We start from the raw sequence: 57,671 nt of genomic DNA, 5'->3' as shown, positions 1-57,671 counted from the left end.
CGCGACCAGTCGCCGAGGAACGCACCGAAGGAAATCGGGTTGCTCATCGCCACCAGCGCAGCGCCAATGAACGCGGCCCAGAAACCGGGTTGCCCCATGTTGACGGTGCCGGCGTAGTTCGCATCGAAGGGACCGGCGAAGGCGAAGATGCCCAGCAGGAACAGCAGGCTGGCACTCCACACCGCGATCTTGTTGACCCACAGCAAGAAGCGAAATCCATAGATACATACGGTCAATACCAGGATCGCGAACAGACCGTAGGCCAGGCCCAGGGTCAGGTCGGTTTCCGGCAGGCCGATCAGGCGTTTGGCGCCTCCGATCAGCGCATCCCCCGAACTCCACACCGAGAGCGAGAAGAAGGCGATGGCGGTCAACAGCGACAGGAACGAACCGACGATCCGCCCGTGCACGCCGAAGTGCGCCCCGGAAGATACGGCGTTGTTGGTGCCATTGATCGGGCCGAACAGGCCCATTGGCGCGAGGATCAGCGAACCCAGCAATACGCCCAGCACAATCGCCCAGACGCCCGCCTGGAAAGACAGGCCGAACAGTACCGGGAAGCTGCCGAGGACGGCGGTTGCAAAGGTGTTGGAACCCCCGAAGATCATCCGGAACAAGTCCGTCGGACCTGCGGTGCGTTCGCTGTCCGGGATCTGTTCGACCCCGTAGGTTTCAATTTGCGTAAGGCTTTGGTCGTTGTTGTTGTTGTTGTTATTCATGATCAGCTCCGATCATAAAGGCGCGCTCATCGTGCGTGAGCGTCACCTGTGTTGGCTAAGGGGTTGGCAGCCCTTCCGGCATCGCGGACAAATGTTCGTGGCAGGCCAGCCATAGGCCTTGTTGTTCTTGGCCAGACGCTTGTTTCTTGAAAACAATCGTCTCGCGCTCCTGGCTGAAGTGTTGCTCCCCTTGCATGCGCAACTCGGTGGCTACGTCATGGATGAAAATCGCCACGTCACCCTGCAGGCTGACGAAAGCGTTGCTTGAGGTGCACGAGAGCACCTCGAAGCCATCCTCAGAGCGCCAGCCGTCCCACATCGCCTGATAGGCGTCGCGCGACAGCAGGGGCTGTTCGAGGGTGTAGAAGACGAAGCTGGCATTGGCGCTGAACGCGCCGAAGTAGGCTTCGCGATCGTTACGGGCAAAAGCGGACACCAGATCGGCGGCGGCTTTGAGCACCTGATCACGTTCGTTCATGACCAATCCTCAGCGGTGGACTACGCCAGGCAGTACGCAGAGCATTTCGTACAGCAGGTTGGCGGCCAGCAGCGAGGTGTTGCCGGAGGTGTCGTAAGCGGGCGAGACTTCTACCAGATCGCAACCGACCAGGTCGAGGCCTTGGCAGCCACGAACGATCTCGATTGCCTGAATGGTCGTCAGACCGCCGATTTCCGGGGTACCGGTACCCGGTGCCCAGGCAGGGTCGATGCCGTCGATGTCGAAGCTGAGGTAAACAGGACCGCCGCCGACTTTTTCGCGGACTTCAGCCATCAAAGGCTCCAGCGATTTGTGCCAGCACTCTTCAGCCTGAACCACACGGAAGCCCTGGTTGCGGCTCCAGTTGAAGTCGTCAGCGGTGTAGCCTTGGGCACGCAGACCGATCTGCACGACACGGTCCGGATCCAGCAGGCCTTCTTCAACGGCGCGACGGAAGGTGGTGCCGTGGGCGATCTTCTCGCCGAACATGTGATCGTTCACATCGGCATGGGCGTCGATGTGTACCAGGCCGACCTTGCCGTGCTTTTTATGGATGGCACGCAGGATCGGCAGGGTGATGGTGTGGTCGCCGCCCAGAGTCAGGGGGATCACATCGTGTTCGAGGATGTTGTCGTAGGATTCTTCGATGATCCGTACGGCATCCAGCAGGTTGAACGTGTTGATCGCGATATCGCCGATGTCAGCAACCGACAGCGAGTCAAACGGGGCAGCACCGGTGGCCATGTTGTACGGGCGGATCATCACCGACTCGGCGCGGATTTCGCGAGGCCCGAAACGGGTGCCGGGGCGCAGCGATGTACCGATGTCCAGTGGCACGCCTACGAAGGCAGCGTCCAGGCCGGCAGCGGTATTCAAATGGGGGAGTCGCATCATGGTGGCGATGCCGCCGAAGCGCGGCATTTCGTTGCCGCCCAGTGGTTGGTGAAGAATCTTGTCCACGGGTAGGGCCTCATCGTCGTTGTTTTATTTATGTCGGTTGCGCCATTCACGGGAGTACGGGCGAACCTTGTGGCGCCGATTCTGCAAAATGTAGTGGCCGGGAAGAATCGCTACGGGCAAATACTTAGTTCAGATTTTTCTAAACTAATGGCTGGGACAGCGATAGACTCACGGACATCCGCAGAACCAATGTGGCGAGGGGGCTTGCCCCCGTTCGGCGGCGCAGCCGCCGTAAATCACGTTGACGCGGTTTGCCTGATGCATCCCGGATGACGGGTTTGGGGCCGCTGCGCAGCCCAACGGGGGCAAGCCCCCTCGCCACAGTGATGTGCATTCCACCTAGAGCAGCGTGTGACCTTTGTATTTGGAGTGTCTGATGGCCAACGCTTTACCCGACCTGAAACTATTGCGCATCTTCGTCAGCGTGGTGCGCCATCAGGGGTTCGCCAACGCCCAGCAGGAGCTCAATCTCTCGACGTCGGCCATCAGCACCTACATGAGCCAACTTGAAGCAGCCCTCGGCCTGGTCCTGTGCCATCGCGGCCGTGGTGGTTTCAGCCTGACCAGCAAGGGCGAGCTGTTCCATCAGGAAACCCTGCGTCTGCTGGGCGAACTCGAAGGCTTCGAGCAGTATGCCGCCGCCCTTAAGGGCGAGTTGCGCGGCACCTTGAACCTCGGAGTGATCGACTCCACCGTCAGCGACAAGGCCCTGCCGTTCGCCGAAGCCATCGGTGCCTACAGCCAGGAACACCCGGCCGTGCACTTGCACCTGTCGGTGATGAGCCCTTACGAATTGCAACTCGGCGTGCAGGACAACCGCCTCGACCTGGCCATCGGTGCGTTTTCCACGCGCATGAGCGGTCTTGTGTACATGCCGCTGTACCGTGAACAACACTGGTTGTATTGCAGCACGCGGCATCCGCTGTTCAACGAACGGCGCATCCCCGAGCAAGTCATTACCCAGCAGCGCATGGTCGGTCGTGGCTACTGGAGCCAGGCCGAACTGGCACGCCACGGTTTCAAGCACAGCGCCGCGACGGTAGAAAGTATGGAGGCCCAGTTGATTCTGGTGCTGTCCGGCGCCTACATCGGCTACCTGCCGGAGCACTACGCCCAGGCCTGGGCCGACAAGGGTGACCTGCGAGTGTTGCTGCCGGCGACCTTTGGTTATCAGGCGCCGTTCTCGATGATCGTGCGTCGGGGGCGTAGCCGCGAGCCGCTGATCCAGACATTCCGCGACTTGCTTAAAGCCCAACTGAATCAGGCCTGAGAAGATGTCCAGAATCCAGTGCCCGCGCTGCCTGCGCCCGCAAAGCCACTGCCTTTGCCCATTGATCCCCAGCCTCGACAGCCGCACCCGGGTGTTGCTGTTGCAGCATCCGAGCGAAGTGAATCATGCGTTGAACACCGCGCGTCTGGCGGCGCTAGGGTTGAAGAATGCCGAGTTGATCGTCGGCGAGGTGTTCGAGGATTTGCCGACGCTGTTGAACCAGCCGGGGTATCGGGCGCGGTTGCTGTTTCCCGGCGAAGATGCCCAGCCGATGCAGGCTTGTGCCGCGACGGACGAACCCTTGTTGCTGGTGGTCCCCGACGGCACCTGGCGCAAGGCGCGCAAGATGCTGCACCTCAATCCGCTGTTGGCGGCGTTGCCGAGGGTGACGCTGGCCGAAGGCGGCGTGTCCCGCTATCGCTTGCGCAAGGCGCCGGGGCCGGGAGCGTTGTCGACGTTGGAGGCGATTGTGCAGGCGCTGGAAACCCTCGAAGCGCCGGCAACGTTTGCGCCGTTGCTGAAGCCGTTCGAGGCGTTGATCGAGGGGCAGATTGCGGCGATGGGGGAGGAGGTTTACCGCAAAAATCACGAACAATGATGAATTGTGGCGAGGGGGCTTGCCCCCGTTCGGCGGCGAAGCCGCCGTAAAAGCGGTTGATGCGGTTTGCCTGATACACCGGCGAGAATGGTTTGGGGCCGCTGCGCGACCCAACGGGGGCAAGCCCCCTCGCCACAGAGATTGAGTCAGGCTTACCTTTCGCGCATCGCCTCGGTCCGCGCTTTCAACACCGGTTTAAGCAAGTAATCCAGCACCGTTTTCTCCCCGGTAATAATGTCCACCGTCGCCACCATCCCCGGGATGATCAGCAGCGGTTTCACATCCCCGCCCAAATGGTTTTTGTCGGTACGCACCTGAATCAGATAGAAGCTGTTGCCCTTGTCGTCGGTGATGGTGTCGGCGCCGATCAATTCCAGCTTGGCGCTCAGGCCGCCGTAAATGGTGTAGTCGTAGGCACTGAACTTGACCATGGCTTTCTGGCCCGGATGCAGGAATGCAACGTCCTGTGGCCGCACCTTGGCTTCGATTAGCAGGTTGTCTTCCAGCGGCACGATTTCCACCATGTCACTGCCGGGCTGGACCACGCCGCCGATGGTGTTGACCTTCAACACCTTGATGATGCCGTGTACCGGCGAGACGACGGTGGTGCGGGTGACACGGTCGTCGATAGCAATGCTTGAGGCTGTGATTTTCGACAGGTCGGTGCGTTTCTCGTTCAGCTCTTTGGCGGCTTCCGAGCGGAAGGTTTGCTCCGACTCGTCGATCTTGCTTTTGATCTCGTTGATCGCCGATTCCGCCCGGGGAATCGCCAGGGTGGTGGCGTTCAGCGAGCCGCGAATCTCCACCGCGCTGCGTTTGAGCCGCAGGATTTCCACCGGTGACACCGCACCCGTGCCCACCAACGGTGTGGACATGTTCATCTCTTGTTGCAGCAGCGCCAGGCTGGAACTGAACTGCCCCTGTTTTGAGCGGAACTCTGCAAGTTCCTGGGTTTTTTGCCGAAGTTGCTCGCTCAGGGTGCGCTGCTCGCTGGCCAGTCGACGTTGCCGCTGGTCGTACAGCGAGCGCTCGTCTTCGGCCACTTGCGGGGCCTTGGCGATCACTTCTTCTGACAGCTTGAACGGCCGGCCCTCGGCCTCGGCCGAAAGCCGTTCGACCTGCGCGGTCAAGGCATAGCGATCGGCTTCGCTTTCGCCCTTGTTCGACAGGTAGCGGGTGTCATCCAGGCGCAGCAAGGTGTCGCCCTTGTTCACCATTTGTCCTTCACGGACGAAAATTTCAGTGACGATGCCGCCCTCCAGGTTCTGGATCACCTGGACCTTGCTCGAGGGAATCGCCTTGCCTTCGCCCATGGTCACTTCCTGCAACACGGCGAATTTGGCCCAGACCAGCGCACTGACCACCAGCCCGGCGGCCAGCCACACGGTGATTCGCGACCAGCGCGGTGAGTCCTGCAAGGAGGCGCCGGCGGTTTCCGGCATGAACTCGGTCTCGGCACTTTTGTTGAAACTGTCGAAGTAGCCACGGGATCCTTGATCGGCAGACATGGGCTACTCCTAGACGGCCGCAGAGCCGACACGGCCCTTGCGCAGTGCATCGATGACTGCTTCTTTCGGACCGTCGGCGACGACCCGTCCGTTGTCCAGCACCACCAACCGGTCCACCAGGCTCAGCATCGAGGTGCGATGGGTCACCAGCAGGATGGTTTTGCCTTGGACCCAGCCGTGAAGTTTTTGCCGCAGGACGTCTTCGCTGCTGTTGTCCATGGCGCTGGTGGGCTCGTCGAGCAGCATGATGGGCGGGTCGAGCAACATCGCCCGGGCCATCAATACGGCTTGGCGCTGGCCGCCGGACAACAGTTGCCCGCGCTCGCCCACGGGCCGGTCGAAGCCTTGCGGGTGCTGTCGGGCCAGTTCGGTTACGCCGGTCATTTCCGCCACTTCAAGCATGCGTGAGTCACTGATGTAACGCGCGCCGAGGGTCAGGTTGTCGCGCAGGCTGCCGGCCAAAAGCGGCAGGTCGTGGGCGACGTAACCGATTTGATGGCGCAGGTCGGCGACGTCCAGTTGCCGCAGGTCCAGGCCATCGAGCAGCAATTGGCCTTCATCCGGTTCGTAGAAGCCCATCACCAGTCGCGCCAGGGTACTTTTGCCTGAGCCGCTGCGGCCGATGATGCCGACGCGCTCGCCGGGTTTCACACTGAAGCTGACATTGGCCAGGGCGGGAGAGCTCTGGCCGTTGTAGTGGAAGGTCACGCCGACAACATCCAGCGCGCCTTGCAGTTGGGTGCGCTCCAGCGGCCGTTGCCTGGCGTCGCGCTCCTGGGGCAGGCCCATCAGTGCGTCGGTGCTTTTCATGGTCAGTTGCGCTTGCTGGTAGCGGGTGATCAGGCCGGCGATCTGCCCCAGTGGTGCAAGCACCCGGCTGCCCAGCATGTAGCTGGCCACCAGGGCACCGACGCTGAGGTTGCCGGCGATGATGCTGTAGACCCCGGCGACGATGGTTGCCATGCCGGACAGTTGCTGGATGAACAGCGTGCCGTTGGTGGCGAGGGCCGAGAGGTTGCGCGCGTGGCTGTCGAGGCGGGTGAGGGCGCCGTGGGTGCTTTCCCATTTGTGCTGGCGTTCGCTTTCGGCGCTGCAGGCCTTGAGGGTTTCCAGGCCGCTGAGGGTTTCGATCAGCAGTGCCTGGCGTTCGGCGCCGAGGCTGAGGCTTTTCTGTACGGTATCGCGCAGGCGCACCTGGATCACCATGGCGAAGATGATGGTGATGGGAAACGCCAGAATCGGGATCACCACCAGCCAGCCACCGAGCAGGCCGATCACCAGCAGCATCAGCAAGCAGAAGGGCAAGTCGATCAGGCTGGTGAGGGTCACGGCGGTGAGAAATTCCCGCAGGCCCTGGAAGTCATGAATGCTTTGGGCGAAGCCGCCGATGGTCGCCGGTCGCGCTTTCATCGCCATGCCGGTGATGCGCTCGAACAGGGTGGCCGACAGGATCACATCGGTTTTCTTGCCGGCGGTATCGAGCAAGTGCGCGCGCACGACCCGCAGCACCAGTTCGAAAGCGGTGCCGATCAGCAGTCCGATCGCCAGCACCCACAAGGTCGAAGTGGCCTGGTTCGGCACCACGCGGTCGTAGGTCTGCATCACGAACAGCGGCACCATCAACCCCAGCAGGTTGATCAGGAAGCTCGCCAGGATCGCATCGCTGTACAGCCATTTCGACAGCTTCAGCGTATCGCGAAACCATGCCTGGACCCGAGGTACCAGCGGCGAGCGCAAGTCTTCGAGTTCGTGGCGTGGCCGGGCAAACAACGCCTGGCCACTGTAGTGTTCGGCCAGCTCCTCGGGGCTGAGCCATTGTTCGCCGCCGTCGGCTTCGCTGGGCAGGATCAGCACCTTGCCGTCCTCGCCATAACGGCGCAGCACGGCCGTGCGGCCGTTGTTGAGCAACAGCAGCACGGGCAGGTTGAGCGCGGAGATGTCTTTGAGGTCGCGGCGCAGCAAGCGCGCCTGCAAACCGGCCCGGGCCGCTGCACGAGGCAGCAGGTCCAGGCTCAGGCGTTGGTGTGCCATTGGCAGCCCGGCACTGAGGCTGGCGCGACTGACCGTCGCGCCGTGGAGTTTGCAGAGGATCAACAGACCGTCCAGAAGCGGGTCATCGAAGCTCAGGCGCGGATCGACACCAGTGTTGCCGGGTTCCATGCTGGTCAAATTGATTGCTCCCGTTGCTCTACGGCAATTGACAGATATCTGCGTATCACACTGTAGGAGCTGCCGCCGGCTGTGATCTTTTGATCTTGTATGCTCAAAAGCAAAGTCAAAAGATCGCAGCCGGCGGTAGCTCCTGCACGGGTACTTCGTTATTTCATTTCAGGCAGACGGGCTTCGTTTTTCACTTCGGTCTGGGCGATCGCGTCGGCGGGCAGTACGACCCGTTGCTTGCTCAGCAACTGGCCCATGTTCGCCAGGACACGGTACATCGAGAACTCTTCGGTGTAGCGCACTTCGGTGTAGCGACGGTTGGCGTTGTAGAGCTCGTTTTCACTGTCGAGCAGGTCCAGCAGTGTCCGTTGGCCGAGGCCGAACTGATCCTGATAGGCGATGCGTACGCGCTTGCTGGTGTCGGCGTATTCACGGGCGGTCGGGGTTTGTTTCTTGGCATTGACCATGGCGTTCCAGGCCAGGTGAATGTTCTCGTTGAGCTGGCGCAGGGCATTGTTACGGATGTCCATGGCCTGGTTGATCTTGTGCGCGTCGGAGGCCAGGCGCGCCTTGTCGCTGCCGCCGCGGAACAGGTTGTAGTTCATCACCACGCCGACTCGCCATTCGTTGTCGTGGCCTTCATCCCCCTGCACGTTGTTGTTGGCGCCCACTGCCGCCTCGCCGTCTAAACGCGGGTAGAACGGCGACTTGGCGACTTCGTACTGGCTTTCGGCTGATTGCACGTCGGCCTGGGCCGATTTCAGGTAAGGGTTGTTTTCCACCATGCTCTGCTGGGCTTCCGGCAGGGAGGCAGGGACTTCGCCGCGAATCGACGGCGGGGCTTCCAGTTCATCGGGCATGCGCCCCACGACGGCATAGAAATTCGACTCGGCATCGGCCAGATCGACTTCGGCAGTGTCGAGGTTGTTTTCCGCCAGTGCCCGGCGAGCGCTGGACTGGTCGGCATCGGCGTTGCTGCCCACGCCGCGCTGGGTGCGCAGTCCGATCTGGTCGTTGACCCGCAAGTGCGCTTGCAGGTTGTTCTTGGCCAGTGTCACCAGTTCGCGGCGCTTGAGGACATCCAGGTAAACCTCGGTGGTGCGCAGGGCCAGATCCTGAGCCGTACCCTGAGCGTAATAGGCGCGCGAGTTGACCACGCCTTTGGTGCGTTCGACTTCATTGGAAGTGTTGAACCCGTCGAAGAGCATTTGCCGCAGGCGCAATTCCGACTGGGTGTAGTTCAAGGTTTCGGTGTTGTGCCCGCCGGGGGTGAGCGCCCGGGTATTGGTGTTATCGCTGTACCCGCGCCCGTAGGCAGCATTCAAATCAACCGATGGATAAAAGCCCCCTTTGGCGACCTTCACGTCCTCATCCGCCGACAGTCGGCTGTCCACACGGGATGCCAGTTCCGGGTGAGTCGCAATGGTGCTCTGGATCGCTTCGGTCAGCGTCATGGCCTGAGCCTGGGATGAGCAGGCCATGGCCAAAAGAACCGCGCTGCAGAGGGGGGTTAATAGGCGCATGTACATCTCCCTGATTCCTGATGGTGCTTATCCGTCGCCAATTATTTGACGACATTTATAGGTAAAGTTGTTTCACATCTTTAACACAAGAGCTAAGAACATTTTGAAGCGTAGCTAAGAAATTTTTTTCATAACGCTTATGCCAAAAAAAACTTATGCGCTCTGCAAAATCCAGCACATTGTTCAACTCGAAAACCCTTGTTTTACGAGCTCTAGGGCGCTCATCGAGGGCTTGAGGAAAGTTCCAATCCACTTATCGACAAAGAGCGGAGAAGTGCTGGAGGGGAGGGACGCGAGCGATCTGGTGGTGACGGTTTTTTGTCACTCGAGTGATTCAAGATCGTTACGCATCGCTCACAGGCAACGTTGTTGCGCACAGGGATCCGATGCCATTGATTGCAGAGGGGTTTTCCCGAAATCGTAAACAGCGCCGTGAGCGACTGGCTGGGCGAGATCGGTGCCGGGGCCACGGCTTACTCAAGTAAACCGGCACCCGGAACACGATCCGCCAGACAACCCGCTCGAGCCATGAGCACGTTCTTCGCACAATCAAGGTGCCGACAGCGGTTGGCAGCGGAGGAAGTGCACATGGCAACGCTCATCGGAATCGTCAGTAAGGTCATCGGTCAGGTGTTCGCAGTTGCGAGCGACGGCACCCGGCGTGCTTTAGTCGAAGGGGACAGGCTGTTCGCTGGCGACCAACTGACCACTGGCGCTGAAGGCGCGGTGGCGGTGCATCTGCAAAATGGCCAGGAACTGACCCTCGGGCGCGACAGCAGCATGCAGATGACACCGCAGTTGCTCGCCAATCAGATTCCCCATGTGGACTCGCCTGAAGCCCTGACGCCGAGCGAAGCGCAACTGACCGATGTCGAACAGCTGCAAAAAGCCATTGCGGCGGGCGACGACCCGACCCAAACCGCTGAAGCCACCGCTGCCGGGCCTGCCACGACTGCCGGTGTACCGGGTGGCATCGCGGGCAGCGGCCATAGTTTTGTCCTGCTCGAAGAAGTGGGCGGGCGTGTCGATCCGATCATCGGCTTCCCCACAGCCGGGTTCAATGGCATTCCCGAACTTCCCGAAGAACGCCTGAACGCTAATCCGGACAACGCTGTAGCGGCCGATGCCCCTGTGGTTCCGCCGGTGGTTGTGCAGGTACCGAACAATCCGGTCACCTTCGAAGGCCTGTCGGCGCAGAACGGCGAGCGGACCGTCAATGAAGCCAACCTGGCCGACGGTTCGGCGCGGAACGAAGGCTCGTTGACGCGAAGCGGCACCTTCACCATCAACGCGCCAGACGGGCTGACCAGTCTCAGCATCGGCGCAATCAACTTGATCAGCGGCGGCGTGGCGGCAGGTTTCCCGCAGACGATCACCTCCCCGCTGGGCAGCACGCTGACCGTCACCAGTTACAACCCGGCCACGGGCGTGGTCAGTTACAGCTACACCCTCAACCGTGCCGAATCCCAAGCGAGCGGCGAGGGTACCAACAGTCTTGTCGAACACGTCACCGTGGTGGCCATTGACAGCAATGGCGACAGCACTACCGGTACGCTGGATATCAGCATCATCGACGACGTACCGAAAGCAGTCGATGACAACAATGGCATCGCCTCGGAAACCCTGCTGACCCTCAACGGCAATGTGCTGACCAACGATGTGCAAGGCGCGGACCGGGTGCCGCTCGGTGAAAACAGCGGCCCGATCACCCCCGGCACCTTCACCGGCACCTACGGCACCCTGGTGCTGAATGCCAACGGCACCTACACCTACACCCTCAACACCAGCGATGCGGATTTCAAGGCATTGCACGGTGGCGGCGACGGCACCGAAACCTTCACCTACACCCTCACCGATTCGGACGGCGACAGCAGCACCGCGAACCTGGTGCTGCAGATCCACAACAACGATGACCCGATCACGATTGGCGGTTTGAATACTGGGGGCGGCGAGTTGACCGTCTTCGAGAAAAACCTCAGCGACGGCAGCGCACCGGATGCCACCGCGCTGACCCAGAACGGCACCTTCACCGTCGCCGCCCTCGACGGCGTCACGACCCTGACCGTGGGCGGCATTGCCGTGGTCACTGCTGGCGTGGCGGCGGGTTTTCCGCAATCGATCACCACCCCGTTGGGCAGCACGCTGACCATCACCGGGTTCAACGCGGCGACCGGCGTGGTGAGCTACAGCTACACCCTGAACGATAACGAAGCCCACCCCAATGCCAGCGGCGCCAACACCCTGCCTGAACAGTTCGCCGTGACCGTGGTCGACGACAACGGCACCACCGCGACCGGTTCACTGGACGTCAACATCGTCGACGACCTGCCCAACGCCGTGGGCGACAGCAACGCCAGTACCGCTTCGGAAACCCTGCTGACGCTGAACGGCAACGTGCTGAGCAACGACGTGCAAGGTGCCGATCGGGTGCCGCTCGGTGAAAACAGCGGCCCGATCACCCCCGGCACCTTCACCGGCACCTACGGCACTTTGGTGTTGAATGCCAACGGCACCTACACCTACACCCTCAACACCAGCGATGCCGATTTCAAGGCATTGCATGGCGGCGGTGACGGCACCGAAACCTTCACCTACACCCTCACCGATTCCGACGGCGATAGCAGCACCGCGAACCTGGTACTGCAAATCCACAACAACGATGACCCGATCACGATTGGCGGTTTGAATACTGGGGGCGGCGAGTTGACCGTCTTCGAGAAAAACCTCAGCGACGGCAGCGCGCCGGACTCCACCGCGCTGACCCAGAACGGCACCTTCACTGTGGCCGCGCTGGACGGCGTCACGACCCTGACCGTCGGCGGCATCGCCGTGGTCACTGCTGGCGTGGCGGCGGGCTTCCCGCAATCGATCACCACCCCGTTGGGCAGCACGCTGACCATCACCGGGTTCAACGCGGCGACCGGTGTGGTGAGCTACAGCTACACCCTGAACGATAACGAAGCCCACCCGACCGCCAACGGCACCAACACCCTGCCTGAACAGTTCGCCGTGACCGTGGTCGACGACAACGGCACCACTGCCACGGGCAGCCTCGACGTGAACATCGTCGACGACCTGCCCAACGCCGTGGACGACAGCAACGCCAGTACCGCTTCGGAAACCCTGCTGACGTTGAACGGCAACGTACTGACCAACGATGTGCAAGGCGCCGACCGCGTAACTGTTGGTGAAAACGCCGGCCCGGTCACCCCCGGCACCTTCACCGGCACCTATGGCACCCTGGTGCTCAATGCCAACGGCACGTACACCTACACGCTGAGCACCAGCGATGCCGACTTCAAAGCCCTGCACGGCGGTGGCGACGGTACCGAAACCTTCACCTACACCCTCACCGATTCGGACGGCGACAGCAGCACCGCGAACCTGGTGCTGCAGATCCACAACAACGATGATCCCGTCACCATCGATGGCCTGAGCGTCACCGGTGGCGAGTTGACTGTCTTCGAGAAAAACCTCAGTGACGGCAGCAACCCAGATGCACCAGCCCTGACCCAGAACGGCACCTTCACCGTCGCCGCCCTCGACGGCGTAACGACCCTGACCGTCGGCGGCATCGCCGTGGTCACCGCTGGTGTGGCGGCGGGCTTCCCGCAATCGATCAGCACCCCATTGGGCAGCACTCTGACCATCACCGGGTTCAACGCGGCGACCGGCGTGGTGAGTTACAGCTACACCCTCAACGATAACGAAGCCCACCCCAATGCCAGCGGCGCCAACACCCTGCCTGAACAGTTCGCCGTGAACGTGGTCGACGACAACGGCACCACTGCCACGGGCAGCCTCGACGTGAACATCGTCGACGACCTGCCAAAAGGCGTGTACGACAGCAATGCTTCAACGGCCTCGGAAACCCTGCTGACGTTGAACGGCAACGTACTGACCAACGACGTGCAAGGCGCCGACCGCGTGACGCTCGGCGAAAACGCCGGCCCGATCACCCCCGGCACCTTTACCGGCACCTACGGCACTTTGGTGTTGAATGCCAACGGCACCTACACCTACACGCTGAACACCAGCGATGCGGACTTCAAGGCGTTGCACGGCGGTGGCAATGGCACCGAAACCTTCACCTACACCCTCACCGATTCTGACGGCGACAGCAGCACCGCGAACCTGGTGTTGCAGATCCACAACAACGATGATCCCGTCACCATCGATGGCCTGAGCGTCACCGGTGGTGAGCTCACCGTCTTCGAGAAAAACCTCAGCGACGGCAGCGCACCGGATACACCAGCCCTGACCCAGAACGGCACCTTCACCGTCGCCGCCCTCGACGGCGTAACGACCCTGACCGTCGGCGGCATCGCCGTGGTCACTGCTGGCGTGGCGTCGGGCTTCCCGCAATCGATCAGCACCCCATTGGGCAGCACCCTGACCATCACCGGGTTCAACGCGGTGACCGGCGTGGTGAGTTACAGCTACACCCTGAACGACAACGAAGCCCACCCGACCGCCAACGGCACCAACACCCTGCCTGAACAGTTCGCCGTGAACGTGGTCGACGACAACGGCACCACTGCCACGGGCAGCCTCGACGTCAACATCGTCGACGATCTGCCAAAGGGCGTGTACGACAGCAATGCTTCAACGGCCTCGGAAACCCTACTGACGTTGAACGGCAACGTACTGACCAACGATGTGCAAGGCGCCGACCGCGTAACTGTTGGTGAAAACGCCGGCCCGATCACCCCCGGCACCTTCACCGGCACCTACGGCACCCTGGTGTTGAATGCCAACGGCACTTACACCTACACCCTCAACACCAGCGATGACGATTTCAAGGCGCTGCACGGCGGTGGCAATGGCACCGAAACCTTCACCTACACCCTCACCGATTCCGACGGCGACAGCAGCACCGCCAATCTGGTGCTGGAGATCCACAACAACGACGCCCCAGTGGTCCTCAACGGCCTTGACGTGTATGGCGGTGAGCTGACGGTCTACGAGAAAAATCTCAGCGATGGCACCAGCCCGGATACACCGGAGCTGACCCAGAGCGGTACCTTCACCGTGACCGCCCTCGATGGCCTGCAAACCCTGACCGTGGGCGGCATCACGGTGGTCAGCGGTGGCGTGGCCGTCGACTTCCCGCAAACCACCGTCACGCCACTGGGCAGCACCCTGACCATCACCGGTTTCAGCCAGGGCGTGATCAGCTACAGCTACACCCTCAACAACAACGAAGCCCATCCGACTGCCGATGGCGCCAACAGCCTGGCCGAGAACATCAACGTCGTAGCCACCGACAGCGATGGCGACAGTGCGACCGCGCAGATCAACGTCAACATCATCGATGACTTGCCAAGCGCCAATCTCGACGCGGATTCGGTGCAGGAGGGCGGCACGGTCAGCGGCAATGTGCTGGACAACGACATCGGCGGGGCTGATGGTCCGGCTGTCACTGGGGCGGTGGTCGGTGTGCGTGCCGGTAGCGACACATCAACCTCGGCCATCGGCGGGCTCGGTGACCACATTGCCGGCACCTACGGTTACCTGACCCTCGATGCCAACGGCAACGCCGTTTATCACAGCACGCCTAACGCAGTAAGCGGCCCCGGCGCGGTGGATGTGTTCACCTACACGGTGCGCGACTCCGATGGTGACGAAAGCACCACCACCATCACCATCGACGTCTACAACAGTTGCCTGAAAGCTGTTAGCGACAACGATGTCACGGTTTTGGAAAAAGCCCTCGATCTGAGCCAGGACGGCCAGGACCTGGTGGCCGGTACGGTCACCGGCAGCGATCCGACCAACACTGGTGAAACCGCTTCCGGCACGCTGGTGGGCTCGGTCACCCATGCCGTCGGCGCGATCACCTACGCTCTGGTCGGCAGCGATGTCGGGGCATACGGGCAGATTCAGCTCAACGCCAACGGCACCTACACCTACACCCTGACGACGCCACCGAGCACCACGCCGCACGCCAATGACGGCCCGAACGTGATGCACGAAACCTTCAACTACCAGGCCACCGATTCGCTGGGCAACATCGTCACCAGTACCATCGTGGTGAACATTGTCGATGACGTGCCTAAAGCGATGAACGACAGCAACGTCGGCACCGCTTCGGAGACAGCTTTAAGCCTCAGCGGCGATGTGTTCGGCAACGACGTGATCGGCGCGGATAAAGTCGCCACCGGCCCGGATGCCGGCCCGGTCACCCCAGGCACCTTCACCGGTACCTATGGCACCCTGGTACTCAATGCCAACGGCACCTACACCTACACGCTGGATCCCGATAATGCGGACTTCAAAAACCTGCATGGCGGTGGCAGCGATACCGAAACCTTCACCTACACCCTCACGGACGCCGACGGTGACATCAGCACCGCCAAACTGGTGCTGAACGTCTACAACAACGACGATAAGGTCACCCTCAACGGCCTCGACGTGTATGGCGGTGAGTTGACGGTCTACGAGAAAAATCTCAGCGACGGCACCAGCCCCGACACGCCGGCCCTGACCCAGAGCGGCACCTTCACCGTGTCCGCCCTCGATGGCCTGCAGACCCTGACCGTTGGCGGCATCACGGTGGTCAGCGGTGGTGTTGCAGTCGGTTTCCCGCAAACCGCCGTCACGCCACTGGGCAGCACCCTGACCATCACCGGTTTCAGCCAGGGCGTGATCAGCTACAGCTACACCCTGAACGATAACGAAGCCCATCCCACGGCCAACGGCACCAACAACCTCATCGAGAACATCAACGTCGTAGCCACCGACACCGATGGCGACAGCGATACCGGGCAGATCAACGTCAAGATCGTCGACGACCTGCCAAGCGCCAAACCAGACTCGTCGTCGGTAGTGGAGGGCGGCACGGTCAACATCAGTGTGCTGGGCAACGACGTCAGCGGCGCCGATGGTCCGGCGACAGTGGTCGGCGTGCGTGCCGGCGGCAACACCTTGACCTCGGCCATTGGTGGGCTGGGCAACCAGATCAACGGTACCTATGGCTACCTGACCCTCGATGCCAACGGCAACGCGGTGTATCACAGCAACCAGAATTCCGTCGGCGATCCGGGCGCCACTGACACGTTCACCTACACCGTGCGTGATTCCGATGGCGATGAAAGCACCACCACCATCACCATCGACGTCGCCAACAGCATCATCAAGGCCAACCCCGATAGCGACGTGACGGTCTACGAAAAAGCCCTCGACCTGAGCAAGGACGGGCAGGACCTGGCCGCCGGTACCGTCACCGGCAGCGACCCGGACAACACGGGCGAAACCGCGTCCGGGACCTTGGTCGGTTCGGTCTCGGGTGCCAGCGGCGCGCTCAGCTACACCCTGGTCGGCAGCGCCTCCGGCACCTACGGACAGATCCTGATCAACCCCGACGGCAGCTACACCTACACCCTGACCTCGGCACCGAAAACCTCGCCGAACGCCAACGACGGGCCGAACAGCCTGAGCGAAAGCTTCACCTACAAAGCCACCGATGCACTGGGCAACAGCAGCACCAGCACCATCGTGATCAACATTGTCGATGACGTGCCCAAGGCGGTGGCAACGGATCGCTCGGTGGCGGCGGTGGAGATCGATTCCAACCTGCTGATCGTGCTCGACGTCTCCGGCAGCATGGTCGACGCTTCCGGTGTGTCGGGGCTGTCGCGGCTGGATCTGGCCAAGCAGGCCATCAGTGCGTTGCTGGATAAATACGACGACCTGGGCGATGTGAAAGTGCAGCTCGTCACCTTCAGCAGCAGCGCCACCGACAGGACTTCGGTGTGGGTCGATGTCGCGACCGCGAAGACACTGCTGGCCGGCCTCACCGCGAACGGTGGCACCAACTACGACGCGGCTGTGGCGACCATGCAGACTGCGTTCAACACCTCGGGCAAACTGACCGGTGCGCAAAACGTCGGCTACTTCTTCTCCGACGGCAAGCCCACCACCGGTCAGGAAATCGGCACCACCGACGAAACCGCGCTGAAAGCCTTCCTCGATGCCAACAACATCAAGAACTATGCGATCGGCCTGGGCAGCGGCGTGAGCAACGCCAACCTCGATCCGCTGGCCTACGACGGCATCAGCCACACCAACACCAATGCGGTGGTGGTCACCGACCTCAACCAACTCAACTCGGTGCTGTCTGGCACCGTGGTCGGCGCACCGGTCACCGGTTCGTTGCTGGGTGAGGGCGGCTCGTTCGGCGCTGATGGCGGTTTCATCAAATCCATCGTGGTCGACGGCACCACCTACACTTACGATCCAAAAGCCCTCAGCGGCCAGGGTTCGTTGACGCCAAGCGGCGGCACCAACCACGGCACCTTCGACACCGTGAACAACACGGTGAGCATCGCCACCAACAACGGCGGCACATTGGTGATCAACCTCGACACTGGCGATTACAACTACACCTCGCAGAAAACCACTGCGGTGGTGATCACCGAGAACATCGGCTTCACCGTCAGCGACAACGATGGCGACCTCGCCAGCTCGATGCTGACCGTGAAAGTGATCCCCAACGCGCCTCCGGTGGCGGCGGACGACCACGTCATCACTAACGATCTGTCGAGCAACATCGTGGTGCCGGGCGAGCTGTTGCTGGCCAACGACACCGACCCCAACGGGGATACGCTCAACGCGACGCCGACCACCTTCAACACCGGCTGGGCAGCGAAAGGCGCGGACTTCACCGGTAGCGGCACGATCGGCTTCGCCGGCACCGACAACATCGCTGCCAACCAGAGTCTGGCCAACGTGCGCAATTCCTTTGCGGCCAACGCGGCGACCATGACGGCGCTGTTGGTGGTCAGTGGCTATCTCGACGGGGTGACCAACTCCAATGCCAACGATGAAGACCTCATCACGGTCAAACTAAAACAGGGTGAGACGCTCAACCTCGACCACAACCTGGGTGCCGGGCACATCACGATGGAGTATTCGCTCAATGGTGGGGCGTTCCTAAGCATCGCCGATGGTGGCACCATCACTGCAGGCGCGGATGGCACCTACCAGATCCACGTGACCAACATCGCCAACACCAGTGGTGGCAATAAGAATGGGGCAGAAAACTACGACCTGACCATGACCGTCAATTACGCCGGAGCACACGAAGTCACCACGGACTACCACGGCACCTACACCGTCAACGACAACCACGGCGGCAGCGACTCGGCCAACCTGACCATCAGCTATCAGGACGGTCACACCCTCACCGGCACCAGCGGGGATGACATACTGGTGGCGGGCACGGGCAACAACATCATCAATGCCGGCGACGGCAACGATGTGCTCACTGCCGGTTCCGGCAACAACGAGCTGCATGGCGGTGCCGGCAATGATCTGCTCTTCAGCGGCCCGGGCACCGACATCCTCGATGGCGGTACGGGCATCGACACGGCAAGCTATGCCCACGCCACCGCCGGGGTGACGGTCGACCTCAGCCTGCTGGGTGGGCAAAACACTTTCGGTGCCGGCACTGACACCCTGACCGGTATCGAAAACCTCATCGGCTCGAACTTCAACGACACTCTGACCGGAGACGCCACCAACAACGTGATCAATGGCGGCCTTGGCAACGACATCCTCAGGGGCGGGGACGGCGATGACTTGCTGATCGGTGGCCTGGGCAACAACACCCTGACTGGCGGGACGGGGGCGGATACCTTCCAGTGGCTCAAGGGCAACAGTGGCCATGACGTGATCACCGACTTCACGCCCGGAACCGACAAGCTTGACCTGTCGCAACTGCTGCAAGGGGAAAACGGCACCACGGCTTCGCTGGATGACTATCTGCACTTCACCGTCACCGGCAGCGGGCCGTCGACAGTGACCAGCATCGACGTCAGCGCCATGGCCGGCGCCGCGCCGAACCAGACCATCGACCTGGCCGGCGTCGACCTGGCCAGCCACTACGGTGTAACGCCAGGGGCGGGAGGGGTGATCGCAGGCGGGCATGACACGGCGACCATCATCAACGGCATGCTCAACGATCATTCGTTGAAGGTGGACACCGTGTGACCTGAAACCCGCTAAAAAAACCCGCCACCCTGGGAAGGGAGCGGGTTTTATTGCCCGGGACAAAGGTCGATGTCCGGTCAATGGTTACAGTACCTCGATGTACCCATCATCACATCGGCTCTGGCGCCCCGATCAACCGCCCCATGGCCCCGAATACACACAACTCCCTGATCGCTTCCAGTTCCCCGCGTGTCTCGACCATCTCGGCAATCAGCGGCAAATCAATGCTGTGGGTCGCGCGAAAGATCGCGTCGATGAACATTCGCTTGTCAGGCTGCTCGTCGATGTTGCGAATGTAGGCTCCATCGATTTTCAGGTACGCCAGGCCCAATTGGGTCAGGTTGCCGATCTGGCTGAAGCGCCCGCCAAAGTGTTGCAGGCCGATTCGATAACCGGTCTTGAGCAATGTGCTGCAAAGGTTCTGTAGCACTTCGGGGGATGGCAACTGGCGCTCGTCGATTTCCAGGGTCAACAGCGGCGCCAGTTCGGGAAGGGAGTCGAGCAGGTCGAGGATTGTTCGCCATTGCACTGGGTCGCGCAGGGTGCTCCCGGACAGACTTAACGCCAGGGGCCTGCGGTTGACCACCAGGTCGTCCAGCGTGGCTTCGAGCATTGCCAGGTCGAACCGTCCGGACCAGCCGAGACGCTCGATCCACGGCAGGAAATGCCCGGCGGCAATCGCCTCGCCCTGCGGGTCGAGCAGGCGTGCGAGCACTTTGTGATGCAGCACCTGGCGGGTGTCGGCGCATTGCACGACGGGCTGGAAGTACAGCTGCATTTTGCCTTCGGTCAAGGCATCGTCGATCCAGGTGCGCCAGTCGTGCTGGGAATGATTCGGTGCCGTGTCACGATGGCTCAAATGAACCCAAGGGCGTTCGGGATGCTGCCGGGACTCCGTCAGCGCCTGATCAAGGCGCAGGAGAACGGTGCTGATCGGCTCACCGGGGCGGTAGGCGACAACGCCCAGATGGGCGACCGGCATGCAATCGCTGGCACCGGTCAGGCGCAGGTTCTCCAGGCTGACGCTGATATCGGCGGCCAGGCGCGCGGCACTTTCAGCGTCCAGGCCCGGTGTCAGCAGGCTGAATTCGCCGCCACGATTACGCGCCGCCAGCCAGGTTCGACGCTCCGGCAATTGAGTCAGGCGCTTGAGCAATTCGCCGACGGCAGTGATCAGCGTGTCGGTCCGTTGGCCACCCAGGCGCTGGTTGAGGCCATTGAGGTCGTTGATTCGCAACATCAGCAAATGACCATCGCGGCTCTGTTCGCAAACGCGTAAATGGTCGGCCAGTTGCTCGTCGAGCAGGCGCCGGTTGGCCAGGCCGGTGAGGCTGTCCAGATAGGATTCGGCCCGCAGTTTTTCGCTGCGCGCAGCCTCCTCGACGAACAGTGCCTTGAGCTTCTCGACCATCTGGTTCATCGCCAGCACCACCCGTTTCAGTTCAGGTGTGCGCGGCAGTTTCGGCAGGCTGAGAAACTCGCGTTTGCTGATGGCCTCGGCCTGCCGGACCATGCTGTCGAGGGGGCGAAATTGCCGGCGCAGCATCCATCCTCCAATGACGGCGCTGAACAGCCCGCACAACAGCAACCAGATCAGGCTACCGAGGGTGCTGTCCCAGAGCTTGGCCAGGGCGAATTGCGGATTGCTCAGCACTTCGACCCGTGCCAGTTGTTCCCAGCCGCGCATGATCAGGGCATCGCCACCCTCCGGGCGCAGGTCGACCAGGTTGACGAACCAGTCAGGCACACCGTCGATTTTCGTCGGTGTAGTGCGCTCCACCAGGGTTTGCTGATCCTTGAGCCTGATGACGCGGATGCTGCTGAAATAGCCGCTGTCGAAAATCGAACTGACCATCAGCTCCATCATTGCCGGGTCATCGACCTGTGCCGTCAGCGACAGCCCCAGCGCGGTGGCCGCGTCCTGGGCGTGGGCGCGCAGTTGGCTGAGTGTTTGTTCGCGGGAGCTTTCCAGACTGGCAAAAAAACTGCCGCTGAACGCCACCAGCAGGAACAGGCAGATGGCTAGGAACAACTGTTTACGCAGTGTCATGCATCGCTCCTTGCAAAGGCGGTTAGCCGTCGCCGACGTCGAACCCTTCGGCCTGCATCTTTTTCAACACCTCCTGCCAGCGCGACAGCTTTTTCGAGTCGCTGCTGCGCTGGCCGCCGTTCTTGCCCGGCAGGTACAGGCCTTCGGCGTTGAAGGCGTACACCGGTAGCAAGTCTTTGCGTTGGGAGGCGGGGCGGATATCGCCGATCAGGTTGTCCAGCACCAGTGGGTCGCTCGTGGGGGTGCTGTAGAACGTCAGCACCATGTGGGCCTGGTTCTGGCTCAGGGCCTTTACGTAGGTGATGCGCAGTTTTTCGCTGGGAATACCGAGTCGGCGCAGGCTGAAATACTTCGCCAGCGCGTAGTCCTCGCAATCGGCGGCGCCCTTGATCAGGGCTTCAACGGGCGTGGCCCAGTAATCGGTCTGTTGCCAGATGCGCGTGTCGTCCTGGAAGTTCAGCTGCTGATCGAAGAAACGGTTCACCGCGTTGAGCTGATCGCTTTCGGGCGCGCCGCGTGCACTTTGCAGCATTTGACTCCACGCCTCGATCCGGCCACGCGCCGGTCCGAGCGGGCCGTAGCGTTTTTCAACGGTTAGCAGAATCTGCGCAAAATCCCAATCGGCCCGGACCCCGTTGAATAGAGTCAGTAGCAAACCAGCCAGCAGTAACCAGCCGCCGAGCCGAAGTCGGAGCGTTGGCCATCCTGGACTACGCAGACTGCGGGCCATGTCTGGCTGCTCGAGTGTAGATGGGTGAAGTTTAGGTGGAGTTTTTGCAGGGGTAGGGCAGGTCGTCGGACGGAACTCGCCACAAATGGCCAATGTAGACTTCAGGATTTGCGCAGGGTTTTCTGCTTGAGGATGTAGATCGTCACGAGTACCGCACTGGTCAGCATGAAGCACCGTGCCCAAACCAGCGGCACCAGGTAGCAGGAGAGCAGGATGCTCGCCCACATCAGGCCAATGGCGTAGACCTTGCCCCTGAGTGGAATGCCGTTGCCATCGAGGTAGTCTCGAATCCACGGGCCAAGCCGTGGATGCTCGACCAGCCATTGATAAAAGCGCGGCGAACTGCGGGCGAAGCAGGCGGCCGCCAGTAGCAGGAAGGGCGTGGTGGGCAATACCGGCAGGAAAATCCCGATCACCCCCAGCGCCACGCTCAGCCAGCCGATGGCCAGCAGCACGTAGCGCAACATCAGGGGGCGGTTGCCTATGGGGTTGTCCATAGGCAGAACCTTAGTGGTGGCGAGGCTTGAGAATCGCCGGTTTTTCGTCTGGCGCGTTGCACAGCAGGTACAGCGCGGTCAGGGCTTCCGGGATTTGAACGATCATGTCGTCCATCAGGTTGGCATCCTTGGCGATGTCTTCGAACTCCGGCTGCTCGTCGAACAGGCCCGAACCGACCATGATCGGCAACAGCATTTCGCTGACTTCTTCTTCGGCGCTTTCGAACCAGGCCGCTTCGCGCAGGAATACGCCTTCCATGAAGCCGATGCACCAGCCGCGCAGGTCGGAGTCATCCGGGTCATCGCCCAGGTCCAGGTCGCATGGCAGTTCGAACTCTTCATCGGAGGCCAGCTGGCGAGCGATGTGGGCCTTGAGGCCGAGCAGGGTGGCTTCGATCTCTTCGCGCTGGGCTTCACTGCTGTAGTGCGGCTCCTCGGCGAAGAGGGCATCGATCCACTCACGATCAGGAACGACTTCGGAACAGATCGACAGCGCGGTGAGGTAGCCGTGGGCGGCCACGTAGTCCAGCGCCTCGTCATGCAGTTCATCAGCGTCGAGGAAGACTTGCAGGCGGGTTAGTTGCTCAGCGAAGGACATTAAAGGACTACCTTGGGGAATGTTCGATGCGGGAATTCTAGGCCTTCTTGAGCGCTTGGGCCAGCCGCACGGCATATTTGCACCGTATTCCCTGTAGGAGCGAGCCTGCTCGCGATAGCGGTGGTTCAGGCGAAATCAATGTTGACTGTAATGGCCTCTTCGCGAGCAGGCTCGCTCCCACAGTTTGGCATTGCATGGGCGGAGTCTTATCAGCGGTGCCCTTTGCCGGACGGGGCTCGGGTATACTCGCGCGTTTTGTGATGCCCTGCTGGCGTTACGGCTGAAATGTAAAGCGTCATGCAATGCGCACTTACGATTTATCGGTGCAGCGTCGCGGGTTCTGAACCAGCCTTGCAGGGATGTTTCGGTGATTTTTGGAGTTTCTATGCTCGAACAGGCTCAACGCGTCCTCAAGGACATCTTCGGCTACGACAGTTTCCGTGGCCGCCAGGGTGCAATCATTGAGCGCGTGGCCAATGGTGGCGATGCCCTGGTCCTGATGCCTACCGGTGGCGGCAAGTCCCTGTGCTTCCAGGTCCCGGCGCTGTTGCGCGAAGGCCTGGCCGTTGTGGTCTCACCGCTGATCGCGCTGATGGACGATCAGGTCGCCACCCTCGAAGAGCTGGGTGTGGCAGCCGCCGCGTTGAACTCCACCCTCAGCGCCGAGCAACAGCGCGACCTCGCCGTCCGCATCCGCCGCGGTGAAGTGAAGATGCTCTATCTGGCGCCGGAACGCTTGGTCCAGCCACGCATGCTGTCCTTCCTGCAGGGGCTGGACATCGCCCTGTTCGCCATCGACGAAGCACACTGCGTATCGCAATGGGGCCACGATTTCCGCCCGGAATACCTGCAACTGGGCCAGTTGGCGGAAATGTTCCCCGACGTGCCACGCATCGCCCTGACCGCCACGGCCGACAAGCGCACCCGGGAAGAAATCGTCACCCGTCTGCACTTGCAAGACGCCGAGCGCTTCCTGTCGAGCTTCGACCGGCCGAACATCTTTTATCGCATCGTGCCCAAGGAACAGCCGCGCAAGCAGTTGCTGGCGTTCCTCGCCGAGCGCCGTAGCGATGCGGGCATCGTGTATTGCCTGTCGCGCAAGAAAGTCGAGGAAGTCGCCGCGTTCCTCAGCGAGCAAGGCTTCCCGGCGCTGCCGTACCACGCCGGCCTGCCCAATGATTTGCGGGCCTACCATCAGAAACGCTTCCTCAATGAGGAAGGCCTGATCATGGTCGCCACCGTGGCGTTCGGCATGGGCATCGACAAGCCCAACGTGCGTTTCGTCGCGCATCTCGACTTGCCGAAATCCCTTGAGGCCTATTACCAGGAAACCGGTCGCGGCGGCCGTGACGGCCTGCCGGCGGATGCCTGGATGGCCTACGGCCTGCAAGACGTGGTGATGCTCAAGCAGATGCTGCAGAACTCCGAAGGTGACGAGCGCCACAAGCGTCTGGAGCAGCACAAGCTCGACGCCATGCTCTCGCTCTGTGAAGAAACCCGCTGCCGTCGGCAAACGCTGCTGGCCTACTTCGACGAAGATATGCCCGAGCCCTGCGGTCATTGCGACAACTGCGTCGACGGCGTGCAGACCTGGGATGCCACTGAACCGGCGCGTCAGGCACTGTCGGCGATCTACCGCACCGGTCAGCGCTACGGCGTCGGGCACCTGGTGGATGTATTGTTGGGCAAGGACAACGAAAAAGTCCGCAGCTTCGGCCATCAACACCTGTCGGTGTATGGTGTTGGCAAGACGATGGCGGAGGGCGAATGGCGCTCGTTGTTCCGTCAACTGGTGGCCCGTGGTCTGGCGGACATCGACCTTGAAGGCTACGGCGGCCTGCGCCTGAGCGACAGTTGCCGGCCGCTGCTCAAGGGCGAAGTGACCCTGGAGTTGCGCCGCGATCTCAAGGCGCAAACCGTGGCGAAAAGCAGCAAGAGCCAGGCGAGCCAGCTGGTCCGTGGCGAGGAGCGCGAACAATGGGAAGCCTTGCGCGCCCTGCGTCGCAAGCTCGCCGAAGAACATGGCGTGCCGCCGTACGTCATCTTCCCCGATTCGACCTTGCTGGAGATGCTGCGCAGCCAGCCGACCTCGCTGGCGGAAATGGCCACGGTCAGCGGTGTCGGCGCGCGCAAGCTGGAGCGCTACGGCGAGGCTTTCCTCGAAGTGCTCGGCGGCCAGGTCGAGGCGCCGAAACCGGTGGCCGACGTGCGTCACGAGCTGATCACTCTGGCACGGGCCGGGATGACGCCGGTGCAGATCGCCGGTCAGTTGCAGTGCTCTGAAAAGAACGTCTACACCATGCTGGCCGAAGCGATTGGCAAGCAGCAGTTGTCGTTGGAACAGGCGCTGGATCTACCCGAAGACCTGATGGGTGAAGTCCAGGACGCCTTCCTCGACGGCGAAGGCGAGTTGCCGCCGGCTTCCGAGATCGCCGCACTGTTTGAAGGCAGGGTGCCGGAAGGGGTGTTGTACTGCGTTCGGGCGGCGTTGCAGTCGGAATTCGAGATTTGAGACATCTGTAGTGCTGATGTAACGATTCACTACAGATCAAGCCTTGCCTCAAGTCGAGGCTCATGCTTAGCTGACTAATAATTAGTTTTTATTTATTTCAGTCTAATCATGAGTGTTTTATGCCGTTAACCGATCAACACCGCTTTGGCATGCAATTGGCCCAGATGTCCCGTGGCTGGCGTGCCGAACTGGACCGCCGACTGGCGGGCATGGGCTTGTCCCAGGCGCGCTGGCTGGTGCTGCTGCATCTGGCACGATTCGAAGAAGCACCGACCCAGCGTGAGCTGGCACAAAGCGTTGGCGTCGAAGGTCCGACCTTGGCCCGTTTGCTCGACAGCCTGGAAAGCCAGGGCCTGGTGCAACGCCAGGCGGTGCTGGAAGACCGTCGTGCGAAGAAAATTGTGCTCTGCGCCCCGGCGCGTCCCCTGATCGAACAAATTGAAACCATTGCCACGCAACTGCGTCACGAACTGTTCGAAGGCGTCGATGAGGCGGATTTGAAGGTGTGCATGCGGGTTCACGGGCACATCCTGGGCAACCTTGAAAAGTCTTGAGGCATAACCGAACGCCAGGCTTCTGAGAGACCGCATTGGGCAGGCTATAAGAACTACTCGGCAATATCGTGTTCGTAACGGATGTACGAACCCGTGCGGATGGTTTCTGTAGATCTCAAGGATGCTCATGCTCAAGTGTTGGCGATTGGTTTTACGCGGTGTTTCTCAGTGGTTGCTGGCCGGGGGCGCGGTCACTTACTCGGCATGGGCGCCTGCGCTGGGCCTGGGTGAAATCACCCTGCATTCGGCGCTGAATCAACCGCTGCGTGCCGATATCGCACTGGTGGATGCCGCAGGCCTGGAGGAGAACGAACTGTCGGTGAGCCTGGCAACGGCGGACGAGTTCAGCCGTGCCGGGGTCGACCGGGTATTTTTCCTCAACAACCTGAAGTTCACCCCGGTCCTGCGTGGTAATCGCAGCGTGATTCAGGTGACCTCCGGCAAACCGGTCAGTGAACCCTTCCTGAATTTTCTCGTGCAGCTTAATCAGCCTAATGGGCGATTGCTGCGCGAGTACACGGTACTTATCGATCCGCCGGGCGCGCCAGGGGTTGTTCCCGCCACCGATGAAGCGGTTTCCAGCTCCCCGGCGTCCGCATTCCCCAATGTTCAACCGGTCGTATCGCCGTCCCCCGTGGCCAGAACGACGCCAGAACCGGACGTCGCCATGGTTGATCCTGCTGTCGAGCAACTGGCCGCCAGCACCCTGCAAAACCACGAGTTGCAAACCACTGTCGATGAGCTCAACGCGAAGCTTCAAGGCCAGGATGAGCTGATCGCCGGCCAGAAAAAACAGTTGGCCGAGCTGCAAATCCAACTGGCGGAGCTCAAGAAGGTAAAGGCGCAACCCATTACATCCGACGCAGTGGCGCCAGCCCCCATCAGTGCTGAAAACCCCGGAATTGGCTGGCTACCAATCGCCAGCGTGTCGGCGCTGATAGTATTGCTGGCGCTGGGCTGGTTTGTTCGCCACCGACGCCAGCAGCATCAGACCGCAGTGTCAGAGGCGCTGCAGTCGGAGCATGAACCGCTGGCTGAGCTCTTTACCGAGCCAGTGATGTGGCCCCCCGTCGTGCAACCATCCACTGCGCATCGCGACGGGGTGCCGGCCAACGATGAGCTTGAGCGGGTCGACAACCGTCATTTCATCCCGGTCGCTGCTGCCGTGGCGGTGGTTCCGGGTCTGGCGATATCCGGTGAATCCGCCACTGACGATGAGTACCGGCTCAATCTGGAGGAGCTGTCCATGGCGTCGAGTTGGGACGCGATCAACCCAAGCGAGAACCCGCAGCCGGCAACTCTGGCCATGATCGAGCCTGGGTTCGAATTGGAGGTGCAACTCGCTCCGCCATCTCGTCAGCCTCCGGTCGGGCTATCATAGCGGCGTCGTCAAACTCTGGAGTCACGTCCCATCATGACCGTCAGCAAACCGGAAATCATCATCACCTATTGCACGCAATGCCAGTGGCTGTTGCGTGCGGCCTGGCTGGCCCAGGAACTGCTCAGCACCTTTGGTGATGACCTGGGCAAAGTCTCCCTGGTGCCGGGCACCGGCGGGGTCTTTCATATTTACTGTGACGCTGTGCAGATCTGGGAGCGCAAGGTGGACGGTGGCTTCCCCGAGGCCAAAGTGCTCAAGCAGCGAGTCCGCGACCAGATCGACCCGAACCGCGACCTGGGACACAACGACCGCACTCAGTGAGACGTCGCCTCGGCTGCAACGGCTTTCTTGCTTGTGCCACTTGAGAACCGACTGGACGCCACAATCGCCACAATGATCAGCGCGCCCCCCAGCAACATGCGCAGGGTCGGGTTTTCGTTGAACAGCAGCCAGGCGACGGTGATGCCGTAGACCGGCTCCAGGGCGAACACCACTGCGGCGGTGCGTGCCTTGATCACTGCGAGGCTGGCGACGAACAGGCTGTGGGCGATACCGGTACAGAACACACCGAGCAGGCCGATCCACAGCCAGTCGATGGCGCGCACTTCGCTCAATTGAGGCGCTGCCACTGGCAGCAGGCACAGGGCAACCACCACGTTCTGGCACAGCGCCGCCTGTACCGGCGGGACTCGCCCGGAGCTGGCACGGTTGGTCAGTGACAACAGGGCGAACAACAATCCGGAACCCACGGCCCACAGCAGGCCGGTGGTGGCGCCGCTGGCCAGGTCAAAATCAGGCGTGACCAGCACCAGCCCGACACTCACCAGCAGCACCAGCACAATTTCATTGGCGCGAATGCGCTCGCGGAAGATCAACCCTTCGAGGATCACGGTAAAGGCCGGGAAGCTGGCGAAACCGAGCGTCGCAATCGCCACGCCTGCGACTTTCACGGCAATGAAGAAGCTCACCCAGTGTCCGGCCAGCAACAGGCCGCTGAGCAGCAGCCGGCGCCAGTCCACGGCCTCAAGTTTCTGCCAGCGCGTCTGGCTGGCGAACCGTGCAAAAAACGTCAGCGCGAGCACGGCAAAGGCGGCACGGCCGAACACGATGATCGCCGGGGACGCGGCGGCCAGTTTGCCGAACACGCCGGTCAGGCCGAACATCAATGCGCCTATATGCAAGGCGCCAAGGGCGGTACGGGGAGTCATTGCAATCCTTAACGACAAACGAACAGAGGCCTCATTGAAGCGCGTAATGGCCCATCAAGTCTGTCGGCAAACTCGCGTTATTTGTCGCCACCCTCGCGCCGCAGTTTTCCGGGCGATGCCCCGAACTCGCGCAGCACCGCCGCCGCGAAGGCACTCTGGGAGCTGTATCCGACGCGGCTGGCAATTTCGCCGATGGGCAGCGCCGAGTTGCGCAGCAAGCCCACCGCGATGTTCAGGCGTCGGCTGCGGATATAGTCCATCGGCGTTTGCCCGCATTCGGCCACGAACCGTGCATGCAGACGGGCACTGGAAAGGCCGGCGACCCGGGCCAGGTCGGCCACTTGCAGCGGGTATGCCGCGTACTGATCGATGTGCGCGTCCAGCGCCGCATAGGGCAGACGCCGACCGCCGACGGCTTCGGGCCTGACGTTGTTGAGACTGGCCAGCAACAGCACCGCGCCTTGTTGAGCGATCAGCGGATCATCCACCGGACTGTTCGCCAGCCAACTGACCAATTGGCTTTGCCCGGCATTCAGGGGCAGGCGCCCGGCGTTGTCGAGCAGGCGTCGGCTGGGCTCGGCGTGATCGCCCAACGACTGGGCAACCCATTGTTCGCTTGGCACATCCAGCACCAGGCAGCGGCTGCCATTGGCGCTGCCACACGCGTGATGCGCTCCGGAGGGCACCACCACGAAACTCTGCCGGACCACCTGGCTGCCACGCCCGTCGACCTCGAAATCCAGGGCGCCAGAAAGCCCGAACACCAGTTGCGCGTGTTCGTGGCTGTGGACGATCAGGTCGTGGCTGTATTGGCGAAGCGTGAGGATCGGTCTCATCGCGGGTCTCCCGGCTCAGGGCGTCAGTCTACACCGAGCGGGCCTGCAAGCGCTGTCACAGGACTGACTTGACGCTGTCATGGACCATTAACCGGCTCGGGGCAGACTTGGCAAAACTTGCCAGAGGGTTGCCCATGACCAGCGCCGAGCTCGCCAAACCCACCCGTAAGCAACGCGTACGGACTTTATGGATTTCCGACGTGCATTTGGGCACCCGGGATTGCCAGGCTGAACACCTGTCGCAGTTTCTCAAGGGCTATCACGCGGACAAGATCTACCTGGTCGGCGACATCATCGACGGCTGGAAACTGCGCGGCGGCATGTACTGGCCGCAAGCGCACACTAACGTCATCCGTCGCCTGCTGACCATGAGCAAGCGCGGCACCGAGGTGATCTATGTCACCGGTAACCACGACGAATTCCTGCGCCGCTATTCTAAGCTGATTCTGGGCAACATCCAGTTGGTCGACGAAGCCGTGCACGTCACCGCCGACGGCCGACATCTGCTGGTGATCCATGGCGACCAGTTCGATGTGATCACCCGTTACCATCGCTGGCTGGCGTTTCTCGGTGACTCGGCCTACGAATTCACCCTGACCCTCAACCGCTGGCTCAATCATTGGCGCGCGCGATATGGCTACGGCTACTGGTCGCTGTCGGCCTACCTCAAGCACAAGGTAAAAACCGCGGTCAGCTTCATCAGCGACTTCGAAGAAGCCATCGCCCATGAATGCGTCAAGCGCGAGCTGCACGGCGTGGTGTGCGGGCACATTCACCATGCCGAGATTCGCAAGGTCGGCGAGGTGGACTACCTCAATTGCGGCGACTGGGTGGAATCATGCACCGCGCTGATCGAGCACTGGGATGGTTCGATCGAGTTGTATCGCCTGGCGGATGCCCAGGCGCGCGAGGCGCAGTTGAAGGCGGCCAGGGTTACGGAGTTGGCTTGATTGATTTGTTTTTTGTGGCGAGGGGGCTTGCCCCCGTTCGGTGGCGAAGCCGCCGTAAACCTATAAGTGCCGATCTATCGACGTTCCGTGGTGAATGGTTTTAGGGCTGCTGCGCAGCTCAACGGGGGCAAGCCCCCTCGCCACAACGGTCGCCATAGGTCATGAGGCTGGCGATTACTCTTCCATCGCCGCCTTGTAGATCGAGTCCCTGGGGTGCGCAAACAACCGCTCCATCATCGGCTCGAAAAAGCTCAACGGCAGCGTGTCGTACGCCGGGTCAAACGCGGCCGCATCGTATTTGGCGCAGAATTCGGCGGTCGTCTGGTACTGCGGATGGTCCTGGAATTGCTCACGCAGATGCCGGTCCATGCCCAGGTGATGGAAGAAGTAGTAGCCCTGGAAAATCCCGTGCTTTTCCACCATCCACAAGTTCTCGGCGCTGACAAACGGCTTGAGGATCGCCGCTGCGATGTCCGGGTGATTGTAAGTACCCAGGGTGTCGCCGATATCGTGGAGCAGGGCGCAGACCACGTACTCTTCGTCGCGGCCATCACGCCAGGCGCGGGTGGCGGTTTGCAGGGAGTGGGTCAGGCGATCCACCGGGAACCCGCCAAAATCACCCTCCAGCAACTTCAGGTGCGCCACAATCCGTGCAGGCAATTGTCTTGCGTAGGCACTGAAGTCCGCGGCGATAATTGCCCAGTCCTCCTGTGTGCCGTCCTTCAAGTGGGTGAAGCGGGCATTGGCATTCATCGGCAACTCTCTTGTGACGCAAGTCAGCTAGAACGGAACGCGCCCCAGGACCATGTCCCGGTACATGACAAAATCACCGAACAGGCTATAGAAGGGGTGTTGGAAGGTTGCCGGGCGGTTCTTCTCGAAGTAGAAATGCCCGACCCAGGCAAAGCTGTAGCCTGCCAGTGGCAGGGCCCACAATAGCATCCAGGCTCCGCGACCAATGGTCAGCGTCAGAATCAAGATAACCAGGGTCGTGCCGATAAAGTGTAAACGGCGGCAGGTGCTGTTGCTGTGCTCACTGAGGTAGTAAGGATAGAACTCAGCGAAGCTGTTGAATCGTTTGACGTTTTCCACGACAGCGATCTCTGTGGTTATTGTTCTTGCTGCAAGTTGTTCTGCGGGTAGCTTAATTGAGTCTAGAGTGATCAATGGCATCAGCCAGTGACAATAGGCGCCACTTTAGTATCCTTCGGTCAATAGCCGTAGCACTCGGCCACCATGTAAGAAAACGCCATGAGCGAACGAACGACTTCTGCAAGCTGGGCGATGGGGATTGTCAAAGCGCTGGAGATGGACGGCCTGGATTGCCGGGCTCTGTTCAAGCAGCTGGGGCTCGACTACGCGGCACTGGATGATCCGGACGCACGCTTCCCGCAAGATTCCATGACACGGCTGTGGCAGCGCGCGGTCGAGCTGTCCGGCAATCCGGCCATCGGCCTGAACATGGGCAAGGTGGTGCGACCGGCGCAGTTTCATGTGACCGGCTACGCCTTGATGTCCAGCCAGACTTTGGCCGAAGGCTTTCAGCGACTGGTGCGCTATCAGCGGATCATCGCCGAAAGTGCCGACCTGAGTTTCCAGCTGCTGGAAGAAGGCTATGCACTGATTCTGACGGTGCATGGCGATCATCTGCCACCGACCCGGCAAAGCGCCGAAGCGTCACTGGCCTGTGCCTTGGCGCTGTGCAGCTGGTTGACCGGGCGTACGTTGCAACCCCGCAAAGTGTTGGTGCAAGGCGCCGAGCCGGCCAACCTGGAACCCTATAGACAAGCCTTCCATGCACCGCTGGTGTTCAACGCGCCTTACGATGCGCTGATTTTCGAACGCGCCGATATGGAAGCGCCGCTGCCGACGGCCAACGAGGCCATGGCATTGCTGCATGACCGCTTTGCCGGCGAGTACCTGGCGCGCTTTTCCGAAAGCCGCGTGACCCACAAGGCGCGGCAGGTGTTGTGCCGCCTGCTGCCCCAAGGCGAGCCCAAGCGCGACACCGTGGCGCAGACGCTGCATCTGTCCCAGCGCACCTTGCAACGGCGCTTGCAGGAAGAGGGCACGAGTTTTCAGGCGCTGCTGGACGATACCCGGCGCGAACTGGCCGAGCAGTACCTGGCGCAACCGACCATGACCTTGCTGGAAATTGCCTACTTGCTGGGGTTTGCCGATCCGAGCAACTTTTTCCGTGCTTTTCGGCGCTGGTTCGATGCCACACCCGGCGAGTACCGGATGCGGCTGTTGCAAGCACCTGACGCGGTCAATGACGCCAAAATGCCGGAATACAAAGCACAAACACCGTAATGATCTCCAACCGGCCCAGCAGCATGCCGAACGAGAGAATCCACTTGGCGGCATCCGGCAGGGTGGCGAAGTTGCCCGCCGGACCGATGGTCTCGCCGAGCCCCGGGCCGACACCGGACACGGTACTGGCCGCGCCGGTGAGGGCGGTCATCCAGTCCACGCCGAGCAGCGACAGCAGTAGCGCAATCACGCAGATGGTGATCGCAAAGAAGAACGAAAAGGTCAGGATCGAACGCACAATTTCTTCGTCGAGGCGGTGACCGTTGTACTTCTGCTTGATCACCGCCCGCGGGTGAATCAGCTGGTTAAGGTTGGCCTTGAGCAGGATATAGGCCACCTGGAAGCGGAAAATCTTGATCCCGCCCGCGGTCGAGCCGGAGCAACCGCCGACAAACCCCAGGTAGAAGAACAGCATCAGCGAGAAATTGCCCCAGAGGCTGTAGTCCCCCAGCGCAAAACCGGTGGTGGTCACCACCGACGTCACATTCAGCGCCACATGCCGCAACGCCTCCAGCCAATGCAGCTGGGTAGTCCACCAATACCAGGTGCCGAGCACCAGCCAGGTCACCAGCAGCATGCCGAGCAGGCCTTGAACCTGTTCATCCTTGATCAGCGCCCGACGGTTACCACGCAACGTGGCGACATACAGTGTGAACGGCAGGGCACCGAGAATCATGATGACGATCGCGACCCAATGCACCGCCGGTTGCGGCCACTTGGCCAAAGACTGGTCGGAGGTGGAGAAGCCACCGGTGGAAATCGCCGACATCGCGTGGTTGATGGCGTCGAACAGGCTCATCCCGGCCCACCAGAACGCCAGGCTGCCGACAATGGTGATGCCGACGTAGGTCGCCACGATCAGCCGCGCCACCATGTGCGAGCGGGGCATGACTTTTTCCGAGCGGTCCGACGATTCGGTCTGGAACAGCCGCATGCCACCGATGCGCAACAGCGGCAGGATCGCCACCGCCATGCCGATGAAGCCGATGCCGCCGAGCCAGTGCAGCAACGAGCGCCACATCAGGATGCCGGGGGACATGGTGTCCAGGCCGCTGAGTACGGTTGCGCCCGTGGCGGTGATGCCGGACATGCTTTCGAAGAATGAATCGGTGTAGCTGATGTGCTGGGTCAGCAGGAACGGCAGCGCGGCGAAGATGCACACCACCAGCCAACTGCTGACGGTCAGCAAGTACATGTCCCGGGGGCGCAGGTGAATGTGTTCGGGGCGCCCCGGAATCACCAGCGCCAAACCGGCGACAAAGGTGATCATGCTGGCCCAGAGGAACGACGGCAGATCGCTGGTACGGTCGAAAATGACCAGCGTGGCCATGGGTACGACCATGGAGATCGCCAGCGTTATCAGGAAGATGCCGATGATGAAACCAATGATCCGTAAGGTCGGCAACGCCATGAGGTCCGCTCGGCTGATAGTGGAAAGGGCGCCATTCTACCTGCGAGGCAGGGCATGTAAACCGGCACTGCTGCGGCAGTTACCGCTAGAATAGCCGCACAAATTTTTCAGGAGGTGGCCGATGCAGGCTCTCGACGCTTTGCTCAACCGTGTTTCCGTTCCACGACTGATTGACCCTGCACCCACTGCCGAGCAGCGCGAGGTGCTGTTTGGCGCCGCCATGCGCGCCCCGGATCACGGTCACTTGCAGCCTTGGCGTTTCCTGACGGTGGAAGGCGCGGCGCGTGAGCAAATGGGCGAGTTGCTGGCCGAAGCGGCGAAACTGCAAGACAGCGAAGTCGGCGAAGCGGCCATCGACAAGGCGCGCAATGGTCCGCTGCGGGCACCGTTGGTGGTAGTTGTGATCGCTTGCGTGCAGGATCACGTCAAGTATCCGAAGTCCGAGCAGTTACTGGCGGCGGGCTGTGCGGCCCACGGGATTTTGCTGGCGGCCTATGCGCAGGGCATCGGCGCGGTGTGGCGTACCGGTGACCTGGCTTACTCGGCCCATGTGGCCAAGGGCTTGGGTTTGGCGGAGGGGGAAGAGGTGATTGCTTTCCTGTATCTGGGCACACCGCAGAAAGAACCGCGAGTGGCCGAGAAAGTCGATCTGGCCGAATTCGTCAGTGCCTGGCCGGGTAAGGCCTGACACCCCACATTGGATCAGGGCTGAACCACGGCCCCCGGCACCAACGGCAATTCCAGGCTGGCAATGAACCCGCCTTCCGGGTGATTGGCCAGCACCAGGCTGCCGCCATGGCGCTCCGCCGCTCGGCGGGCGATGGCCAGGCCCAGGCCGTGTCCGGCTGCGGTCTGCCCCGGGGCCCGATAGAACGGCTCACCGAGCTGGCTCAAATATTCGACACTGACCCCCGGTCCGTGATCGCGCACGGTCACGACGATCCGCTCACCCTGGCGCAGCGCCTGCATTTCGATCGGCAGGCCACCCACCGGATTGAAACGCTGGGCATTGCGCAGCAGATTGTCCACGGCCCGTTCGATCATGGTCGGCCATCCCTTCATATTCAGTTGCGATTCGGCTTCGAGGTGGACGAGTTGCTCGGGTGAACCGAGTTGCGCATCCTTTTGCAGGGTATTGAGCAAGGCGTTCAGGTCCACCTCTTCTGCACTGGCGTTATCGGAGTCGACCCGCGCCAGTACCAGGATTTCGCTGATCAGCGCTTCCAGTCGGTCGCACTCGCGGGTCAGGCGCGGCCACAGCTGTTCCCGCTCCTGAGGGGTGGCCCGTTCGGCCAGTGCCAGCGCGATACGCAGACGGGCGAGGGGCGAGCGCAGTTCGTGGGAAACATCCCGCAGCAGTTGCCGCTGACTGCCAATCAGGCTTTGCAAGCGCGCGCCCATGCGGTTGAAGTCGTTGGCCAGGACGCCGAACTCATCGCGACGGTTGGCCAGCTTGACCAGGCTGTTTTGTTGATAGGTGGTTTGTCCCAGGTCATGCACCGCGCCGCGCAGACGGCTGAGCGGGCGAGTGATGGAAAAGGTCACCAGCAGGCTGAACAGGGTCAGCACCACCAGGGCGATCCCCAGCGCACTGAGCGGCCAGAGCAGGCTTTCGCGGTGCCAGGCGTCCAGTTCCGGGTGCGGAATGCGGTAGATGAACAGGTAAGTGTCACCGGTTTTTTCGCTGGTGAATTCATCGGTCAGACGCCGCCATGGCAGGCGCCGGTCCTCGTTGTTCTGGCGGGCCTCAAAGGCCGCCGCACGTTTCGGGAACGTGCCGCGCACAACCGGATCGCCGCTTTCGTTAAGCACCTGAACGTCGATGTGATACTGGCGTTTGCGTTGCTGGAGAATGTCCTGGGCGGCGTCTTCGCCCTGGCTTTCGTAGGTTTGCGTCCACTCTTCGGCCAGCGTGTTGAGGCCCGGGTGGCGGCTGAGAATCCAGGCGTCCTGGTTGAGCATGTGCCCGAGCAGGATGGAAAGCCCTGCAACCAGAGCGATGGCCAGCCAGAAGCTGGCCAGGATACGCCAGAACAATGAACGCACGGAAAATCCTCGAACAAGCGCAACTAATGTGGGAGCGAGCCCGTGGCGAGGGGGCTTGCCCCCGTTGGGTCGCGAAGCGGCCCCGGCATTTCAACGTTAAACCGCATGTAACGGGTTTACGACTGCTTCGCAGCCGAACGGGGGCAAGCCCCCTCGCCACACAAGCTCGCTCCCACAGTGAATTGTGTGGTGCCAGACCCAGCGGTGAAAAACCGTTGGGTCCGGGGTTAGCGCATTATTGCGCCTTTTGCGGTTGTTGCGCTTTCCAGGCCTTGAACTCGGCCCACTCGGCGCGGCGTTCAGCCTGTTTTTTCTGGATCTCGTCGAATTTCTTCTGTTGATCCGGTTTCAGCAAGGCGCGCACGTCCGCTTCAGCCTTCTTGTGGTTGGCGGCCATCTCGTCCTTCATGGCTTTCTGGTCGGCTGGCGAGAGCTTCTCCAGGTACTTCTCGACCAGTTGCTTACGCTCGTGCATCTGTTCGCCCATGATCTTGCGGATCTGCTCGCGCTGTTCGCGGCTCAGGTCCAGTTCACTGTACGGGCCTTTGCCGTGCATGCCGTGCATCTGACCGCCGTGGCGCGAACCGTCCATCGACCCATCCATCGGGCCTGCGCCTTCAGGCATGGCCATGGCAACGGTCGGCAGGGCAGCAGCGAACATCAGAGCGATAAGAGTCTTGCGCATGGTGTATCTCCTTGTCTCGTTCCCGGTACGTTCCGGATGAGTACAGATTACGCAGATCAAGGTCAGCGGCGGTCAGCGGAGGGTAAAGCTTGGGTAAAGACGATTTCCCGCCGACCTGACAAACCCTACAGGGATCAGAGGCTGTAGTAGTAGCCGCGACTGCGCAGGGCGACGATGCGCGGTCGGCCATCGGGGTGTGGGCCGATCTTCTTGCGCAGGTTGCTGACGTGCATGTCCAGGCTGCGGTCGTACAGGGTCAGCTTGCGGCCCAGGGCGATCTGCGCGAGCTCCTGTTTGTCCAGGGGCTCGCCGGGTTGCTTGAGCAGGGCTTCGAGCAGGCGGCTTTCGGAGACGGTGAGGGTGAATTCCTGTTCGTCGATGCTGACCACGCCGCGCACCGGGCTGAAACACAGGTCGCCCAGTTCCATCTGGCTGGACACCGCTGCCGGGTGGCTACGACGCAGGACTGCGCGCAGGCGGGCGGTCAGTTCCCGTGGGTCGCAGGGTTTGGCCAGGTAATCGTCGGCGCCGAGTTCCAGGCCGAGGATACGGTCCAGGGGCTCGCCCCGGGCCGAGAGCATCAACACCGGCAAATCCGGATGATCGCTGCGCAACTGCTTGAGCAGTTCCAGACCGCTGCCATCGGGCAGCATCACATCGAGCACCACGGCCGCCGGGGCGGTTTCGGCCAGTGCACGGCGTGCGCTCTGGCCGTCGTGACAGGCACGCACCTGAAACCCTTCCTGGCTCAGCCAACTGCTCAGGAGCTCACACAGCTCCTGGTCATCATCAATAAGTAACAGCTCGCTCATGACTCACTCAATTTAGCCATTGTCGACGTTTTCGACTTGCTCCACTGGCGAAGATACCGCAGAGCAGAGCCAATAGCGCTACCCCGGCGCCAATGACGAACCATTGTTGCTGGTCGGTCAGCAGGCGCGGCAGGGGACTGCTGGCCTGGGCCTCCTTGAGTTGCAGCTTCAAACGCTGGTTCTCCTGACGCAACCGGGCCAGCAGCGGGCTTTCGCGTTCGCCATCGACAGTTTGCAATTGCTTGTTCAGTTCTTCCCGTTGCCGTTCGCTTTCTTTCAAGCGTTGCTGCAGCTCGGTGATCTGGCTACCGGCGCTCAAGGAAAGCGGCGTCGAGTTACCACCCTCGGCGGATTCTTCACCGTGGGCGGGCGCCACGATCGACAACGTGACCAACATCAGGCACAACGGACCCTTGCGCATGGCGACTCCTGGTTCCAATACGAGTATTGGGAAAGTTGTCGGCCGGCAAACGAGAATAATGAGCGATTGAGAACGCGATGAACCGATATGGTTCACCGCGTGGGGGCATTTGAAAGAAGAAAGTTACGGCAGGACTTGCTTGAACGGCTTGACCAGAACGTTGGCGTAGACGCCTGCAGCGATGTACGGATCGGCGTCGGCCCAGGACTGGGCGGCGCTCAGGGAATCGAATTCGGCAACGATCAGGCTGCCGGTGAAACCCGCCGCGCCCGGATCATTGCTGTCGATCGCCGGGTGTGGGCCGGCCAATACGATGCGACCTTCGCCCTTGAGCACTTGCAGGCGCTCCAGGTGTGCAGGCCGTGCGGCCAGGCGGGCTTCCAGGGAGTTGGCGACGTCTGTGGCAATGATTGCGTAAAGCATGTCAGTCCTCGGTTTTTGGCGTTGTGGTGTCGGCATCGTGCAGATGGCGGGACAGGTAGATGCCCTGGCCGACCAGGAACAGTAAAGTCATGCCCAGGCTGCCGAAGACCTTGAAGTCGACCCAGTAGCTCTGGAAGGTGAACGCGACAAACAGGTTGGCGGCACCGCAAAACAGGAAGAAGGCGATCCAGGCGATGTTCAGGCGCGTCCAGACCGGCTCCGGCAAGGTCAACGCGTGGCCCATGATGCGTTTGATCAGCAGGCTGTCACCGACGAAGTGGCTGCCGATGAACGCCAGGGCGAACAGCCAGTTGACCACCGGGGCTTTCCACTTCAGGAACGTCTCGCTGTGGAACGCGAGCGTCAGGCTGCCGAAGACCAGGCAGGCGATCAGGGTCAACCACTGGCTCTTCTCCAGCTTGCGCTGCTTGATGAACAGTGTGCCGTAGACCACCAGGGAGCTGACGATCAGCATCGCGGTGGCGCTGTAAATACCGCCTACAGTGATCTCATGACCGGCGATGTCGACGACCCGTGGGTCGATTTTGAAGACGATGAAAAACAGCAGGAGCGGGATGAAATCGATGAATTGTTTCACAGTGGCAGCCAGAAGCAGGATGTGGCGGCATAATAACAAACATATGGGCGCGCGATAGCGCCAGCTGATTTGAGGTTACAAAGCCCTGTGAATGTTGATTTGCACTGCCATAGCACGGCCTCCGATGGCGCCCTGGCGCCTGCGGTTCTGGTGGCGCGGGCGTTCGAGAAAGGCGTGCGAGTCCTGGCCTTGACCGATCACGACACCCTCGAGGGCCTCGACGAGGCCCGGCATGCGGCTACCGCGCTGGGGATGCAACTGGTCAACGGCGTCGAATTGTCCTGCACCTGGGGCGGCGCGACCATTCATGTCCTGGGCTACGGTTTTGACGTGAACGCCGCGCCGTTGGTCGAGGCCATCGCCAGATTGCATGATGGCCGCTGGCTACGCTCCGAGGAAATCAGCCGCAAACTGGCGCTCAAAGGCATGCCGGGGGCGCTGGATGGCGCCCGGGAGATCCAGCAGGAGCTGGGCGACAGCGGTAACGCGCCGGCCCGCCCGCATTTCGCCGACTGGATGGTGCGTGAAGGTTTCGTCAAGGACCGCGCCGAGGCGTTCCGCAAATGGCTGGGCGCCGGCAAGTTGGGCGACGTCAAGCAACACTGGCCGACCCTGGAAGAAACCGTCGAAACCCTGCGTGCGGCCAAGGCCTGGGTCAGCCTGGCACACCCGTGGCACTACGAATTCACCCGAAGCAAGCGTCGTCGTCTGATTGCCGACTATATTCAAGCAGGGGGCCACGCCATCGAAGTGGTCAATGGTTACCAGCCTGCCGAGCAAGTGGGCAGCCTGGCCATTCTGGCCCGCGAATTCGGTCTGCTGGTCAGCGCCGGCAGTGATTTTCATGGCCCTGGAGGCTGGTCGGAGATCGGTGAATACCGGCCACTCCCGGAGGATCTGCCGCCGCTATGGTGTCGATTCAAACATGACCCAGTTATTGCCGCCGTCTGAACAGGTAGAGAATGTGAGTCAATTTTTCCAGATTCATCCGGAAAACCCGCAAGCGCGCCTGATCAAACAGGCAGTCGAAATCATCCGCAAGGGCGGGGTGGTGATTTATCCCACAGACTCTTCCTACGCCATAGGTTGCCAGATCGGCGACAAGGTGGCCGTGGAGCGCGTTCGGCGCCTGCGACAGCTGGATGAAAAACACAACTTCGCGTTGATCTGCAGCGATCTGTCGCAATTGGGCCTGTTCGCCAAGATCGACACCGGCACGTTCCGCATTCTCAAGGCCCATCTGCCGGGGCCGTATACCTTCATTCTCAACGCCACCCGCGAAGTGCCGCGGCTGTTGTTGCACCCGAAGAAACGCACCATCGGCCTGCGTGTGCCGAGCCACCCGATTGCCCTGGCGTTGCTGGCTGAACTGGGTGAGCCATTGATGAGCGTGACCCTGATCATGCCCGGCGATGAAGATCCGTTGAGCGACCCGCACGAAATGCGCCAGTTGCTCGAACACCAGGTCGATCTGATCATCGACGGCGGTTTCGGCGGGATCAAGGCGTCCACCGTGATCAGCCTCGCCGACGGCGAGCCGGAAGTCATTCGCGTTGGTTGCGGCGACCCTGCGCCGTTCATGGTCGAGGCCTAGATGTCCGCAGTAGAACCCGTCGACAGTCAGGCCGGAGCCCAGCAGGAACTGCCCTTCGCCATGGTCTATGGCCAGGCGGTCATGGAAATGCCGCTGGACCTGTACATCCCGCCGGATGCCCTCGAGGTCTTTCTCGAGGCGTTCGAAGGCCCGCTCGACCTGTTGCTGTACCTGATCCGCAAACAGAACATCAACATCCTCGACATCCCGGTGGCGGAAATCACTCGCCAGTACATGGGCTACGTCGAACTGATGCAGTCGGTGCGCCTGGAACTGGCCGCCGAATACCTGGTGATGGCCGCGATGCTGGCCGAGATCAAGTCGCGGATGCTGCTGCCACGGGCCGAAACCGTCGAAGACGAAGAGGAAGACCCGCGCGCCGAACTGATCCGCCGCTTGCAGGAATACGAGCGTTTCAAGGCTGCCGCCGAAGGCATCGATGGCCTGAGCCGCGTCGGCCGTGATGTGGTGGTGCCCAAGCTTGACGCTCCGGAAGCCCGGGCGCGCAAGCTGCTACCAGACGTGCGTCTGTCCGAGTTGCTGCTGTCGATGGCCGAGGTCTTGCGTCGTGGCGACATGTTCGAAAGCCATCAGGTCAGCCGCGAGGCGCTGTCGACCCGCGAGCGCATGAGCGATGTGCTGGAGCGCCTCAAGGGCGGCGGTTTCGTGCCGTTTGTCGAGCTGTTCACCGCTGAAGAAGGGCGCCTGGGGGTGGTGGTGACCTTTATGGCGATCCTTGAACTGGTCAAGGAATCCCTGGTCGAGCTGGTGCAGAATGAGCCATTTGCCGCGATCCACGTGCGAGCCCGAGCCGAATAACGAGTCGAAACATGAACCTGACTGAACCCCGTGATCTGGCACCCTTGCTTGAAGCCTTTCTGTTGGCCTCGGGAAAGCCGCAATCTTTGGAAAGCCTGTTCGAACTCTTCGAGGAAGGCGAGCGCCCGGAACCGCCGGTCTTCAAGAAGGCCCTGACGATTCTCGCCAAGTCCTGCGATGGCCGCGCCTTTGAACTCAAGGAAGTGGCCTCGGGGTATCGCCTGCAGATTCGCGAGAAGTTTGCGCCGTGGGTCGGACGTCTGTGGGAGGAGCGCCCGCAGCGTTACTCCCGGGCCATGCTGGAAACCATGGCGCTGATTGCCTATCGCCAGCCGATCACCCGTGGCGAAATCGAAGACGTGCGGGGCGTGGCGGTCAACAGCAATATCGTCAAGACCTTGATGGAGCGCGAGTGGATCCGCATCGTCGGCTACCGCGACGTGCCCGGCAAACCGGCGATGTTCGCCACCACCAAGGCGTTCCTCGATCACTTCAACCTGAAGAACCTCGACGACCTGCCGCCGCTCGCGGAACTGCGCGAGCTGGAGCCCGATCCGGTGCTCGACTTCGACGACGCCCCCGTACCCGCCGGGCTGCAAGAGTTGGCCGACGCCAGCGCCGAGCCGGAAGAGCCCAAGGAAGAGACCAGTTTCCATACGCTGTTGCTGGAACTGGACAGCATGGAGGAGGGGATCAAGACCGACTTCGACGACTTGCTTCGTGATGGCGCGTCGCCTGAGTTCGATCCGGAACAGTCGGTCATCGAGCCAGAAGTCGAAGCGGCACAGCCCGAGCCTGAACCGGAAGGCGAGCCTGAGCCGGAAATTGAACCGGAGCAAGAAGACGACATCCTCGGCGTTGCCGAAGCCCGGGAAAAACTCCTGGCCGCCGTTGCCGCCCTCGAACAGCCCAAACCCGAGCCGGAGCTTTCGGACGAAGAGGCCGAGGCCCGCGCCCTGGCCGAAGCCATCGAAGCCGAGCGTCACCAATTCGAAGACTGATACGAATCTTGGGAACTGTGGAGATCCATTGTGGGAGCGGGCTTGCTCGCGAAGAGGGCGTGTCAGACGACATCTTTGTTGGCTGACCTGCCGCCTTCGCGAGCAAGCCCGCTCCCACAGGGGAATTGTGTTCACCGCAAAGCTACGAACCACCGGCCAGCGGAAAAACAAATAACCTTGCCTTGATCAGCTAGTCTCTGATGCGCAAACGCCCTCATGCGCGTATGATTCGCGACCCTTCGGCGATCCCTTCGCCCAAGTACCCAGTTTTCAGACCACACCGGGAGGTGCCCAGATGAGTATCAAAGACCAGCAAGACGACCAGCCAATCGGCCCAGCAGGCGAAAAACTGCAGAAAGTCCTCGCCCGTATCGGCGTCGGCTCGCGCCGTGACGTGGAAGCCTGGATCAGCCACGGCCGCATCAAGGTCAACGGCAAAGACGCCACCCTTGGCCAGCGCGTCGACATGCACGACGCCATCACCATCGATGGCAAGGTGATCAAGCGCGAAGAGGCCGCCGAGTCGGTGCGCCGCGTGATCATGTACAACAAGCCCGACGGCGAGATCTGCACCCGTGTCGATCCGGAAGGCCGTCCGACCGTGTTCGACAAGATGCCGCGCCCTAAAGAGGGTCGCTGGATCAACATCGGTCGCCTGGACATCAACACCACCGGTCTGCTGATGTTCACCACCGACGGTGAACTGGCCAACCGCCTGATGCACCCTTCCTACGAAATGGACCGTGAATACGCGGTACGTGTGCGTGGCGAAGTCGATGACGAGATGATCGAGCGCCTGAAGGCGGGCGTTGTCCTTGAAGATGGCCCGGCCAAGTTCACCGACATCAAGCAGGCGCCAGGTGGTGAAGGTTTCAACCATTGGTACCACTGCGTGGTGATGGAAGGCCGTAACCGCGAAGTTCGTCGCCTGTGGGAATCCCAGGGCCTGGTGGTCAGCCGTCTGAAGCGCGTGCGTTTCGGCCCGGTGTTCCTCAACTCCGACCTGCCGATGGGCCGCTGGCGCGAAATGAGCCAGTACGAAGTCGACGTTCTGAGTGCCGAGGTCGGCCTGACGCCGGTCGCAATGCCGCAGATGAACGCCAAGAGCAAAGACAAGCTTGACCGGATGCAGCGCAAGTCGTCGCGTCCAATGGCCAAGACCGAGCGCGTGCGTACCCTGCGTCCTGCCACTGGTGCAGCCTCCGCACCTGCCGCGCCGCGTGCCAGCCGCGAGCCGCAGATCGAAGGCGAACGTCCAGGGCGCAAGCCTGCTGCCCGTCAGGACGGCGAACGCGGTCCACGCACGCCACGTCCGGCCAATGGCCGTACCGAGCGTGGCGAAGGTCGTGGTACGCCGGTAGCCGATCGCCCGGCCGACACCAAGCGCCCGGCCAAGCCTGCGCCTAAGCGTCCGGGGATCAAACTGGTCGACAGCGACACGCCATCGGGCAAGCGCCGTGGCGCACCGGCCGGTTCCGGCCAGCGTCCGGGCTTCGGTCGTCGCAAGCCGGAGTGAGGCAGCGGTAAGCTTCGAGCTGCGAGCGAAAAGTAAAAACGCCAACCTTCGGGTTGGCGTTTTTTTTTGCAGTCCCTACCAAAATCGGTCAGTGAAACAGGCCCGCTACCCTCTCCATAAATGGGGCATTTCACCCACCCAGCCGGGGGTTTACCACCTAATTTGAGGAATCTTCCCTCCCACACCTTTCTCTCGCTTGAAGCACTCAAAAACAGCCTGTTAATTCATTTGAACTTTTTCTTCGCTTTATTGAAATGGCTCATTAGTTGCACCACCCCCTGGTACTCGCACCGCTGTAGTCCCGGACATCATGGAGACGGCGGGGCTTGCCGGATTCGGCATGACGCGAGGGGTGAAAAATGAAAGGCGCGACACCAACATGCAGCTCCATCGCCTCTTATGAGGAGTTCCTATGAGTTCCATGATCAAGATTGGCATCGTTGATGATCACCCGCTGTTAAGGGATGGGGTCACAATGGCACTGAAGAAAGTCGCTGACTTTCAGGTGGTCGAGCAGGGGGCGTCTGCCGAGGATGCCCTGGAAATTGCCGCTCGTTTTGCTCCGGATGTTTTGCTGATGGATGTAAATATGCCGGGCGATAGCTTTGCTGCCGTGCGAGCGATCTCAACTTCTTCGCCCGCAGTTAAAATTTTGATGCTGACGGTATCCGAGTCCATCGAGGACGCCTATACCGCCCTCGAGGCGGGTGCGCAGGGATATGTGTTGAAAGGCATAAGCGGTCGTGAGCTTGTACAAGCCATCAGAAATGTTGCCGGTGGTGAAACCTTCATTACACCCAAGCTTGCCAGCAAGCTGTTAAGCAATTTCGCAAAACACGCGGCTGATAAGCAAAAGGTCGAACTGACCCATCGCGAGGAACAAGTTATCCGGGAGGTATCGAAGGGCCTGACTAACCGCGAGGTTGCTATCAAGCTCGAGCTCTGCGAGAAGACCATCAAGCACTACATGACGAATGTCATGTACAAGCTACGCGTTCGTAACCGGACGCAGGCAGTCGCAGCAGTGAGACGGCATTGGGAGAGTGACCATATACCTGGCTTATGTGGTGTTCTTCAACGCCGCGACTTGAATGACAACGGTAAGACAAGTAACGGGCGATAAGCGCTTGCGGTTACTTGAGTGCAATGATCATTTTGGTACGGGTGATCAGATTTTGAACTGCGCCCTGGCTTTGGTTCCGGCATGGGGCGCCGATTCAATGATGAATATTCCGCCGAGGGATTCGACGCGATAGCGCATGCCTACAAGGCCCAGATGGGTTCTACCTCGACCAGGCACATTTGGTTTTTCGGTTGGAATTCCCACTCCCGCATCCTCGACTTGTACTTCCAGTAACCCTTCGCAGTGAGAGGCGCTGAGTTTTTGGCCTTTTCCTCCGGCGTGAATATAGGCATTGTTCAACGCTTCCTGGGCGAAGCGGTAAATACAAATTTTATGCGCTATCGGTACATCGTCAGGAAGAGTATCAAGCTCCAGTTCTACTCGCGTCTCGGTTCGCTCTTCGTGCCGCTCGGCAAGCAATACCAGCGCATCGTGCAGGGTCAGTTCATTGACTTCGGGAAGTGCCAGGCCGAGTGATATTTCCCGCACTTCGTTTAAAGCATCCTCGCCGGCACGCCTGATCATTTCGATGACCTCCCCATCCGAGGCGCCTTGTGAATCTTCGAGTTCTTCAAGGCGAAGGAGAATAAGTGACAACAGCTGAGCAGGACCATCATGAAGATCTGCCCCGATCCGCCGAAGAGTGAGTTCATTGATTCTGGAGAATTCGCGATTGGCTGTAGTGACTTTGTGCTGAAGGGCGGCATTGTTTGAGTGCAACTTGGCTTGCTCATCCATTCGCCATTCAAGTGCTGTTTCATGCTGCTTTATTATCTTGTCATCACGCCGAACGATAAAAAATAACAACAAAAGCATGGCTGTCGTTGCTGCACCAACTATCGCCCATACTTTCTTGCGAACATTATTGATTTCGCGCTGTAACGCTTCCGCGGTTTCGTAGAACTCTCCAACCGCAACAATCTTTCCAGTAACCGTTTCTCGCAGTGGAGCAAAAATTTCATAGAGCGGAATATTCAGACTTCGCTCAAAAGCATCCTCAGTATCATCTTCAAAATCATTGTCCAGTTCTGTATAGATCTTGCCTGTCAGCGCCTGTGAGATCTCCTCTGTCGGAAAAGTTTTCTGGACCGTGGACTTGTCGGTGCTGTAGACAATCGTGCCGTCTGGAAGCCAGATCTTCACCGAGACCACATGCGTACTCAATGAGGTGCTGGACAGCAGGTGATCAATAGTCTGAATGGTTCCATCGGGGAGTTCTTTGGCAGTGGTCAGTCCCTGGACGAAAGGATCGAGAAAGTTCTGCATATAACGCGCGCCAGTCTCTGCCGCCGTTTGAATCGTTGCATCTTCGATACTCTGGCTTACGAGCTTTCCAACGAACGTCATGGTCAAGCCCAGAATGATTGTGGCGCAGATGACGAACTGGGTTGAGCGGCTTGAATGGCGCAGTTTCGCACGGGGAGGCTGTCTCCCTGGCACTCCGCCACTGGACGCTTGGCCAGCCTCTGATCCGACCAAGGTCTGATCCGATTCTTCGACCAAGGTCTCAGAATTTGATTGGGCTTTTGTCTCTGTACACATCCGGGTAGCCCCTCAATACTCATTTTCAATGGAGTGTAAAGCTGGCGTTTGAGGTTGAAGTCGGGAGGCGCGATGAATAATTTAAAAAGATTCTCGATCCATCTGGATAATCGCTATTTCTGGCAACAACAGCCGGGGGTTATTACCAATAGTGTGGTCGGCCATTCGCACCCTGGCATTCAAGTCAAACTCGGTTCATTTGAAATCTCTGTTGAGAATACGCTCCAGTACAACAGTGCGGGTGTTCCACTCAATCAGAACCAAACCTATGGTTCCAATGGTTTCCTGACTCCGCCACCCAGCGTGCGGAGCCAGTCTCCAGTACATACTAGTCAATTCGTAGTCGATGCCAGTTTTCTCATGGATAAAAGGCTTGTTGACGAAGCCGCATGGACGCAGAACCGTGCCATCACCCCTCAGGAAGTCCCGGAATATGGCGATCTTCGCGAGCATATTCCGGCCAATGCCTTTGTTCTCTGGATGTGTGGCATCTGTGACAAGCCCCCTACACCTGAGAGAGCATCATGTACAGATGCATAGAGCCCCGATACGTGACGGGGCCGTTAGCAAGTTGCACCTTCTATTCAACCTGGGTTCATGGGCCGTCGCCTCCTTGAGGCGCAATACCAGCCTGTAAATACGGTTGTCATGGGGAATTGATCCTCAGTCGAGTTCTGCTGATTGCTTGCAATTCAGTAGGGGCTCGGTGCGGCCGTGGTACCAGGTCCCGTCGTTCAAATTTCGGTTTCATTTATGGGGTTCAGCACTAAACCACGCGTTTGCAGCCGTGTTTTATGCGTGTGGTTTCCTGACTAGTCAAGCATCGAGGAAACAGCCATGGCCAGCTTCATCAAGTCCGATCTTGAGTTCATTCTCGAACAAATTTTCATCGCTGAACGGAATGCGGCAGGCGCGAGTCTGGCTGACATGCTGCCGAACGTAGAGGTACCCTTCGGCCTGCGCACTGTCTCCGGCATCGACAACAACCTGGCCAATCCCCAGTTCGGCGCCGCCGACAACTTCTTCCCGCGTATGACGACGCCGGTGTTCAATACCGCGCAGGTCCAGCCGGTCGGCTTCTTCGGCCCGGCCGATCCTGGCGGAACCACACCGACCTCCTACCTGCAGACCAGCGGTTTCGTCTTCGACTCGCAGCCGCGTACCATCAGCAACCTGATCGTGGACCAGACCGCCAACAACCCGGCGGCAGTCGCGGCTGCAGCGGCCAATCCGGATTCACAGGTCGTCACCAGCCCCGGTCTGGATGGCCTGTTCGGCACCGCCGACGACATTTCCGTCTTCCAGATTCCTAATATCACGCCGGACGCGGGCCTGACCGCGCCCTTCAATGCCTGGATGACCTTCTTCGGCCAGTTCTTCGATCACGGCCTGGACCTGGTCACCAAAGGCGGCAGCGGCACGGTGTTCATTCCGCTGCAGCCCGACGATCCACTGTTCGTGCCTGGTAGCCCGACCAACTTCATGGTGTTGACGCGGGCCACCAATCTGCCCGGTCCCGACGGCATCCTCGGCACCGCCGATGACATCCACGAGCAGAGCAACACCACCTCGCCGTTTGTCGACCAGAACCAGACCTACAGCTCGCATCCCTCGCACCAGGTGTTCCTGCGTGCCTATGAACTCAACGCCGTTGGCGATCCGGTGGCCACCGGCAAGCTGATCACCAACCGTGACCTGGGCGTCGATGGGCATTTCGGCACAGCTGATGACGTTGAAATCGGCGGCATGGCCACCTGGGCAGTCGTCAAGGCTCAGGCCCGTGATCTGCTCGGCATCAACTTGACCGATGCGGATGTGTTCAACGTACCGCTGCTGGCGACCGATGCTTACGGCAACTTCATCAAGGGGCCTAACGGCCTTCCTCAAGTCGTGATGATGGGCGCGGATGGCATTGCCGGTACGGCCGATGATGTGCTCGTCGAGGGTAATCGGGCTGCACCCATCAGCCTGACAAACGCCGTGCGCACCGGTCACCAGTTCCTCATCGACATCGCCCACAGCGCCGATCCGACCGGCGGCCTGACGGCCGACGCGGACACCGTCATTGGCGGCCCGCAAGCCCCCGGCACCTACGACAACGAACTGCTCGACAAGCACTACATCGCCGGCGATGGCCGGGTCAACGAGAACATCGGCCTGACCACCGTGCATTCCATCTTCCACAGCGAGCACAACCGGCTGATTGACCAGACCAAGGCAACGGTGCTGGCCTCCGCCGACCTCGCCTTTCTCAATCAGTGGCTGCTGCCTGACGCCCAACTGGCGGCGTTGCCGGTAACGGCGGCCGACATCGCGGCCCTGCACTGGAACGGCGAGCGGTTGTTCCAGGCCGCCAAGTTCGGCACCGAGATGCAGTACCAGCACCTGGTGTTCGAGGAGTTCGCGCGCACCATCCAGCCGCAAGTGGACGTTTTCCTGGCACCCATGGGCAACGACACCACGATCAACCCGGCGATCGTCGCCGAGTTCGCGCACACGGTCTTTCGCTTCGGCCACTCGATGCTGGTGGAGACGGTCGATCGTTTCGATGCCAACTTCAACGTCGTTGGCGACGGCAATCCGGTTGACCCGGGCAATCAACAGACCGGCCTGATCGCGGCCTTCCTCAACCCGTTGGCATTTGCTGCGAGCGGCCCCACCCCTGGGGAGGCGGCAGGCGCCATCGTACGCGGCCTGACCCGTCAGGTCGGCAACGAGATCGACGAGTTCGTGACCGACGCGGTGCGCAACAACCTGGTCGGTCTGCCGCTGGACTTGGCCGCCCTCAACCTGGCGCGCGGCCGCGACACCGGCATCCCGTCGCTGAATGAGGCGCGGCGCGAGTTCTACCACATGACCGGCGACAGCCAGTTGACCCCCTACACGAGCTGGGCCGATTTCGTGCAGCACATGAAACACCCGGAATCGCTGATCAATTTCATCGCCGCCTACGGCACGCATTCAACCATCACTAGCGCTACGACGATGGCGGCCAAGCGCGCCGCGGCTGCGGATCTCGTGCTCGGCAGCGCGACCGCGCCAGCCGATCGTCTCGACTTCCTGCACAGCACCGGTGCCTGGGCGAGCACCGCCGGTGCGGACGGTATTCTGAACACCGCAGACGACGTGACCACCACTGGCCTGGACAACGTCGACTACTGGATCGGCGGCCTGGCCGAGGAGAAAATGCCCTTTGGCGGCCTGCTGGGTTCGAGCTTCAACTTCGTCTTCGAAACCCAGTTGGAAAACCTGCAGAATGGCGACCGCTTCTACTACCTGGCACGCACCGCAGGACTCAACTTCGGCACTGAGCTTGAGAACAATTCGTTCGCCAATCTGGTGATGCTCAACAGCAACGCAACACACCTGCCGGCTAACATATTCCTGACGCCGGCCTTCATCCTGGAGACCGACCCGACGCACCAGTTCAATCAGAGTGTGATTGCCGGGCCGGATGGCATACTGGTCGACAATCCATTGACGCTAGTCAATGAGGCCGCCGACAACCTGCCAGCCAACGCCGACCCCTTTGGCCCATCGGACCACCCGATTGGCTCACCACGTATTGACCATTTCACGCCACTGGTGATTCGCGACAACCCCGCCACACCGGGCCTGGATACCAACTACCTGCACTACACCGGCGGCGATACGGTCGTGCTGGGCGGCACGCCCGGCGACGACATCCTCATTGCCGGCGACTCGGACGACGACACCGTCTATGGCGACGCCGGCAACGACCGCCTCGACGGCGGCTACGGCAACGACAACGTCTTTGGCGGTACCGGCGACGACATCATCACCGACATCGGCGGCAGCGACACCCTGCGCGGCGAGGACGGCAACGACGTCATCCAGGCCGGCAACTCGACCCTCGGCCTCAACAACCTGGTCTTCGGCGGCGCTGGCAAAGACTTCATCATCACCACCGAAGACATCACCATGACCTTCGCCGGCGCGGGCGACGATTTCATCCTCGGCGCCAAGGTCAACCTCGCGCCGACCGGCAACGAAGGCGACGACTGGATCGAGGGCGGCACCCAGGACGGTGCGCCCGGCGATAACATGAGCCCGACCTTGTCCGACGATGTGCCCGGCAACGACATCTTCATCGGCACCGGCGGATTCGATGAAATGATCGGTGAAGGCGGCGACGACACCTTCGTCGCCAGCGATGCTCAGGACAAGATGGACGGCATGTCCGGGTTCGACTGGACCACCTACAAGAATGACAAGTACGGCGTGACCGTCGACATGGTCGTTCCCTTCTTCAGTCCGTATCACGCGGTACCTGATGCCGCGGGCAATATCGTGGGCGCCGTGGCGCAATCGGCCGACTCGGTCTATGACCGGTTCGCGGAAGTGGAGGGCCTGTCGGGGTCGGCCTTCGCCGACTTCCTGCGCGGCGATGAACAAAACGCGGCCATCATCGCCAACATCACGGCCAGGGGCAGCATCCTCACCAACTTCGATCTCGTCAGCGGCCTGCGGGCCTTCGTCGGCAGCGCCGGATTCGGTGCCGACGGTATCGGGGGGACGGCCGACGATCAGTTCGGCGCGGGCAACATCATCCTCGGCGGTGATGGCAGCGATATCATCGAGGGTCGTGGCGGCAGCGACCTCATCGACGGCGACAAGTGGCTCAACGTGCGCATCAGCGTGCGTCAGAACATCGATGGCACCGGGCCGGAAATCGCCACCTTCGACAGCATGACGCCGATGATCCCGCTCATGCTGAACGGCACCTACAATCCCGGCCAGCTCGTCGCCGTGCGTGAAATCCTGCCGGGCGCGGGGGGCTTCGACACCGTCAACTTCCTGGGCCCGATGGCGAACTACACAATCACCGTCAACGATAACGGCACCCCGGCCAACTTTGCCGATGACATCGTCACCGTGACCGACAATGTCGGCAAGGAAGAAACCGACCGTCTCACCAACATCGAGCGGCTGCAGTTCTCCGATCAGTCCATGGTCCTCGTGCCCGGGCTCAACGCTGAGCCGGTGGGCGCGCTGACGGTAGATAACACCGCACCGACCGTTGGCCAGATACTGACCGTGTCGGCGGCAGGCCTCACCGATGGCGACAACGCGGGAGGGGCTATCCACAATTCCATCAGTTACGTATGGCAGTTTGAAGCGGCACCGGGCTCGGGCGTCTTCGAGGACATCATCCTCGGCCCAGGCCGCATCGGTATCGGATTTACAAGAGCGGACGCGCCCACTCTCACGGTGACGTCGGATCTTGCCGGCCTGGCAGTGCGCGTCAAAGGCATCTATGCGGACGATCATGGCGTGACCGAGCAGGTATTCTCGGCGCCGACTACGGCAGTAGTGGCCGCGGCGCCAGCCCCCGCAGTGGCGCCTTCGCTGATTGATCCGCAGACCACTGCCCCCAGCAATGGTGTGCGTTACACGCAATCCGACCTGGCGTTCATCCTTGACCAGATCAAGATAGCGGAACACAACGCGGCGGGTGAGAACATGGTTTCTCTGCTGCCGAACATACGGATGCCATTCGGTTTGCGCACGGTCGAGGGGACGGACAACAACCTGCTCCATCCCGAGTTCGGTGCTGCCGATAATGTATTCCCGCGCCTGACCACGCCGAACTTCCGCCCGGCGGATCCGGTTCCGGCCGGTTTTCCGGGAGCCGGCACGCCGACCTCGTATACGCAGACCAGCGGCTTGGTGTTCGACTCGCAACCGCGCACCATCAGCAACCTGATCGTCGACCAGACCGCCCACAACCCGGCGGCGGTCGCGGCCACCTTCGATCCGGGCGTGGATGGCATCCTCGGCACGCCTGACGATGTCCTCAAGGCCGGTGCGCAGGTGGTTACCGGAACCCGCACCGACGGCACGACGTTCCAGACCTTCTTCGACCCGAACATAAGCCCCGATGCGGGCCTGACCGCGCCCTTCAACCAGTGGATGACCTTCTTCGGCCAGTTCTTCGACCATGGCCTGGACCTCGTCACCAAGGGCGGCAATGGCACGGTGTTCGTCCCGTTGCAGGCGGATGATCCCTTGGTCCTCGGGCCAGACGGCATCGCCGGTACCGCCGACGATCTGCCTGCAAACCTGCGCTTCATGACCGTGACACGGGCGACTATGCTGCCCGGCCCCGACGGCATCCTGGGCACGGCCGACGACATCCACGAGAACACCAACACCACCTCGCCGTTTGTCGACCAGAACCAGACCTACAGCTCGCATCCTTCGCACCAGGTGTTCCTGCGTGCCTATGAGTTCAACGCTTTAGGCGATCCGGTGGCCACCGGCAAGCTGATCGAGAATCGGACTGCCGGTGGCGACGGCATCCTGTTTACCGGTGACGATAGTTTGACTGGCGGCATGGCCACCTGGAAGGTGGTCAAGGCGCAGGCGAGTGCGATGCTGGGCATTAACCTCACCGATGCCGACTTCGACAACGTGCCGCTGCTGCGCACCGATGCCTACGGCAACTTCATCAAGGGTTCGAACGGCTTCCCGCAGGTCGTCATCGGGCTTGGCCCCGACGGTATTGCGAACACGGCTGACGACGTGGTCATCGAAGGCAACCCGCTGGCCCCTATCAGCCTGGCGACTGCCGTGCGCACCGGCCATGCCTTCCTCAACGACATTGCGCACACTGCCGTTCCGGTGGACGGCCAGACCGGCGCGGCACTCCTGCCCGATGTGGACACTGTCATCGGCGGTACACCTGCGCCGGGCTTCTACGACAACGAACTGTTGGACGCGCACTACATTGCCGGCGACGGCCGGGTCAACGAGAACATTGGCCTGACCACCGTCCATTCGATCTTCCACCATGAGCACAATCGCTTGGTCGATCACACCATGGCGGTGGTCCTGGCGACAGCGGCAAGCGGCGATGTGTCGTTCCTGAACGAGTGGCTGCTGACACCTGTCACTGCCGTTCCTGCCGACACCTCGACCCTTGACTGGAACGGCGAGCGTCTGTTCCAGACAGCGAAGTTCGGCACCGAGATGCAGTACCAGCACCTGGTGTTCGAGGAGTTCGCGCGCACTATCCAGCCGATGGTCGATCCGTTCTTCGCACCTGGTCAGGTGTACGACACCGCGATCGATCCGAGCATCGTTGCCGAGTTCGCGCACACTGTCTATCGCTTCGGGCACTCGATGCTGCTGGAGCAGGTCGACCGGCTCGATCCGAACTTCGCCTCGAGCGACATCGGGCTGATTCAGGCCTTCCTCAACCCGCTCGAGTTCGCGGGCAGCGGCGCCACCCCGGAACAGGCGGCCGGTGCTATCGTGCGCGGTGTGACCCGCCAGGTGGGTAACGAGATCGACGAGTTCGTCACCGAAGCCCTGCGCAATAACCTGCTGGGCCTGCCGCTCGATCTGCCCGCCATCAACCTGGCGCGCGGCCGCGATACCGGCGTTCCGTCCCTGAACGCGGCGCGGCGGGAGTTCTATGGGCCCACCGGCGACGCAGAGCTCAAGCCCTACACCAGTTGGGCCGATTTCGTGCAGCACATTAAACATCCGGAATCGCTGATCAACTTCATCGCCGCTTATGGCACGCACTCAACCATCACCAGCGCCCTCACGCTGGCGGACAAGCGCGCCGCGGCTGCGGACCTGGTGTTAGGCGGCGCGACCGCACCGGGCGACCGTGTCGACTTCCTGAACAGCACGGGTGCCTGGGCCAGCACCGCCGGTGCGGACGGTGTTTTGAACACCGCAGATGACGTGACCATCACCGGTCTGGACAATGTCGACTTCTGGGTTGGTGGGCTGGCCGAGGAAAAGATGCCCTTTGGCGGCATGCTCGGCTCGACCTTCAACTTCGTCTTCGAGAACCAGATGGAGAAACTCCAGGACGGTGACCGCTTCTACTATCTGGAACGCACCGCCTCGATGGACTTTGGCGCTGAGCTTGAGAACAACACGTTCTCCACGCTGGTCATGGCCAATACCGACGCAACACACCTCTCGGGCAGGGTTTTCCTGACGCCAGCCTACACTCTGGAGGTCAACCAGGCGAACCAGTACAACCCAAGTCTGATTGCCGGGCCGGATGGCATACTGGTCGACAATCCATTGACGCCAGTCAATGAGGCCGCCGACAACCTGCCGGCCAACGCCGATCCGTTTGGTCCGTCGGTCCACCCGATTGGCTCACCGCGCACTGATTTTCTCACGCCGCTGGTGATCCGAGACAACCCCGCCACGACGGGTCTGGATAGCAACTACCTGCACTATACCGGCGCCGAAACGGTCGTGTTGGGCGGCACGCCCGGCAACGATATCCTCATTGCCGGCGACTCGGACGACGACACGGTCTATGGCGATGCCGGCAACGACAGGATCGATGGCGGTTACGGCAACGACCAACTCTTTGGCGGTACCGGTGACGACATCATCACCGACATCGGCGGCGATGACGTCATCCACGGCGAGGACGGCAACGACGTCATCCAGGGCGGCAACGGCCTCAACCTGATCCTCGGCCAGGCCGGCCAGGACTTCATCGTCACCGGCGAAGACGCGGCCGACACCAGCGGCGGCCTGGGCAACGACTTCATCCTCGGCAGCAAGGCGAACGAATTCGCGCGCGGCGGCGAAGGCGACGACTGGATCCAGGGCGGATCCGCCGATGGTGTTGCCGGCGACAACTTCGACCCATTCGGCAACGATCCGATCAATGGCAACGACGTCTTCATGGGCGATGGCGGACCGGACAACTTCGACGGGGAAGGCGGTGATGACATCATGATCGGCAGCCCCAGCGAGGCGGACCGTTTCATCGGCTTCTCCGGTTACGACTGGGCGACCTTCAAGGACGATCCGGCCGGCGTGACCATCGGCCTCAACTCCAGGCTGCGCTTCTTCGATCAGCCTGCGGTGCCTGGTTCCACCGCGTCGATCCTTGCCCGGTTGGACCTGGTGGAAGGGCTGTCGGGATCGTCCCACGCCGATTTCCTCAGCGGCGATGACTCCACTGCCGACTTGCTCGCCATCGCTGGCGCCAAGGGCAGCGTGCTCACCAACTTCGACCTCATCAGCGGTCTACGGGCGTTCGTCGGCATCGCCGGCAACGGCGCGGATGGCATCGCCGGCACAGCCGACGATAAGTTCGACGGGGGCAACATCGTCCTGGGTGGCGCCGGCAGCGACGTCATCGAAGGCCGTGGAGGCGATGACCTCATCGACGGCGACAAGTGGCTCAACGTGCGCATCAGTGTGCGGCAGAACATCGATGGCACCGGGCCGGAAATCGCCAGTTTCGACAACATGTCACCCCTGGTCCCGCTCATGTTGAACGGCACCTATAACCCCGGCCAGCTCCAGATCGTCCGCGAGATCCTGACGGCGACCGGTCCTGACTTCGACACGGCGCTGTTCTCCGGCAATCTGGCGGATTACACCGTGATTGAAAACGTCAACGGCACCTATACGGTCATCGACAGTGTCGCTGGCAGGGACGGGACCGACACCCTCAGCAATATCGAGCGGGTGCAGTTCTCCGATCAGGCGCTCGTACTCGGCGGTTTGAACTCGGCGCCAGTCGGTGTGTTGAGGATCGACGATCCCACGCCCGCCGTCGGCCAGGTGCTGACGGTCTCGGCGGCAGACATCACCGATGCCGACAATACCGCGACCGGCGGCGCGATCACCGGGCCCATCAGTTTCTTCTGGCAGTTCGAAGCGCGCCCGGGCTCGGGCGTATTCGAAGACATCACCTTCTTTGCCGCCGGAGAGGTCGCGCGCGCGGAGGGCACGACCGTCACGGTGGGCTCGGAACTCAGGATTGCACCACCGGCGACCCTCATCGGCGCCGTGCCGGCTATCCCGGAACTCGTCGTGCCAACCGGACTGGCTCTGCGCGTCAGGGCGGTCTACAAGGACGCCAATGGCGTGCTGGAGGAGGTGTTCTCGGCGCCGACCGCACCGATCACGCCGGCCGGTACTGGCACCGTCAATGTCTTGCCGGTTGGAACGGTGCTGATCAGCGATACGACCCCGACACCAGGCTCGGCCTTGACCGCCACGGATGCGTTCACCGACGCCAACGGGACCACGACCTCGGTGATTACCCATCAGTGGCAGGTGGGGCGCGGTGCGATCTTTACCGACATCGCCGGTGAGACGGGCACAACCTTCACGCCCATCCAGGCACAGACCGGTCAGCAACTGCGTGTCGTCGCGAGTTACACCGATGACCTCGGCACACTTGAGCGAGTCACCTCTGCCGCAACGACAGTGGTCGGTGATGTGTTTGTCGGTACCGCCGGTGGCGACATATGGACCGGCACGGCAGGCGACGACGTGGCCAGCGGAGGTGATGGCAACGACTTCCTGAACGCCTTGGGCGGCAACGACATCCTCAATGGTGACGCGGGCAATGACATTCTCATCGGCGGCAGTGGTGCCGACACGATGGCCGGCGGCGTCGGCATCGATATCTATGAAGTCACTGACCTTGGGGACGTGGTGACCGAACTCGCCGGTGCCGGCGACGACTCGGTCTGGACCTCGCTCGCGAGCTACACCCTGGGTGCCAACGTCGAGAATCTGTATTTCGGCGGTAGCGGCCACTTTACGGCCATTGGCAATGCGCTGGACAACACGCTCGTGGGTGGTGCGGGTAACGACGTTCTCATCGGTGGCGCAGGTGCCGACACGATGGCCGGCGGTGTCGGCAGCGATATCTACGAAGTCACCGATCTTGGGGACGTGGTGACCGAGCTCGCCGATGCCGGCAACGACTCGGTCTGGACCTCGCTCGCGAGCTACACCCTGGGTGCCAACGTCGAAAACCTGTATTTCGGCGGCATCGGCAACTTTGCGGGCAGCGGCAACGAGCTCCAC

40 protein-coding genes (1 of these 40 running past the window's edge) are annotated in these 57,671 nt (G+C 61.2%); 18 read left to right on the top strand and 22 right to left on the bottom strand.

From position 1 onward, the window contains the following. The 3 genes in view from KGA96_RS18555 to speB are tightly spaced (at most 55 nt apart) and all read right to left on the bottom strand, a layout consistent with a single transcriptional unit that may run on beyond the window. A protein-coding gene (locus tag KGA96_RS18555; RefSeq protein WP_223514192.1) for a purine-cytosine permease family protein crosses the window boundary here: on the bottom strand, positions 1–719 show its beginning. 799 nt of this gene lie to the left of the window's left edge; only the first 719 of its 1,518 coding nucleotides appear in the window; it begins with the start codon at positions 717–719; its stop codon lies beyond the left edge, outside the window. 55 nt (positions 720–774) lie between these two features. Next, complete coding sequence (locus KGA96_RS18550) at positions 775–1,197, bottom strand: YybH family protein (RefSeq protein WP_046043723.1); 423 nt, start codon at positions 1,195–1,197, stop codon at positions 775–777. 9 nt (positions 1,198–1,206) lie between these two features. Beyond that, positions 1,207–2,157 (bottom strand): agmatinase, encoded by a 951-nt coding sequence (gene speB / locus KGA96_RS18545; protein ID WP_046043724.1) that lies wholly within the window; start codon positions 2,155–2,157, stop codon positions 1,207–1,209. A gap of 376 nt (positions 2,158–2,533) precedes the next feature. On the opposite strand from speB, the gene KGA96_RS18540 reads away from it, so the two are divergent. Further along, the gene (locus KGA96_RS18540; protein ID WP_007972518.1) at positions 2,534–3,427 is read left to right on the top strand and encodes a LysR family transcriptional regulator; all 894 of its coding nucleotides are present in this window, start codon (positions 2,534–2,536) and stop codon (positions 3,425–3,427) included. A 4-nt stretch (positions 3,428–3,431) separates the two neighbouring features. Then, positions 3,432–4,025 carry a tRNA-uridine aminocarboxypropyltransferase gene (locus tag KGA96_RS18535; protein WP_223514189.1) on the top strand — a complete coding sequence of 198 codons (594 nt, stop codon included), beginning with the start codon at positions 3,432–3,434 and terminating at the stop codon, positions 4,023–4,025. A 152-nt stretch (positions 4,026–4,177) separates the two neighbouring features. On the opposite strand, the gene KGA96_RS18530 is transcribed toward KGA96_RS18535, so the two are convergent. The 3 genes from KGA96_RS18530 to KGA96_RS18520 form a co-directional block, all read right to left on the bottom strand. After that, positions 4,178–5,533, bottom strand: coding sequence for an HlyD family type I secretion periplasmic adaptor subunit (locus KGA96_RS18530; protein ID WP_046043728.1), 1,356 nt, complete (start codon positions 5,531–5,533; stop codon positions 4,178–4,180). Positions 5,534–5,542: 9 nt separating this feature from the next. After that, positions 5,543–7,702, bottom strand: coding sequence for a type I secretion system permease/ATPase (locus KGA96_RS18525; RefSeq protein ID WP_223514186.1), 2,160 nt, complete (start codon positions 7,700–7,702; stop codon positions 5,543–5,545). Between the two features lie 149 nt (positions 7,703–7,851). After that, positions 7,852–9,216, bottom strand: coding sequence for a TolC family outer membrane protein (locus KGA96_RS18520; RefSeq protein WP_223466232.1), 1,365 nt, complete (start codon positions 9,214–9,216; stop codon positions 7,852–7,854). 588 nt (positions 9,217–9,804) lie between these two features. On the opposite strand from KGA96_RS18520, the gene KGA96_RS18510 reads away from it, so the two are divergent. Beyond that, entirely contained in the window at positions 9,805–19,209 is a 9,405-nt protein-coding gene (locus tag KGA96_RS18510; RefSeq protein WP_317850350.1) for a retention module-containing protein, read from the top strand. A gap of 109 nt (positions 19,210–19,318) precedes the next feature. On the opposite strand, the gene lapD is transcribed toward KGA96_RS18510, so the two are convergent. The 4 genes from lapD to KGA96_RS18490 form a co-directional block, all read right to left on the bottom strand. Beyond that, positions 19,319–21,259, bottom strand: a complete 1,941-nt coding sequence (lapD, locus tag KGA96_RS18505) for a cyclic di-GMP receptor LapD (protein WP_223514183.1) — start codon at positions 21,257–21,259, stop codon at positions 19,319–19,321. Positions 21,260–21,281: 22 nt separating this feature from the next. Then, positions 21,282–21,989: a cysteine protease LapG gene (gene lapG / locus KGA96_RS18500; protein ID WP_046037757.1), complete on the bottom strand. Its 708-nt coding sequence runs from the start codon at positions 21,987–21,989 to the stop codon at positions 21,282–21,284. Between the two features lie 101 nt (positions 21,990–22,090). Further along, on the bottom strand, positions 22,091–22,486 hold the full coding sequence (locus tag KGA96_RS18495; RefSeq protein WP_046037756.1) for a YbaN family protein: 396 nt from the start codon (positions 22,484–22,486) through the stop codon (positions 22,091–22,093). Positions 22,487–22,496: 10 nt separating this feature from the next. After that, on the bottom strand, positions 22,497–23,084 hold the full coding sequence (locus KGA96_RS18490; RefSeq protein WP_046037755.1) for a YecA family protein: 588 nt from the start codon (positions 23,082–23,084) through the stop codon (positions 22,497–22,499). A gap of 385 nt (positions 23,085–23,469) precedes the next feature. Between KGA96_RS18490 and recQ the strand changes: the two genes are divergently transcribed. The 4 genes from recQ (at position 23,470) to KGA96_RS18470 (ending at position 27,852) form a co-directional block, all read left to right on the top strand. Continuing rightward, on the top strand, positions 23,470–25,596 hold the full coding sequence (gene recQ, locus KGA96_RS18485) for a DNA helicase RecQ (RefSeq protein WP_046037754.1): 2,127 nt from the start codon (positions 23,470–23,472) through the stop codon (positions 25,594–25,596). A gap of 119 nt (positions 25,597–25,715) precedes the next feature. Next, a complete protein-coding gene (locus tag KGA96_RS18480) occupies positions 25,716–26,150 on the top strand; it encodes a MarR family transcriptional regulator (RefSeq protein WP_007984163.1) in 435 nt (144 codons plus the stop codon). Positions 26,151–26,277: 127 nt separating this feature from the next. Continuing rightward, on the top strand, positions 26,278–27,531 hold the full coding sequence (locus tag KGA96_RS18475; RefSeq protein WP_046037753.1) for a hypothetical protein: 1,254 nt from the start codon (positions 26,278–26,280) through the stop codon (positions 27,529–27,531). A gap of 33 nt (positions 27,532–27,564) precedes the next feature. After that, a complete protein-coding gene (locus tag KGA96_RS18470; protein WP_046037752.1) occupies positions 27,565–27,852 on the top strand; it encodes a SelT/SelW/SelH family protein in 288 nt (95 codons plus the stop codon). On the opposite strand, the gene KGA96_RS18465 is transcribed toward KGA96_RS18470, so the two are convergent. Next, complete coding sequence (locus KGA96_RS18465; RefSeq protein WP_046037751.1) at positions 27,846–28,739, bottom strand: DMT family transporter; 894 nt, start codon at positions 28,737–28,739, stop codon at positions 27,846–27,848. The two genes, KGA96_RS18470 and KGA96_RS18465, sit on opposite strands and share 7 nt — an antisense overlap. A gap of 77 nt (positions 28,740–28,816) precedes the next feature. Next, positions 28,817–29,575 (bottom strand): helix-turn-helix transcriptional regulator, encoded by a 759-nt coding sequence (locus KGA96_RS18460; protein ID WP_223514180.1) that lies wholly within the window; start codon positions 29,573–29,575, stop codon positions 28,817–28,819. A gap of 134 nt (positions 29,576–29,709) precedes the next feature. On the opposite strand from KGA96_RS18460, the gene KGA96_RS18455 reads away from it, so the two are divergent. Continuing rightward, on the top strand, positions 29,710–30,525 hold the full coding sequence (locus KGA96_RS18455) for a UDP-2,3-diacylglucosamine diphosphatase (RefSeq protein ID WP_046037749.1): 816 nt from the start codon (positions 29,710–29,712) through the stop codon (positions 30,523–30,525). A gap of 174 nt (positions 30,526–30,699) precedes the next feature. Here the strand turns inward: KGA96_RS18455 and KGA96_RS18450 are convergent, their stop codons facing one another. After that, positions 30,700–31,278 (bottom strand): HD domain-containing protein, encoded by a 579-nt coding sequence (locus KGA96_RS18450; RefSeq protein ID WP_046037748.1) that lies wholly within the window; start codon positions 31,276–31,278, stop codon positions 30,700–30,702. 27 nt (positions 31,279–31,305) lie between these two features. Further along, a complete protein-coding gene (locus KGA96_RS18445) occupies positions 31,306–31,617 on the bottom strand; it encodes a DUF962 domain-containing protein (protein ID WP_046037747.1) in 312 nt (103 codons plus the stop codon). A gap of 159 nt (positions 31,618–31,776) precedes the next feature. Here KGA96_RS18445 and KGA96_RS18440 point away from each other — a divergent pair, with 159 nt between their 5' ends. Beyond that, positions 31,777–32,838, top strand: a complete 1,062-nt coding sequence (locus KGA96_RS18440; protein ID WP_080925245.1) for an AraC family transcriptional regulator — start codon at positions 31,777–31,779, stop codon at positions 32,836–32,838. On the opposite strand, the gene KGA96_RS18435 is transcribed toward KGA96_RS18440, so the two are convergent. Continuing rightward, entirely contained in the window at positions 32,795–34,249 is a 1,455-nt protein-coding gene (locus tag KGA96_RS18435; protein WP_046037745.1) for a TrkH family potassium uptake protein, read from the bottom strand. The genes KGA96_RS18440 and KGA96_RS18435 overlap by 44 nt on opposite strands. A 121-nt stretch (positions 34,250–34,370) precedes the next feature. Here KGA96_RS18435 and KGA96_RS18430 point away from each other — a divergent pair, with 121 nt between their 5' ends. Further along, positions 34,371–34,937 (top strand): NAD(P)H nitroreductase, encoded by a 567-nt coding sequence (locus KGA96_RS18430; RefSeq protein ID WP_046037744.1) that lies wholly within the window; start codon positions 34,371–34,373, stop codon positions 34,935–34,937. A gap of 14 nt (positions 34,938–34,951) precedes the next feature. On the opposite strand, the gene KGA96_RS18425 is transcribed toward KGA96_RS18430, so the two are convergent. The 6 genes from KGA96_RS18425 to KGA96_RS18400 all read right to left on the bottom strand — a co-directional run bounded on the left by KGA96_RS18425 (position 34,952) and on the right by KGA96_RS18400 (position 39,234). Next, positions 34,952–36,295 (bottom strand): sensor histidine kinase, encoded by a 1,344-nt coding sequence (locus KGA96_RS18425; RefSeq protein WP_046037743.1) that lies wholly within the window; start codon positions 36,293–36,295, stop codon positions 34,952–34,954. Between the two features lie 235 nt (positions 36,296–36,530). Next, positions 36,531–36,980, bottom strand: coding sequence for a Spy/CpxP family protein refolding chaperone (locus KGA96_RS18420; RefSeq protein ID WP_046037742.1), 450 nt, complete (start codon positions 36,978–36,980; stop codon positions 36,531–36,533). Between the two features lie 134 nt (positions 36,981–37,114). Beyond that, positions 37,115–37,792, bottom strand: coding sequence for a response regulator transcription factor (locus tag KGA96_RS18415; RefSeq protein ID WP_007984138.1), 678 nt, complete (start codon positions 37,790–37,792; stop codon positions 37,115–37,117). A gap of 7 nt (positions 37,793–37,799) precedes the next feature. Next, positions 37,800–38,213 carry a translation initiation factor 2 gene (locus tag KGA96_RS18410; RefSeq protein WP_046037741.1) on the bottom strand — a complete coding sequence of 138 codons (414 nt, stop codon included), beginning with the start codon at positions 38,211–38,213 and terminating at the stop codon, positions 37,800–37,802. Between the two features lie 123 nt (positions 38,214–38,336). Then, a complete protein-coding gene (locus KGA96_RS18405) occupies positions 38,337–38,636 on the bottom strand; it encodes a YciI family protein (protein WP_046037740.1) in 300 nt (99 codons plus the stop codon). 1 nt (position 38,637) lies between these two features. Next, positions 38,638–39,234 (bottom strand): septation protein A, encoded by a 597-nt coding sequence (locus KGA96_RS18400; RefSeq protein WP_046037739.1) that lies wholly within the window; start codon positions 39,232–39,234, stop codon positions 38,638–38,640. A gap of 87 nt (positions 39,235–39,321) precedes the next feature. Between KGA96_RS18400 and KGA96_RS18395 the strand changes: the two genes are divergently transcribed. The 6 genes from KGA96_RS18395 to KGA96_RS18365 all read left to right on the top strand — a co-directional run bounded on the left by KGA96_RS18395 (position 39,322) and on the right by KGA96_RS18365 (position 45,287). Beyond that, positions 39,322–40,185 carry a PHP domain-containing protein gene (locus KGA96_RS18395; RefSeq protein ID WP_046037738.1) on the top strand — a complete coding sequence of 288 codons (864 nt, stop codon included), beginning with the start codon at positions 39,322–39,324 and terminating at the stop codon, positions 40,183–40,185. Positions 40,186–40,198: 13 nt separating this feature from the next. Next, positions 40,199–40,828: an L-threonylcarbamoyladenylate synthase gene (locus KGA96_RS18390; protein WP_032829738.1), complete on the top strand. Its 630-nt coding sequence runs from the start codon at positions 40,199–40,201 to the stop codon at positions 40,826–40,828. Positions 40,829–40,888: 60 nt separating this feature from the next. After that, positions 40,889–41,647 carry a segregation and condensation protein A gene (locus KGA96_RS18385; protein ID WP_172435389.1) on the top strand — a complete coding sequence of 253 codons (759 nt, stop codon included), beginning with the start codon at positions 40,889–40,891 and terminating at the stop codon, positions 41,645–41,647. Positions 41,648–41,658: 11 nt separating this feature from the next. Continuing rightward, entirely contained in the window at positions 41,659–42,648 is a 990-nt protein-coding gene (gene scpB / locus KGA96_RS18380) for an SMC-Scp complex subunit ScpB (RefSeq protein WP_046037737.1), read from the top strand. A gap of 295 nt (positions 42,649–42,943) precedes the next feature. Beyond that, positions 42,944–44,164, top strand: coding sequence for a 23S rRNA pseudouridine(2605) synthase RluB (rluB, locus tag KGA96_RS18370; RefSeq protein WP_046037736.1), 1,221 nt, complete (start codon positions 42,944–42,946; stop codon positions 44,162–44,164). Between the two features lie 412 nt (positions 44,165–44,576). Beyond that, positions 44,577–45,287, top strand: a complete 711-nt coding sequence (locus tag KGA96_RS18365; protein WP_046037735.1) for a response regulator — start codon at positions 44,577–44,579, stop codon at positions 45,285–45,287. A gap of 45 nt (positions 45,288–45,332) precedes the next feature. Here KGA96_RS18365 and KGA96_RS18360 read toward each other — a convergent pair whose 3' ends face one another. After that, a complete protein-coding gene (locus KGA96_RS18360) occupies positions 45,333–46,829 on the bottom strand; it encodes a sensor histidine kinase (protein ID WP_046037734.1) in 1,497 nt (498 codons plus the stop codon). A gap of 72 nt (positions 46,830–46,901) precedes the next feature. Between KGA96_RS18360 and KGA96_RS18355 the strand changes: the two genes are divergently transcribed. Then, complete coding sequence (locus tag KGA96_RS18355) at positions 46,902–47,369, top strand: hypothetical protein (protein ID WP_223514177.1); 468 nt, start codon at positions 46,902–46,904, stop codon at positions 47,367–47,369. A gap of 297 nt (positions 47,370–47,666) precedes the next feature. Next, on the top strand, positions 47,667–57,671 hold a 10,005-nt coding region (locus tag KGA96_RS18350), incomplete at its 3' end, for a peroxidase family protein (RefSeq protein WP_223514174.1).

This window comes from Pseudomonas sp. GL-R-26 (assembly GCF_019947365.1).
Classification (GTDB): Bacteria; Pseudomonadota; Gammaproteobacteria; order Pseudomonadales; family Pseudomonadaceae; genus Aquipseudomonas.
The sequence above is the reverse complement of the archived record's forward strand: the minus strand, read 5'-3'. Positions and strand labels throughout refer to the sequence as shown.

What these genes read in the sequence shown, in the direction of transcription:
- KGA96_RS18475 (WP_046037753.1), top strand. Translation starts at nt 26,278, where the DNA reads ATGCTCAAGTGTTGGCGATTGGTTTTACGCGGTGTTTCTCAGTGGTTG.
- KGA96_RS18420 (WP_046037742.1), bottom strand. Translation starts at nt 36,980, where the DNA reads ATGCGCAAGACTCTTATCGCTCTGATGTTCGCTGCTGCCCTGCCGACC.
- KGA96_RS18405 (WP_046037740.1), bottom strand. Translation starts at nt 38,636, where the DNA reads ATGCTTTACGCAATCATTGCCACAGACGTCGCCAACTCCCTGGAAGCC.
- KGA96_RS18365 (WP_046037735.1), top strand. Translation starts at nt 44,577, where the DNA reads ATGAGTTCCATGATCAAGATTGGCATCGTTGATGATCACCCGCTGTTA.
- KGA96_RS18535 (WP_223514189.1), top strand. Translation starts at nt 3,432, where the DNA reads ATGTCCAGAATCCAGTGCCCGCGCTGCCTGCGCCCGCAAAGCCACTGC.
- scpB (WP_046037737.1), top strand. Translation starts at nt 41,659, where the DNA reads ATGAACCTGACTGAACCCCGTGATCTGGCACCCTTGCTTGAAGCCTTT.
- KGA96_RS18415 (WP_007984138.1), bottom strand. Translation starts at nt 37,792, where the DNA reads ATGAGCGAGCTGTTACTTATTGATGATGACCAGGAGCTGTGTGAGCTC.
- KGA96_RS18480 (WP_007984163.1), top strand. Translation starts at nt 25,716, where the DNA reads ATGCCGTTAACCGATCAACACCGCTTTGGCATGCAATTGGCCCAGATG.
- KGA96_RS18385 (WP_172435389.1), top strand. Translation starts at nt 40,889, where the DNA reads ATGGTCTATGGCCAGGCGGTCATGGAAATGCCGCTGGACCTGTACATC.
- KGA96_RS18490 (WP_046037755.1), bottom strand. Translation starts at nt 23,084, where the DNA reads ATGTCCTTCGCTGAGCAACTAACCCGCCTGCAAGTCTTCCTCGACGCT.
- lapG (WP_046037757.1), bottom strand. Translation starts at nt 21,989, where the DNA reads ATGGCCCGCAGTCTGCGTAGTCCAGGATGGCCAACGCTCCGACTTCGG.
- KGA96_RS18460 (WP_223514180.1), bottom strand. Translation starts at nt 29,575, where the DNA reads ATGAGACCGATCCTCACGCTTCGCCAATACAGCCACGACCTGATCGTC.
- recQ (WP_046037754.1), top strand. Translation starts at nt 23,470, where the DNA reads ATGCTCGAACAGGCTCAACGCGTCCTCAAGGACATCTTCGGCTACGAC.
- rluB (WP_046037736.1), top strand. Translation starts at nt 42,944, where the DNA reads ATGAGTATCAAAGACCAGCAAGACGACCAGCCAATCGGCCCAGCAGGC.
- KGA96_RS18470 (WP_046037752.1), top strand. Translation starts at nt 27,565, where the DNA reads ATGACCGTCAGCAAACCGGAAATCATCATCACCTATTGCACGCAATGC.
- KGA96_RS18550 (WP_046043723.1), bottom strand. Translation starts at nt 1,197, where the DNA reads ATGAACGAACGTGATCAGGTGCTCAAAGCCGCCGCCGATCTGGTGTCC.
- KGA96_RS18510 (WP_317850350.1), top strand. Translation starts at nt 9,805, where the DNA reads ATGGCAACGCTCATCGGAATCGTCAGTAAGGTCATCGGTCAGGTGTTC.
- KGA96_RS18430 (WP_046037744.1), top strand. Translation starts at nt 34,371, where the DNA reads ATGCAGGCTCTCGACGCTTTGCTCAACCGTGTTTCCGTTCCACGACTG.
- KGA96_RS18495 (WP_046037756.1), bottom strand. Translation starts at nt 22,486, where the DNA reads ATGGACAACCCCATAGGCAACCGCCCCCTGATGTTGCGCTACGTGCTG.
- KGA96_RS18530 (WP_046043728.1), bottom strand. Translation starts at nt 5,533, where the DNA reads ATGTCTGCCGATCAAGGATCCCGTGGCTACTTCGACAGTTTCAACAAA.
- KGA96_RS18410 (WP_046037741.1), bottom strand. Translation starts at nt 38,213, where the DNA reads ATGCGCAAGGGTCCGTTGTGCCTGATGTTGGTCACGTTGTCGATCGTG.
- KGA96_RS18450 (WP_046037748.1), bottom strand. Translation starts at nt 31,278, where the DNA reads ATGAATGCCAATGCCCGCTTCACCCACTTGAAGGACGGCACACAGGAG.
- lapD (WP_223514183.1), bottom strand. Translation starts at nt 21,259, where the DNA reads ATGACACTGCGTAAACAGTTGTTCCTAGCCATCTGCCTGTTCCTGCTG.
- KGA96_RS18455 (WP_046037749.1), top strand. Translation starts at nt 29,710, where the DNA reads ATGACCAGCGCCGAGCTCGCCAAACCCACCCGTAAGCAACGCGTACGG.
- KGA96_RS18355 (WP_223514177.1), top strand. Translation starts at nt 46,902, where the DNA reads ATGAATAATTTAAAAAGATTCTCGATCCATCTGGATAATCGCTATTTC.
- KGA96_RS18540 (WP_007972518.1), top strand. Translation starts at nt 2,534, where the DNA reads ATGGCCAACGCTTTACCCGACCTGAAACTATTGCGCATCTTCGTCAGC.
- KGA96_RS18520 (WP_223466232.1), bottom strand. Translation starts at nt 9,216, where the DNA reads ATGCGCCTATTAACCCCCCTCTGCAGCGCGGTTCTTTTGGCCATGGCC.
- KGA96_RS18360 (WP_046037734.1), bottom strand. Translation starts at nt 46,829, where the DNA reads ATGTGTACAGAGACAAAAGCCCAATCAAATTCTGAGACCTTGGTCGAA.
- KGA96_RS18465 (WP_046037751.1), bottom strand. Translation starts at nt 28,739, where the DNA reads ATGACTCCCCGTACCGCCCTTGGCGCCTTGCATATAGGCGCATTGATG.
- KGA96_RS18440 (WP_080925245.1), top strand. Translation starts at nt 31,777, where the DNA reads ATGAGCGAACGAACGACTTCTGCAAGCTGGGCGATGGGGATTGTCAAA.
- KGA96_RS18435 (WP_046037745.1), bottom strand. Translation starts at nt 34,249, where the DNA reads ATGGCGTTGCCGACCTTACGGATCATTGGTTTCATCATCGGCATCTTC.